Below are 57,004 nucleotides of genomic sequence, written 5' to 3'. Positions count from 1 at the left end.
CCACCAGTGTGGTGATGACGATGCCAAGCACCAATGCGCCGTTGACACGCAGCGTGACCAGAACCGCCGTCAGCAGCATCCCGGCGATGAAGGTGATCAGCGCCGGATCCAGCGCTCCTAGCGATATCAGCGTAGCGGGATCGTCGACGACGAAGCCGGCGTTCTTGAAGCCGATGAAGGTAATGAATAACCCGATGCCGCAGGTGATGCCGTAGCGCAGCGAATCGGGAATCGCCTCGACGATCGCCTTGCGCACGTTGAAAAATGCCAGCAGCGCAAATAGTACGCCCGACCAGAACACACAGCCCAGCGCGACTTGCCAAGGCAGGCCCGCCCCCTGCACCAGGGTATAGGCGAACAGCGCGTTCATGCCCATGCCGGGCGCGACGAGTATAGGGTTACGTGCGTACAACCCCATCGCCAGACTGCTGAGGAAGCTGATCAAGACGGTCGCCGAGAGTCCCGCCGAGAAGGGAATGCCTGCATCGCTCAGGATCGAGGGGTTAACCACGATGATGTACATCGCCGCGAGAAAAGTCGCCAGGCCCGCTAACAGCTCGGTACGCAGGGTCGAGCCGTAGCGGCGGATGCCGAAGTAACGCTCCAGGGCGCCGTCCTGTTGCGGGGTCGATGACGTGGCGGCACGTCGGTGGGGAGTCTGCGCCATGATGTCGTTCCTATGTGTGTCATTGTTGTCATGAAGGACGTTCTAACGTTACCCATATCTTGACCAATTGGACAAGGGCATAGAAACACTAACGGCCCACAGACCACCCCGATAAGGCGCCTGCAGGCCGCGATTCGCCCCTTCATGACGGGCGATAAAAAAGGGCGCCCGCAGGCGCCCAGGAGAGCAAAAAACGTTGGCTAGCGCGTGCGTTCGCTAGGCTGCGGTAACGCCGGCAACGAGCGATCGAGCAACTCCACGCTCTGGCGATAGAAGAGCTGGCTCTTCTGATGCTCGCCCAAGTTGGCGTAAAGCCGTGCCAGCTCGGCGCATACCACCCCGCTGGGACGCTGGCGCTGGCTGGCTTCGAAATATTCCTGCGCCTTGCCCCAATAAGCGTTGCGTAACGATAAACGTCCCAGACTCAGCAGTAAATCGGGATCGTTGGGACGTTCCTGCAACCATTTCTCGGCATACGCCAACTGACGCCCGGCATCCACGTTGAGCAGGCCATAACGCAGCACCAGGCGCGTATCCCAATGCTCCTTGAGGGAATGCCGCAGCAAGCGCTCAGCCATCGCTTCTTCACCGTCCTTGACCAGCGCCTCGGTATACAGGACCACCAACTCGACATCGCTACGCAGATAGTCGGGCATGTCGGCCCACAGGTTGCGCACGCGGTTGGCATCGGCATTGGGCTGGCGCTGGACCGCCTGCAGGATCAACTCGCGATAGGCACGCTGCTCCAGCTCGCGGCGCTCTTCATCGGTGATCAATTGCTGCTTGTCGAGCTTGGGCAGCAAATGACGCAGCCCCTCCCAGTCATTGACGCTGAGATAGGCCTGACGCAGCAGCTTGAGCACTTGCGGGTGATTGGGCAGCTGCTTTTCGAGACGCGTCAGCGTCGCCAGCGCCTCCTCGAATTGCTGGCGATCGAGCATCAGTTGCGCTTGCACCATGCCCACCGCGTTATCAGCCCCCTCGGTGCTGTGATGGGCGCGCTTGAGTAGCGTATCGGCATGCTCGAAACGCCCCTGATAATGCGCCGCCAGTGCCGCGGAAAGGTAATTGACCAGCGGCGTACTGGAATCGTCCGCCGCCTTGACCAGATCCCTCTCGGCACGCTTCCAGCGGCCTTCAGCGAGTGCCACCAGGCCTCTCACGGTGCGCTTCATGGCATTGCGGTTGCGCGTGCGGCTATTCCAGACCTTGAGCCGGCTTACCGGGCGACGCAGCCGATGTAGGACGCGCAGTAGGAAATGCAGGGCCAGAAACACCGCCAGCAATATCACCAAGCCCAGCCAGAACGAGGTCTGGATCGAGGTATCGCCTACGCGCACCAGCCAGTAACCGGGCATCGACTGCATCAACTGGCCGAATAGCGCGCCGACGGCCAGCCCCACGACGATGAGAAGAATCAGCTTTCTCATTCACTGTCTCCTTCGTCGCTCTGACGTTGCTCGCTACCACCGTCATCGTTGCCATTCTGGAAACGCTTCTCGATGAAGTCCTTGAGTGTCTGCTGTGACTCGCTGATATCAGGCAACTCGGGCCGAATGGTCTTGTCACGCAACGACTCGAGACGCTCGAGGGAATTTTTCACCGCATCGCGTTGCGTATCGTAGTAGCGGTCGATCAGGGTAATCGCCTTGTCGAGGCTGGCCTGGTAGAGCTTCGGCTCGGTCTTGAGCAAGGCCAATTGCGCCTGCTCGAGCAAGAGACGCACGTTCTGCCGCAGGTAAGATTCCTGCTCGGGCGTCACCAAGGCCTCCAGCGCCTCATCGTGACGGCGTATGACGACGAGATCCTTGAGCTCGCCGCCCAGACGGGAAAGCTGTTGTTGCCAGCCGCCCTCGAGCGAGGAGTCGTCGCCGTTCTGCGCGGCCATCTCTTCCACGTCCTGCTTGAGCGGCAGACCCGCCAACTGCTCTTGCTGCGCCATCAATGCCAGGTACAGCCCGGTACGATCCACTGTGGGCACCGAATCCAACGCCGCCAGCTCGGACTGAATCGCCCGGCGCACCGGAATCAAGGCCGGGTTGTCGGCATCGGTCAAACGCTCATCGGCGGCCTTGAGCAACGCCTTGGCACCCTTGACGTCGCGCTCGAGCTGCAAACGCTGATTGGCCAGGCGCAGCAGATACTCGGCCTCGGCATGCAGCCATTCACGCGGGTCGGCATCCTGCTCGTCAGCCAGCTCGGAGAGTACCTTGTCGAGATTTTTGTCGATGTCTTGACGATAGTCCTGAAAATCTCCCTGCAACGATTCGAACGCTTGTTCCCGCTGGTCGAGACGCTCACGCAGTGTGTCGAGGGTCTGGGCGTTCTCGTCGCCGGCGCTGGCCAGTTCGGCCTGCTGCGCCTGCAAGCGCTTCCAACCATATCCCAGCCCCAGCGCCACGACGATGGCCACGATCACGGCGATGATCAGCGCCACGATGGCCAGGCCACGCCCGTTGCCACCACCGCCTTGCGACGCTTGCGCGGTGGGGGACGAAGCGCCGTTACCGCTGCCGCCGGCCTGGGCCTTTCCCGCACTCTTGTCCGGGGTGTTCGTGGCTTTTTGCTGGGACTTGGTGCCCTGCTGGTTCTTGGCGCCACGTTTGGCGGTGGACGACGCTGCACCGGTTGCGGATGTCGTCTCGCTTGTCTTGCGCGACGCATGGTCGGTCTTTTGATCCGCCTTCGGCGTCGCGTCGGAGGAAGTCTGAGACGCTGCGGCGCCGGTCGTCGATGCCTTGGACGACGCGGCGTCCGCCGCCTTGTCCGAGGCACCGCGCGTCTCGTCGGCTACCTCGCCGTCGGTGTCGGCCTTGTGAGTCTCGGAGGAGGCCGGCGACTGAGGCGCCTCGTCGGCGGATGTCGACGCATCGGTGGGCGTGTTCTTGTCATCCTGATCCTGTCGTTTGCTCATGTGTCGCTAGCCCTTTTCTCAAACTCATCGTGATCAACGTCGGCGCGTCACGTGTCGCCTACTTCCTGTACGGCGGTCACCAAGGCCTCGGGCGTCGCGCCCTGCGCCACGTGTAACGAAGCGAAGCCCATCGTGTCTGCCAGTGTAGCCAAACGCTGACTGGAAACGATTAGCGGTTTGTTCAACGCCGCCTGTCCGCACCAGATAACCAGATGCTCGAGCAATTCGCCACTGGTCACGGTCATCGCCGTGAAATCGCCGGTGGCGAGCCAGTCGGCAGCGGTCGCCTCCGGCGCCGTATAAACGCGCCGATAGAGTGCCAGCTTAGTGGCGCGTGCGCCACGCGCCTCGAGCGTCTGTCCGAGCAGTTGACGCCCGCCCATTCCGCCGACAACCAGCACCCGCTGGCCGTCGAGCCGGGCCAGCGAGCGCATCGCCAACAGCGCCTCGCTGGTCGTACCCAGGCCGGGATCGGGCACACTCGCCTTGATGTCCAGGCCACGGTAAAGCGTCGTCGCCGTGGCCACACCCAGCGCATAAAAACGCGGCCCCTGCGGCAATTGCGGCCAATAACGATCGAGCCACTCGACCAGGCACTCGGCGGCAAAAGGGCTGGTCACGACCACCACGTCGTACTGATCGACATCCAGCAAAGGCCCGCGCTTGACCTCATCGACGCCGAGCGGCTGCAAGTCCATCAATGCCGGACGGGCGGGCACGAATCCCGCCTCCGACAAGGCCTTAGAAAGCCGTTCGCCGCCTTCCCCGGGGCGCGTCACCAGGATGCGTGACGCGGCGCTCATTCCTCCTGGCCGTACACATCCGCGAGAATCTCGCCGGCGCCTTGATCGAGCAGCGACTCGGCGATACGCACACCCAGCGCTTCAGGCTCGTCGGCCGAGCCACGCCCCTCGGCGCGCAACACATGCGAGCCGTCCGGATCCCCGACCAGTGCCCGCAGCCATAACGTGCGGTCGCCATTCTCGAGCACCGCGTAGCCGCCGATGGGTACCTGACAACCACCATCCAGGCGTGTGTTCATGGCGCGTTCGGCGCGCACTCGAGTCGCCGTCTGCGCATGATCGAGCGGCGCCAGAACCTCGAGCAGCGTTTCATCGTCATAGCGACATTCGATACCCAACGCGCCCTGCCCGCAGGCCGGCAGGCTGACTTCCGGCGGCAGTTCCTGGGTGATGCGGTGGCCGAGTTCGAGCCGTTCGAGCCCCGAGGTGGCGAGGATGATCGCCTCGAATTCGCCGGCATCGAGCTTGCCCAAACGTGTCTGTACGTTGCCACGCAGGTTGAGCACCTCCAGATCGGGGCGCGCTTCCTTGACCTGCAGGCCCCGGCGCAGGCTCGAGGTGCCTACGCGCACGCCCTCGGGCAAGGCATCCAGAGTGGTGTACTCGTTGGAGACGAAAGCATCCGTCGGTGCGCTACTCTCCAGAATCACCGACAGCCCCAGCCCTTCAGGGAAGTGCATCGGTACATCCTTCATCGAGTGCACGGCGATATCGGCGCGTCCATCCAGCAGCGCCTCCTCCAGTTCCTTGACGAAGAGCCCCTTGCCGCCGACCTTGGACAGCGGCGAATCGAGAATCTTGTCGCCGCGCGTGGTCATGGCGACCAGTTCCACCTCGAGCCCGGGATGTAGCGCCATCAGCCGAGCCTTGACATGCTCGGCCTGCCATAATGCGAGACGGCTCTGTCGGGTGGCGATGCGCAGTGTCTGCATGGCGGGCATTGGACTCTCCTCAATGGGCGCACACCTACTTCGGCGGCGGGGATGACTATCATCATAAAGCAGTCCCCGGTCGAGGAAAAATCCCGTCCTCAGCGTTCCCGCGCCTTGTCCCGCCTCGCCAGCGGCGCCGACTCTGGTACACTCAGGGCATCATCATCTCGACCCAGCAGGACGCCACGCCCGATGAGCAATACGACCAACCAATCCTGGGGCGGACGCTTCAGCGAACCTACCGATGCTTTCGTGGCACGTTTCACGGCTTCGGTGGCGTTCGACCGTCGCCTCTATCGTCACGACATTCGCGGCTCCATCGCCCATGCCACCATGCTCGAACGTGTCGGCGTGCTCACCGTCGATGAGCGCGAGACCATCGTGCAAGGCCTCGGCGAGATCGAGCGAGAAATCGACGCCGAGCAGTTTCCCTGGTCGGTGGAACTCGAAGACGTGCACATGAACATCGAGGCTCGGCTGACCGAAAAAATCGGCATCACCGGCAAGAAGCTGCATACCGGGCGCTCGCGCAACGACCAGATCGCCACCGACATCCGGCTTTATCTGCGCGACGAGATCGATGTCGTCGCGGCCGAACTCTCTCGTCTGCGCGAAGGGCTGATCGAGCTGGCCGCGCGCGAGGCCGATACCATCATGCCCGGCTTCACGCACCTGCAGACCGCCCAGCCGGTGACCTTCGGCCATCATCTGCTGGCCTGGCAGGAAATGCTCGCTCGCGATCACGAACGCCTGCTGGACTGCCGTAAGCGCGTCAACGTGATGCCGCTGGGCGCCGCCGCACTGGCCGGCACCACTTATCCCATCGACCGCCACGTTACCGCCGAGTTGCTGGGGTTCGAGCGCCCCGCCGAGAACAGCCTCGACGCGGTCAGCGACCGCGACTTCGCCATCGAATTCGGCGCCTTCGCCAGCGTGCTGTTGATGCACCTGTCGCGCATGAGCGAAGAACTGGTGCTGTGGACCAGCGCCCAGTTCGACTTCATCGACCTGCCCGACCGTTTCTGCACCGGCTCGTCGATCATGCCACAGAAGAAGAATCCCGACGTGCCCGAGCTGGTGCGCGGCAAGACCGGCCGCGTCTATGGCCACCTGATGGGCCTGTTGACGCTGATGAAGTCGCAGCCGCTGGCTTACAACAAGGATAATCAGGAAGACAAGGAACCGCTGTTCGACACCCTCGACACCGTGCAAGGCTGTCTCAAGGCGTTCGCCGACATGGCACCGGCCATCGAGGCCAAGGCGGACAACATGTTCGAGGCCGCGCGCAAGGGCTTCTCCACCGCCACCGACCTGGCGGACTACCTGGTGCGTGCCGGCGTGGCCTTCCGCGACGCCCATGAGATCGTCGGTCAGGCCGTGGCGCTGGGCCTGCGCGAGCAGAAGGATCTGTCGGAGATGTCCCTCGACGAATTGCGCCAATTCTCCGACGCCATCCAGGCCGACGTCTTCGAGGTGCTGACGCTGGAAGGCTCGGTGGCGGCACGCAATCACATCGGCGGCACCGCACCGGATCAGGTCCGCGCTGCCGCCCAGCGCGCCCGTGACGCGCTCGCTACGCTGCGACAGGAGGCATGATGCGTTTACTTCCGATACTGGCCGCCCTCGGCATCGCCCTGCTCACCCTCGCCGGTTGCGGCCAGAAGGGGCCGCTCTACATGCCCGATGACGAACAGGCCAGCGAGCAGTACGATCCGGCGGGCGCCTATGAAGACGACGCCGACCAGGGCGAAGATGACACTGACCAAGGCCAGGACGACGCCTCTTCCCAATCCGACAGCGACGCAGACTGACGATGGATCATTTCAATTACCGCGACGGCCAACTCTACGCTGAAGACGTCCCGCTGGCCGACATCGCCAAGCGTTTCGGCACGCCCTGTTACGTATATTCGCGGGCGACCTTCACGCGTCACTTCAAGGCCTACAGCGAGGCGCTGGGAGAGCATCCGCACCTGATCTGCTACGCAGTGAAGGCCAATGCCAACCTCGCCGTACTCGACCTGCTGGCACGCCTCGGTGCGGGGTTCGACATCGTCTCCCAGGGCGAGTTGGAGCGCGTGCTGGCCGCCGGCGGCGATCCCGCCAAGGTGGTGTTTTCCGGCGTCGCCAAGCAGGCCGACGAGATGGCACGCGCATTGGAAGTCGGCATCAAGTGCTTCAACGTGGAGTCGCTGCCCGAGCTCGAGCGTCTGAACCAGGTCGCCGGTGACTGCGGCCAGGTGGCGCGAGTCTCGTTGCGCGTCAATCCCGACGTCGACGCCAGGACCCACCCGTACATTTCCACCGGTCTCAAGGCCAACAAGTTCGGCATCGCCGTCGATGACGCCTTCGCGGTCTATCAGCGGGCCGCCGAGCTGGAGAATCTCGAGGTCGTCGGCCTGGACTGCCACATCGGCTCACAGCTGACCGAGCTAGCGCCCTTCCTCGACGCCCTGGACCGACTGCTGGTACTGCTCGACCGCCTGCACGAGGCGGGTATTACCATCGAGCATCTCGACCTGGGTGGCGGCCTCGGCGTGCCCTATCAAGACGAGCAACCGCCCGCGCCCTACGATTACGCCCGGGCCCTGCTCGAGCGCCTCGACGGCCGCGACCTGACGCTGCTCTTCGAGCCGGGCCGCTCGATCGCCGCCAACGCCGGCGTGCTGGTGACCCGCGTCGAATACCTGAAGCCCGGCGAGACCCAGCATTTCGCCATCGTCGACGCCGGCATGAACGATCTGATTCGTCCCGCGCTGTATCAAGCATGGCAACGCATCGTCCCGGTCGATACTCGAGCGCCCCGTGAGACGGCGCTCTACGACGTGGTCGGTCCGGTCTGTGAAACCGGCGACTTCCTCGGCAAGGCGCGTGAACTGGCCATCGCGCCGGGCGATCTGCTCGCAGTGCGCTCGGCCGGGGCCTACGGCTTCGTGATGGCTTCCAATTACAATAGCCGGCCACGTCCCGCCGAGATCATGGTCGACGGCGACAGCGCGCAGGTCGTGCGCGAACGCGAGACGCTCGCCGACTTGTGGGCCGGCGAGCACCGCCTGGCGGAGCCGTCCTGATGCTGCTGCATTTCACCAAGATGCACGGGCTGAGCAATGACTTCATGGTGGTCGACCTGGTCACCCAGCGGGCGCGACTCGACACCGAACGCATCCAGCAGTTGGCCAACCGTCATCTCGGCATCGGTTTCGATCAGTTGCTGCTGGTCGAGCCGCCACGCGACCCGGAGATGGATTTCCGTTACCGCATCTTCAACGCCGACGGCCACGAGGTGGAGAATTGCGGTAACGGCGCCCGCTGCTTCGCGCGTTTCGTACGCGGAGCGGGGCTAACCCACAAGCGCGAAATCCGCGTCGAAACCCAGGCCGGGCCCCTGACCCTGCGCGTCGAGGAAGACGAGCGGGTCCGCGTGAACATGGGCGTGCCGCGTTTCGCGCCCGAGGCGGTGCCCTTCGACGCCCCGACCGATGCGCCCACGCATACCCTGGAGGTCGACGACGCACGCTGGGAAATCGGCGTGGTCTCGATGGGCAACCCCCACGCCGTCCTCGTGGTCGACGATGTCGATAGCGCGCCGGTGGCACGCCTGGGCCCGCTCATCGAACGCCACGTGCGCTTCCCTCGACGCGTCAACGTGGGCTTCCTGCAGGTCGTCTCGCGTCACGAGGCGCGCCTGCGGGTCTTCGAACGTGGTAGCGGCGAAACGCTGGCCTGCGGCACCGGCGCCTGCGCAGCGGTGGCCACCGGCATCCGACGCGGGTTGTTCGAGAGTCCCGTCGATGTTCACCTACCCGGTGGCACACTAACCGTGGAATGGCCCACCGAAGATGCCCCCATGGTGATGATCGGCCCCGCTACCAGCGTCTTCGAGGGACGTATCGCGCTGCCTTAGCAGCATTGCCGAGTGCCCGGAGAACCTGCAAACAACGATACGGCACGCAAGACGGAAACACAGGAGAACATACGCATGTCCCAAGCCCAGGCGCCCGAGCCACGCACGACGCTCGACCCCGAGCGAGTCGCGCATTGGCTGGCCCGTCATCCCGACTTCTTCGTCGGCCGAGAGGGACTGCTCCAACAGCTAAAAGTGCCGCACCCCCAGACCCAAGGCGCGATTTCGCTGCTCGAACGTCTCGTGCACGACCTGCGCGAGCGCGCCGAGACCGCCGAATGGCGCCTCGAGCATCTGTTGGAGACGGCGCGTCACAACGAGGCGCAGTATCAGCGCACACGCTCGTTGATCCTGGCATTACTCGAGGCGGAAAACGTCGACGCGCTGGGCGAGGCCCTATCGACCCAGCTCAGCGAGCGCTTTCGCACCCAGGCGGTCGCCTTGTGGCTGGACTCACCCCACGATCGCAGCGCCATACAGCCACCCCGGTTGTGTCTCGACGACACTGCACGCGACGCCTTGGAACAACTTCTCGACGGCCACAACAGCCGCTGCACCCAGCTCTCGCGGGAGGCGTGGCAACATCTCCTCCCGCATTCCGAACCGCCCGAGAGCAGCGGCTCATGCGCCGTAACGCGCCTGACCATGGGCGAGCCGCTCGGCTACCTGCTGCTGGCCAGCCAGGAGAGCGAGCACTTCCGTGCCACGCTCGATACCCTGTTCACCGATTACCTCGGCGAAATCGTCGGGCGCTTGCTTATCCGACTGGATATCCCGCATGCACGCCGCGATTGAAGACTTCCTGCGCGCCCTGGCGGGGTATGCCAGCCCCGCGACGTTGGATGCCTACCGGCGCGACCTGACCGCGCTGGCGCATTTCCTCGAAGCGCATGACATCGACGCCTGGTCCACGCTGGATGTCGCCCTGGTGCGCCGCTTCCTGGGCGCCGAGCGCACCCGAGGCCTGGCCCCGCGTAGTCTCGCCCGGCGCCGCGCCGCGCTATCGCGCTTCGCCGATCACCTGGTGCACAGCAGCGTGCTCGCTCACAATCCCGTGGCCTTGACCCAGACACCCCGGCAACCTCAGCACCTGCCGCGTCCGGTGGATGTCGATCAGTTATCACGCTTCCTGGACACGCCGCACGACGACACCCCACTGGCCGTGCGCGACCAGGCCATGCTGGAGCTGTTCTACTCCTGCGGGCTGCGTCTGGCGGAGTTGACGGCGCTGAATATCACCGATCTGGAGGCGCGCCGCGTGCGGGTCATGGGCAAGGGCAGCAAGCCGCGTCAGATGCCCCTCGGCAGTCGTGCCCAGGCAGCGCTGGCGACATGGCTCGAGGTCCGTGGTCAGTTGGCCGACGAGCAGGAAAGTGCGCTGTTCGTCGGTCAGCGTGGTGCACGCCTCGGGCATCGTGCGGTGCAGAAGCGCCTCGTGCATCTTGCCCGCGAGCGCGGCCTGCCCGAACATCTGCACCCGCATCGCCTGCGCCACTCCTTCGCCAGCCATATGCTCGAATCGAGCCAGGACCTGCGTGCCGTCCAGGAACTGCTGGGGCATGCCAATCTGTCCACCACTCAGGTCTATACGCGTCTCGACTGGCAGCATCTCGCCGACGCCTACGATCAGGCACATCCCCGCGCCCGGCGTCACAAAACGCCCGGCGAAGGCTGAGACTCACATTTCTGACTCACGGCTCTAGAGGCGACCCCAATGGCGATAACCGCGCTGACCTTCGATCTCGATGACACGCTGTGGAACAACCGCCCGGTTCTCGAGCGTGCCGAAACCGGGCATTATCAATGGCTCAGCGATGCCCTCGCCGCCGCCTCACCAGACGCCACCAACGCATTCATGACAGATTACCCGTTGAGCACGTATCAGCAGCACCGTCTCGACGTGGCGCGACGCTTTCCGCTCAAGCGCGGCGACTTCACCTGGATTCGCGAACGCGCGTTGTTCGAGTTGGTGGAAACCTACGGGCTGCCTCGCCTGCGGGCGCGTCTGTGGGCAGCGCATGCCATCGCGCATTTTCTCGACCTGCGCCATGACCTCACGCCCTATCCCGAGGTAGTGGCCATGCTCGACACGCTGCGCCGGAGCTATCGGATCGCCGCGATCACCAACGGCAACGCCGACCTCAAGCGCCTGGATCTGGCCGAGCATTTCAGCGTGATGATCGCCGCAGGCGAGCTGCATGCCCCCAAGCCCGACCCGCGCGCTTTCCTCGCAGCGTTGGCAAGGCTTCGTGCTCGGCCGTCGCAGGCCCTGCATGTGGGTGATTCCTGGCGCGAGGACGTGCTACCCGCGCAGCGCCTGGGCATGCAGGTGGCCTGGATCGACGCTAAGGGCGAAGGACCCGGCGTACCTCTCCCGGGCGTGCATAGACTGACCCATGTTCGTGAGCTTCCCACGCTGCTCACCAGCCTGACGCCCTAAGCACTATCTGAAAGTCTCTGCATCACCCAGCATCCCGCTCACAGAGCCAGGTATCCATGCGCGCGCATGCCTCGTCGACGCCTTGCCGCTTGAGCGCCGAGAACAACTGCACGCTGACCAGGTCTTCCCACTCGGCGAGCTGACGCCGCACCGCCAGCAGCGATGACTTGGCCGCCCCGGGCTTAAGCTTGTCGGCCTTGGTCAGCAGAATATGCACGGGCATCGCCTTCTCGTCGGCCCAGCCCAGCATCATCTGGTCGAACTCGCTCAGCGGGTGCCGCACGTCCATGACCAACATCAGGCCCTTGAGCGCTTCACGCTCGTACAGGTACTCGCTCAAGTGACGCTGCCATTCCAGTTTGACCTGGTCCGGGACCTTGGCGAAGCCGTAACCAGGCAGATCCACCAGCCGGTACGCTTCATCGTTCGCGAGGGTGAAGAAGTTGATCAGTTGCGTGCGCCCCGGCGTCTTCGAGGTACGCGCCAGCGCCTTCTGCTGAGTCAGGGTGTTGATCGCGCTCGACTTGCCGGCATTGGAACGCCCCGCGAACGCCACTTCCGCGCCCGTATCAGGAGGGCACAAGGCCAAGCGCGGCGCACTGATCAAAAAACGCGCGGTCTGGTAGTTGATCTTGCCATCTTGCATGATGAGTCTCGACTGAGCCTGCCGCCCGAGAGCGGCGAATGTCCATGGAGTGGGCCGTTTGCCACACAGTGTATCATTACGTGCCGAGGCCACGTCTCATGGCGCTCTCGATGCGCAGCGCAAGATAGAGCATGGCGACAGTCTCCGTTTCCATGAGATCCCTCTTTCCTCGGTACCCGCTGGGGTGGTATCACTGGGAGACTGAGTGCCAAGCCCGTGTATCGCATGAGTCGCTAGGGAACCCGAGACACTGAAGCGGCTCAAAGGTGTCACCATGGGAGGCGACGAAGGCTCGCCACCCGTTTTCTGTTTTTTATGCAAGGCAAGGAGAGTTGCATGTTGAAGTCACTGCTGGTGCTGGTCACCGGACTGAGTTTATCGACGCTGGTCATGGCCGCCGACCCGGTTGCCGGAGAAGATTACAAGGTACTCGACGAGCCCGTGAAGACCGAAGTACCGGACGGCAAGATCGAGGTCAACGAGGTGTTCTGGTACGGCTGCCCACATTGCTACGCTCTCGAAGAGCCGCTCAATGCCTGGGTCGACGAGCTGCCCGACGATGTCGCCTTTCAGCGCATCCCGGCCACCATGGGCGATACCTGGACCAAGCATGCGCGCGCCTTCTACGCCGCCAAGGCGTTGGGCATCCAGAAAGAAATGCACAGCGATTTCTTCAATGCCATCCACGAGAAAGGTCAGCGCCTCACCGAACCGGACGACATCGCCGAGTTCTTCACTCATTACGACGTCAGCAAGGACGACGCGCTCGATGCCCTCGAGTCCTTCGGCGTGAAAAGCCAGATCAATCGCGCCAACGCCAAGATGCGCAGCTACAAGCTCATGGGGGTCCCCGCCCTGATCGTCGACGGTCATTACGTGATCACGCCCAGCAGCGCCGGCTCGCTGGAGAACATGCCCAAGATCGCCGATGCCCTGATCGACAAGGTACGCAGCGAACGCAATGAGTAACGCCACCGCCGCGGCGCCTGCTTCCCAGGCGCCCCGCTCGCTACGCCTGCTGACCTGCAACTTGCAGGTCGGCATTCATACCTCGGCCTATCATCACTATCTGACACGCAGTTGGCAGCACCTGTTGCCGCATCCCAAGCGCCAGGGACGCCTCGATCTGATCGGCGACATGCTGCGCGACTACGATATCGTCGGCCTTCAGGAAGTCGATGGGGGGAGCTTCCGCTCGGGACACGTCAATCAGGTCGAGTATCTCGCCACGCGGGCCGAGTTTCCTCACTACTACCAACAGCTCAACCGCAACCTGGGGCGTGTCGCCCAGCACAGCAATGGCCTGCTGTCGCGTCTGACACCGCGCCAGATAGACGAGTATCGCTTGCCCGGCACGTTACCGGGACGCGGCGCCATTCACGCGCGCTTCGGCGATGGTCCGGATGCCTTGCACCTGGTCGTGGCGCACCTGGCACTAGGGCATCGCGCGCGTACCCGGCAACTCGACTACTTGAGCGAGCTCATTCAGCCGCTACGCCACGTGGTCGTGATGGGCGATCTCAACTGCACACCGGATCAGATCAACGCCCACCAGCGCTTCTGCCATGCGCTACCGTTGCACCCTGTGGCGATGCCGTTGTCGTATCCCGCCTGGCAGCCACGCCGCGCGCTCGATCACATTCTGATTTCCGACGCCTTGCACGCCGAACGCTTCGAGGTGCTCGACCGATTGTTTTCTGACCACCTGCCGGTGGCGGTGGATATTCAACTGCCCACCGCCTGCCTGCGCAGCATGCCCGACGACAATGCCGCCTCGTGAGCAAGCGACATCGCATCAGCACAGCCGCGACGCTTACGTCGCGGCCATGAGCCGCACCCACTCGATCATCGGTGCAGGATAGACCCCCAGCAGCACGACCAGGGCCGCCAGGGCCAGCACCACCACACCGCCGGCGCGTTGCGCCCAGTCGGTGGTCGCGTCACGGCGCTGCATGCCCGGCTCGGGCAGAAAGAGCGTCACCATCACGCGTAGATAGTAGTAAAGTCCGATGGCGCTCCCCGCCACCACAGCGCCGACCAGCCACCAGCGGCTGGCTTCGACCCCTACCGCGACAATATAAAACTTGCCGATAAAGCCTGCGGTCAAGGGGATCCCTGCCAGCGACAACATCATCACCGTCAGCACTGCGGTCAGATAAGGCCGCCGCCAGAACAAGCCACGGTAATGGTGCAAGCGGCTGGCATCGGCGCCGCCGTAGGGGCTCGACAGCAACGTCACCACGCCGAACGCGCCCAGCGTCGTCAGCACATAGGTCACCAGATAGAGTCCTGCGGTTTCCACCGCCAGCCCCTCGTTGATGACCAGCGCCACCAGCAGATAGCCGAAATGCGCGATCGAGGAGTAGCCCAGCAGGCGCTTGAGATCCTGCTGCATCAACGCCAGCAGGTTGCCGGCCAGCATGGTCACGAAGGCGAGCACGGCGAGCAAGCTGTGCAACCAGGCATCCTGGGCCGCCGGGGCGGATTGCAGCAGGCGTAGCAAGACGACCAATACCGCCACCTTGCTGGCCGATGCCAGGAAGGTGGCGGCCGGAGCGGGACTGCCTTCGTAGACGTCCGGCGTCCACAGATGGAACGGCACGATGGAAAGCTTGAAGCCCAGCCCGACAACCATCAGGCCCATGCCGGCCAGCAGCCATCCATCGCCGCCTGCTGACGCCAACGCCCCACCCAGCCCGGCGAAATCGAGATGGCCGGTACGCGCATACAAAAGCGCCATGCCGAACAACAAGAAGGCCGAGGCCGCTGCGGAAAGCACCATGTACTTGACGCCCGCTTCCAAGGCGCCCCGCTCGCGATAGGTGTAAGCCAGCATGCCGTAAAGCGGCATCGACAGCAGTTCCAGGCTGAAGAACAACGAGGCCAGATGGCGACTGCTCACCAGCGCAATCCCGCCGGCGGCGGCACACAACAGCAGCAGATAATATTCCTCGCGAGGACCTCGCGCGCCTTCCAGATAGGCATGGCCTAGCGTGGCGCAGGCCAGCGTGGCGACGAGGATCAGCACCCCGCCGAAGATCGACAGGCCGTCCACCCTCATCAGTGGCGTCACGTCGAGCGGCGCCAGCCACCAGACCAAAATCTGTGCCACCAGTGCCAGGTTGAGGCCGATCACGGTCAACGTCGCCGTCAGGTCGTGATGCCGACGCCACGCAATGGTCAGCATCACCACGATGGCCGTGGCGCAGACGAGGATCAGCGGTGAAAGTGCAAGCAACGGCGTCATGGCGTCTCCTCAGGCATGGCAGGCGTTTCTTCCAGCGTCATGATGTGCTCCACGTTTTGCATCGCCGCCTGCGAGGTGTCCAGCAATGGGCCGGGATAAAGCCCGACCCACAATACCAAGACCAGCAGGCCGAGCATCATCACGGTTTCGCGGCCATCGAGCCCGCCCAGCGGCGTTTCTTCCTTGGCCGGACCGAAGTAGACGCGTTGCATGATAAACAGCGAATAGATCGCCGCCAGTACGAAGCCACCACTGGCGACCACAACCACCCAGGGCCAGGCATCGAAGGAGCCGAACAGCACCAGGAACTCGCCCACGAAATTGGCGGTACCCGGGAGGCCCATCGAGGCCGCCACGAAACATAGTGCGATACCCGGCAGGCCCTTGATGCGGCCCCAAAGGCCACCCATCAGGCGCATGTCGCGGGTATGCAGGCGCTCGTAGAGCTGGCCACTGATGATGAACAACCCCGAGGCCGAGAAGGCGTGGGCGACCATCAGTATCACGACGCCCTGTAGCGCCAGCTCGGTGCTGCTGTAGATGCCGATCAGCACGAAGCCCATGTGGGAAATGCTGGAATAGGCGACTAGACGTTTCAGGTCATGCTGGCCACACGCCAGGATCGCGCCGTAGAAAATGCCCAGAACCCCCAGGCCCATCGCGATCGGCGCGAAGGCCTGGGAGGCCTCGGGAAACAGCGGCAAGGCGAAGCGCAACATGCCGTAGGCGGCGGTCTTGAGCAGGATACCCGCCAGGTCGACACTCCCCGCAGTGGGCGCCTGGGCATGCGCGTCGGGTAGCCACCCATGCAGCGGCACCACCGGCATCTTGACGGCAAAGGCGACGAAGAAACCGAGCATCAGCCACCATGCCATCTGGGGCGAGAGCTCGTTCTGCGCGGTATGCCGCAGCGCCTCGTAGCTGAAGCTGTATTCTCCGGTAGCGGCGTGATGCGCAAACACCAGGCCGAGAATGGCCACCAGCATCAACAGCCCGCTAGCCTGGGTATAGATGAAGAATTTCGTCGCCGCCTGGATGCGCGTGTTACCCGTGGAACCGCTGTGCCCCCATAGCGCGATGAGGAAGTACATGGGGACCAGCATCATCTCCCAGAAGAAGAAGAACAGGAACAGGTCGATGGCCAGGAAGACGCCCACCACGCCACCGAGAATCCACAACAGGTTGAGGTGGAAGAAGCCGATGCGCCGCGAGATCTCGTGCCACGAGCACACCACCGCCAACACCCCGAGTAGCCCGGTGAGCGCGATCATGATCAGCGACAGGCCATCCAGTGCCAGGTGCACCTCGATCCCGAAGCGGGGAATCCAGTCGGCGCGCCACTCGAGAGCCCAGTCCGAGGCACCCTGCGCGGCGTTCAGGCCATAATCGCCATGCCACCACACGCCCAGAACCAGTGCCAGTTCGAGCAGCATGGTGCCCAGGGCAATCCAGCGCGGCGATTGCTCACCGAAGCGTTCGGCTTGCCAGCACAGCAACCCGCCGATGAAGGGAATCAGAATCAACCAGACAAGAATCATCAGCGCTGCGCCCCCTCAGCTTGCCACGTTAGCCTGCTATTCCCGCCACCGGTGTCTTTCTTCAAGTCGTACATCGCTTACCCCAAAGCCAGGAAGATCAGCACCACGGTCGCGCCCAGCGTCATCGAAACGGCATAGTGGCGCAGCCGCCCCGTCTGGGAACGCGTCAACAGCCAGCGCAGGCCGCGCGCCAGCAACGGCACCAGATTGCACAATCCGTTGATCCAGTCGCTACGCCACAGCCACACCAAGCCACGGAACGGCTTGACCAGCACCACATCGTAGAGGGCATCGAAGCCCCAGGCGTGATGCCACAAGCGCCACAGGCGCGCGCCTTCCGGCAGGGCCACCAGGCGCGCCACCATCTCCCGCCGCCACACGAACAGCCACAACGCCACGGCCGCGCCGCCCACCGCCACCAGCATGGCAATGATCTCCAGCACATGGCGTCCGGCTTCTTGCGTCGCGCCGGGACTGGCCGGCAGCACCTCGTCGAGCGGCGGATGAATCCAGGCACCCACCAGCGTCGAGAGCACGATCAACACGACCAGCGGCACGCCATGTACCAGACCGCGACCACCCTCGGCGTGCCGGCTGTGATCGCTGCCCGGCGTGCCGTGGAAGGTACCGACGATCAAGCGCACGGTATAAAGCGAGGTCAGCAGTGCGCCGACCAGACCCGCCATCAGCAAGCCGATATGGCCAGACGCCAGCGCTTCCCAGAGGATTTCGTCCTTGCTGTAGAAGCCCGCCGTCACGAACGGCAACGCCATCAGGGCCGAACCGCCTACCACGAACCCGGCATAGGCGAGCGGCAACTTGCGCCACAATCCGCCGAGACGGCGCATGTCCTGCTCGTGATGGCAGGAGACGATCACCGAGCCGGCCGAGAGGAACAGCAACGCCTTGAAGAAGGCGTGCATCATCAGATGGAAGATCGCCGCATCGAAGGCTCCCACACCTAGGGCCAGGAACATGTAGCCGATCTGGCTCATAGTCGAATAGGCCAGCACGCGCTTGATGTCGGTCTGCGCCAGGGCGGCGAACCCAGCCATCAGCAGCGTCACCGCGCCGATCCAGCCCACCAGTGTCAGCACATCCGGTGCCAGCAGGAACAGGCCATGCATACGCGCGATCAGATACACCCCGGCGGTGACCATGGTCGCCGCGTGGATCAGTGCCGACACCGGCGTGGGGCCGGCCATGGCGTCAGCCAGCCAGGTATGCAGCGGCAACTGCGCGGACTTGCCCAGCGCCCCGCCGAGCAGCATCAACGTCGCCAGTTCGACCATCAGGTCGCCGCGCGCCCAGACCTCCGGCGCCCGCGCCAGCAGCGTCTGGATATCCAGCGTGCCCAACTCGACGAACAGGATGAACAGCCCGATCGCCATCAGCACATCGCCGATACGCGTCACCAGGAAGGCCTTGAACGCCGCCCAGCCATTGGCTGAGTTATGGTAGTAGTAGCCGATCAGCAGATAACTGCACAGGCCGACGCCTTCCCAACCGAGATACAGCAGCAGCAGGTTGTCGCCCAGCACCAGCAGCACCATGCTGAACACGAACAGGTTCATGTAGGCATAGAACCGGCGAACGCCGGTGTCGCCGTGCATGTACCAGGCCGCAAACAGATGGATCAAAAAGCCCACGCCGGTAATCACGCCAAGCATCGTCAGCGACAGCCCATCGACCAGCAGGCCCATCGACGACTGGAAATCGCCCACGTCGATCCAGGTCCATAGCGTCATGACCTGCGCTGCCGAGCCGTGTCCGAGGAAGTCGAGGCCCACCCACACGGTCGTGGCCGCCGCCAGTCCCAGCGCGGTGACCCCCACCGTCGCCGCGCCACGCAGCGACAGGCGATCACCGCCCAGCGCCAGGACTAGACACCCCAACAGGGGAAACAAAAACGTCAGAGTGAGTAGATTCATCCGCGCAACCTGCTTGCCGCATCGATATCAAGGGTCTTGAAGCGCCGATAGAGCTGCAACAACAGCGCCAGCCCCACGCTTGCCTCGGCCGCCGCCAGAGTGATCACCAGCAGGAACATCACCTGGCCGTCTGGCTGACCCCAACGTGTTCCCGCAACGATGAAGGCGAGCCCCGCCGCGTTCATCATGACTTCCAGGCTCATCAGCACGAACAGCATGTTCCGGCGCATCATCAGCCCCACCAGGCCCAGCGCGAAGAGGATCGACGCCAGGATCAGGCCGTGTTCCATGGGAACGCCATTCATCGTGAACTCTCCTCGCTTGAGGTGTCGTCACCGAGCGAGCGCTCGCTGGCGGCGCGCCCCCGGCCATCTGCAGTACGCTTACCCGGGACTTGGCGTACCGCGTGTGCCTCGTCATGCGCTTCGCTGCGCCCCAGGTGAGACGCCGCCACCAACGCCGCCAGCAGCAGCATCGCGGCAAGTTCGACGACGATCAGATAAGGCCCGAACAGCAGCGTGCCCACCGCCTTGGCGGTCAGGGTATCACCCTGGATACGACCGCCCACGTCGGCGCCGATCAATGTCACCAGCAGCACCAACAACAAGATACCGCTGAGCACCGCCGGCCCCAGCCAGGTGCGCGGGCGCAGCCAGGCACTCTCTTGCTGCGCGGCGGCCTCACCGAGATTGAGCATCATCACCACGAACACGAACAGCACCATGATCGCGCCGGCGTAGACGATGATTTCCAGCGCCCCGGCGAAGGGCGCTCCGAGTGCAAAGAACACCATCGCCACCGCTATCAGCGAGACGATCAGGTAAAGCAAGGCATGTACCGGGTGCCGCCCGGTCACCACCCCAAGCGTCGCGAGCACGGCGACCACGGCGCTGAGATAGAAGGCGATTTCCATGGTGTCTCCCTATCCTGGTAAGGGCATCCCTGATCAGGGCATCAACGACTTGACGTTAATCGGTTCGGCTTCGTTCTGCGCCTCACCCTTGTCTTTTCCGGCGATCGACAGCCCCGCCACGCGATAGAAGTTGTAGTTATGATCCTTGCCCGGCCCGGAAATCAGCAGGTCTTCCTTCTCGTAGACCAATTCCTGACGCCGAAACTCGCTCATCTCGAAATCCGGCGTAAGCTGGATGGCCGAGGTCGGACAGGCTTCCTCGCACAGCCCACAAAAGATGCAGCGCGAAAAATTGATGCGGAAAAACTCCGGATACCAGCGGCCATCATCGCGCTCGTCTTTCTGCAGCGAAATGCACGCTACCGGGCATGCCACCGCGCACAGATTGCATGCCACACAGCGCTCCTCGCCATCGGGGTCGCGGGTCAGCACGATGCGTCCGCGATAGCGCGGCGACAAATAGACCGGTTCTTCCGGGTACTGCAGGGTCTCGCGCTTGCGGAAGGAGTGCATGAATACCATGCCCATCGTCCGTAGCTGCGATCCGGTCCCCGCGAGCAGTGATTTAATCTTCACGGTCTTCTCCAGTCTCGACGCTTAGCCACCGGCGGGGCTGAATACAAGAATCAGTGCACCGGTCACCAGCAAATTGATCAGGGTCAGTGGCAGGCAGACCTTCCACCCGAAGCTCATCACCGCGTCATAGCGAGGACGCGGCAGTGCCGCGCGCAGCAGCACGAAAAAGCCCACGAACACGGCAGTCTTGAGCAGGAACCACACGATAGGCGGCAACCACGGACCGTGCCAGCCACCCAGGAACAGCGTCACGATCAGCGCCGATACCAGCACGATGCCCACGTACTCGCCGATGAAGAACATGCCCCATTTCATCCCCGAGTACTCGACGTGATAGCCATCGGCCAGCTCCTGCTCGGCCTCGGGCTGGTCGAACGGGTGACGGTGCGTCACGGCAATGCCGGCGACCAGGAAGGTACAGAAGCCGAAGAACTGCGGCACGATGAACCATACCGTTTCCTGGGCGGCGACGATCTCGCGCATGTTGAACGAACCGGCCATGGCCACCACCCCCATCAGCGACAAGCCTATGAAGACTTCATAGGACAGTGTCTGTGCCGAGGCCCGCATCGCCCCAAGCAAGGCGTACTTGTTGCCGCTCGACCATCCGCCGAAGAGCACCGCATAGACGTTGATGCCCGCCATGGCGAAGAAGAACAGCAAACCGATATGCAGATCGGCCACCCCCCAACTGGGCGTAATGGGAATGACCATGAAGCTCAGCAAAAGCGATGCCATGGCGATCGCCGGCGCCAGCACGAAGAAGGTACGATCGGCGAACGGCGGGATCCAGTCTTCCTTGAAGAGGATCTTGAGCATATCAGCGAGGATCTGCAGCACCCCGAACGGCCCGACGCGGTTGGGACCGTGACGATCCTGCCATAAGCCCAGGAGACGCCGTTCCACCATGGTCAGCAGCGCTCCTGCGAGTACCGCACCGATCAGGATCACCAGTGCTTGAAAGAGCGCGAACGCGATTGCCTCGACCTGTGGTGTCCACCAGCTCATGCGCGCACCTCCTGAGCATCGAGATGGGCCCACTCAGGCGCGGTCAGTGGCAGTCCCGACTGATCCGGCACGCCGACCATGCCATCGGGCCACACGTCGCTGATCGCTATCGGTAGCGTAAGTTGCCGCTCCCCCAGGTTGAGCGTCAACGTGGCGCCCGGCGACATCCGCAACCGCTCGGCGGCACCGCGCGACACGGTGAAGCATGTCTCGGTCATGCGCGCCTGGATCGGCTCGGCCCGCGATGAGGTTTCGTCACCCCCGAATAAGCGCGCCTGCGGTACCGCCAGCCATTGATCGTCACGTGCGGCGAAGCGTGCCGGCGGCGTTCGCGCATAGTCGTAATCGCCGGGCAGCGGCCCCAATAGCCGCACGCCGGGATCGCCGGCGCGCAGATGCCCACCGACCTCGTCCTGGAACTTGTTCCAGGCTTGCGGCGAGTTCCATCCCGGCGCCCAGGCGAACGCCACTTCGCGGCGCGGTTCGGCGTGGCCGGCATAGCCCTCCATGGAGAACGCAAACGGCGTATCCGAATCCTGCGGCGCACGGGGTTCGCTGACATCGAGATTGGCGCGCATCGCGGTGCGACCGCTATAGCGATGAGGTTCACGCGCCAGACGCAGCCCATGCACGCGATAGGCGGCGCTCAAACCGGCATCGCCAGCCGGCGCCAGGGCGGGGTATGTCATGGCCATGTCACGCGTCACCTCATCGAGGGTGAGCGGCGTCACCGACTGACGCTCGACGCTTGTCTTGAGCGCGTTGAGCCACCGCCAGCTTTCGCGAATGCGTGTCTCGGGGCGGATATAACTAGGCTCGAAGACCTGATAGAACCGCTGGGCGCGTCCTTCCAGGCTGACCAGGGTGCCATCACTTTCGGCGAAGCTCGCCGCCGGGAGCCCGATGTCCGTCTTGTCCCAGGTCGCGGTGCGCTGATGATCGAGCGTGACGACGCAGTCGGCACGCTTCAAGGCGGCGTCAACCCGCCCGGCATCGGTGCGCGTGTAAAGATCGTTCTCGAGAATTACCACGCCATCGGCTTCGCCGCTGACCAGGGCTTCCAGGGCCCAGTCCAGTGATTCCCCGCCGAGTAGCGACAGACCGGTACTGTTGGCTTCACGGCGCACCAACGACAGCGCCCCGGGGCGTGTTCGACGTGCCAAGGCGCGTGCCACGTTGCCGGCTGCCTCGAGCACCGCTGGCGTTCCCAGCGAGCCACCCGAAACCACCAACGGGCGCTGCGCCGCCAGCAAGGCCTCGGCGATGCGCTTTGCAAGTGCCGCGGTCGCGTCGTCGAGGGCCTCCGGGCAAGGCGCCTCGGTATCGATGTAGTGCGCCACGGCGAAGCCCAGCCGCGCAATGTCGTCCGGCGCAGCGTTGAAGGTCTGCTCTGCCAACGCGTCCAGTTCGGTCATGTCCGGCGTGGCCAGGAACAACGGATGACGTTCATCCTGGGCCATCGTCTTCACCGCCTCGGCATTCCAGGACGGGATACCGCGCGTGGCGGCCAGCGTCTCGCCTTTGGCGTTGATCCCCTGGCGAATGGCCAGCGCCATGCGCGCGGCGCTATTGATGAGGTCCTCGCCGAGCACGAACACCGCATCGCAGCCTTCGATCTCGCGCAGGCTCGGCGACGGCAGGCCACAGCGGGTATTGAGCTCGTTCATGCGCACCAGCAACTCAAGCTCGCGGGCAGCGATGCCGGTGGAGAAATTGGCATCTCCCACCAGCGTACGCAGCATGTGGTTGCTCTCCAGGCTCGCCCGTGGCGAGCCGATACCGATCACGCGGCGCGCGTTGCGCATTCCATCGGCGGCACGGTCCAGCGCATCGTCGATTTCCAGACTGATGGTCCCGGCAACCACGCCCGTCTCGCCGGACCCGACGCCGACACGCTGGCGTTCGCGCCATTCGGGTACGCGCGGGCGGTCCTCGCGATTCACGTAGCCATAGCCGAAACGCCCGCGGTCACACAGAAAATAGTGATTCACTTCGCCGTTATAGCGGTTTTCGATGCGCCGAATATCGCCGTAGCGCTCGCCGGGGCTGATATTGCAGCCCACTGCGCATTGATGACAGACGCTGGGCGCGAACTGCAGGTCCCACTTGCGGGTGTAATGCTCGGAGTGGGTCTGGTCGGTGAACACCCCGGTCGGACAGACTTCGGTGAGGTTGCCGGAGAAAGGGCTCTCCAGCGTGCCTTCCTGAAAACGCCCGAAATAAACGTTGTCGTGCGCCCCGAAGGCGCCCAGGTCACCGCCGCCGGCGTAATCCTGATAGAAGCGCACGCAGCGGTAGCAGGTAATGCAGCGGTTCATCTCATGGCCGATGAACGGCCCCAGATCCTGGTTCTGGTGGGTACGCTTGCGGAACCGATAACGGCGGCTGTCATGGCCGGTCATCACGGTCATGTCCTGCAGGTGGCAGTGACCGCCTTCCTCGCAGACCGGGCAATCGTGCGGGTGGTTGATCATCAGCCATTCGATGACATTCTCACGAAAGGCTTTAGCTTCGTCGTCCTCGATGGAGATGTAGGCATCGTCTTGTACCGGTGCCATGCACGACATCACCAGCATGCCCTGGGTATCATCGGCGTTCTTGTACTGCTTGACCGCGCACTGGCGGCAGGCACCCACGCTGCCCATGGCCGGGTGCCAGCAGAAATACGGGATATCCAACCCCAACGACAGGCAAGCGTGCAGCAGGTTGTCGGCGCCGTCGACCTCGTAGTCCCGGCCATCCACGTGAATCGTTGCCATTATCGCTCCTCGCCCGTCATCTTCGTCACGTCGTTCATACGCTACCCACCGGGATCGGGTCGGCATGCGCCGCACCCTGGCCACGCGTGACGCCTCGCTCGAATTCATCACGGAAATGGTGAATCGCCGTCGCCAACGGCATTGCCGCCCCCGGCGCGTGGGCGCAGAAGGTGCGTCCCGGCCCCAGATCTACCGCCAGCGATTCCAGCAATTCGATATCGCCTCGTACGCCCTCTCCGGCCTCCAGGGCCTGCAGGAGTTTGACGCTCCACGGCAGGCCATCGCGGCACGGTGTACACCAGCCACAGGACTCGCGGGAGAAGAATTCCTCCAGGTTGCGCGCTAACGAGACCACGCTCTGATTGTCGGCGATCACCGCCATGAGCCCGGTGCCCAGGCGGCTGCCGGCCTTGCCGATGGTGTCGAAATCGAGCGCCACATCGAGGTGCTCGGGGAGCAGAAAGCCGGTACTCCCACCCCCGGGTAGCCACGTCTTGAGCGTCAAACCATCGCGCATGCCGCCGGCGCGCTCCATCAACTCGCTGGCCGTGGTGCCCATCGGCAGTTCCCACAGGCCGGGCCGCTTGACCTTGCCAGAGACACCGTACAGCTTGGTGCCACCATCGCCGCTCTTGCCTTGAGACAACCCCTGGTACCAATCCGCGCCGTGCAGCACGATGGCCGGCACATTGCATAGCGTCTCGACGTTGTTGACCACGGTGGGCTTGCCCCAGGCCCCGCTTTGCCCCGGGAAGGGCGGTTTGGCGCGCGGGTTGGCACGCTTGCCTTCCAACGAGTTGATCAGCGCGGTTTCTTCGCCGCAGATATAACGCCCCGCGCCGGTATGCAAGACGATATCGAAATCCCAGCCGCTGCCGGCCACGTCACGCCCCAGCCAGCCGGCGGCACGCGCTTCGTCCAGCGCGCGCTGGACCGTGCGCGCAGCGTCGACGTATTCGCCGCGCATGAAGATGTAGCCCTGGTAGGCATTGTTGGCGAAGCCGGCCAGGATCATACCCTCGATGAGCAGATGCGGCTGCTGCTCAAGCAATAAGCGGTCCTTGAAGGTACCGGGCTCCATTTCGTCGGCATTGCAGACGATATAACCGCGCGGTATCCCCTCACCCTGCATGGTCAGGCTCCACTTGAGCCCGGCGGAAAACCCGCCACCACCGCGCCCGCGCAGGTTAGCTGCCTTGAGCTCGTCGATCAGCGTCTTCGAGGTCAGATCGCGAAAGGCGCGCTCGACGCTGGCATACCCCTGCTGCTCGCGGTAGTCGTCAAGCAGTACCGGCGTACCGTCGTCGTTGAGCCGAAAGGTCAGCGGGTGCGTTTCAGGGCGGCGTTCGTCGCGGTCTTGTAGAATCCGGCTCATACCTCGCTCTCCCAGTTCATGCGTACGCCTCCAACAGCGTGGGGATCTCCTCGGGCGTCACCGGCCCGTAGGTATCCTCACCGATCATCAGCGCCGGGCCACGGTCGCAGGCGCCGAGACAGCACACCGGAAGCAGCGTGAAGCGATCATCCGGCGTGGTCTGCCCGAAGCCGATGCCCAGATGCGCGAAGAAGGCGTCACGCAGGGCTTCGTAATCGGTGAGGAAGCACGAACTGCTGTCACACAGCAGGATCACGTGGCGTCCCACCGGCTGGCGGAAGATCAAGCTATAAAACGTCGCCACTTCCTCGACGCTTGCCGGCGCCACGCCGAGTTCACGCGCGATGGCGTCGATGGCGGCGTCCGGCACCCAGCCATGGCGCTTCTGGACGATCTTGAGCGCCTCGATGCTGGCCGCCTGCGGACGCGGATAATGCTCGCGCTCGTGGGCGATGGCCGCCCGATCTTCGTCGTGCAACACGAAGCCGTCAGTGGCAATGGGCGCAGCGGTGGAAGTCGAAGCATTGGTCATATCAGCGGTCCACGTCGGCCATCACGAAGTCGATACTCCCCAGATGGGCAATCAAATCCGGCACCAGGGCGCCGCGCACCACGGCGGGAATCTGCTGAAGATGCGGGAAACTGGGCGTGCGGATGCGCGTGCGATAACTCATGGTGTTGCCATCCGAGGTCAGGTAATAGCTGTTGATGCCCTTGGTCGCCTCGATCATCGAAAGCGACTCGTTAGGCTTGAGCACGGGGCCCCAAGAGACCTGCAGGAAGTGCGTGATCAGCGTCTCGATGTGCTGGAGCATCTTCTCGCGCGGCGGCGGCGTGGTCAGCGGATGATCGGCCTTATAGTCGCCGGCCGGCATATGATCGACGCATTGCTGAATGATACGCAGGCTCTGGCGCATCTCGTCGATGCGTAGCTGGCCACGATCGAAGGCATCGCCGTTGGCGCCCAGTGGCACTTCGAAATCGAAGTTCTCGTAGCCTGAATAGGGGCGTTTCTTACGTAGATCGAAATCGCAGCCGGTGGCGCGCAGGTTAGGCCCGGTGACGCCCCACTCTAGCGCCTCGCGCGTGGTGAAAGCGGCCACCTGCTTGGTGCGCTCGCGGACGATGGCGTTTTGCATCATCGCGCGCTCGTATTCGACGAGGCGCTTGGGCATCCAGTCGAGGAAACCCTGAACCAGTTTGTCCCAGCCATTGGGCAGGTCGTGCGCGGTGCCGCCGATGCGATACCACGCCGGGTGCATACGAAAACCGGTGATGCCCTCGATGACCTCATAGGCCTTCTGGCGATCGGTGAAAGTGAAGAACACCGGCGTCATCGCGCCCAGGTCCTGCAGGTAGGTACCCAGAAACAGCAAGTGGCTGTTGATGCGGAACATTTCCGCCATCATCACGCGAATGGTCTTGGCGCGATCGGTGACCTGGATGCCCGCCAGCTTCTCCACCGCCATCACGTACGGCAGGTTGTTCATCACCCCGCCGGTATAGTCGATGCGGTCGGTATAGGGAATGTAGCTGTGCCAGGATTGGCGCTCGGCCATTTTCTCGGCGCCGCGATGGTGATAGCCGATATCGGGAACACAATCGACCACGACCTCGCCATCGAGCTGCAGCACAATGCGGAAGGCACCATGTGCGGAGGGGTGGTTGGGCCCCAAGTTGAGAAACATGTAGTCCGTGTTCTCGTCCTGACGCTTCATACCCCAGGATTCGGGATCGAAACGCAGCGCTTCCTGCTCGGTGTCCTGGCCGTCCACGGTCAGCGTATAGGGGTCGAACTCGGTGGCGCGCGCCGGATAATCCTTGCGCAGCGGATGCCCGTTCCAGGTCGGCGGCATCAGCAAGCGTGTCAGATGCGGATGTCCACGGAAGTCGATACCGAACATGTCCCAGACTTCGCGCTCGTACCAATTGGCATTGGGGTAAAGACCCGCGACGCTGGGCACTTCGAGATCGCGCTCGGAAAGCGCCACCTTGAGCATCAAGTCCCGGTTCCGCGACACCGACATCAACTGATAGAAGACCGTGAAGTCCGCAGGTGGCAAATCCGCGCGATGGCTACGCAGACGCTCGTCGATGGCATGCAGGTCGAAGAGCATCTCGAAGGGCTCGGGCATGTCCCGCAAAAAACCCAGGACCTCGAGCAGATGCTCGCGGTCGATCCACAGGACCGGCATACCGGTGTACGTCGCTTGATCGACGAACACGTGGTGGCCGAAGCGCGCGAATAACGCCTGGACTACCGGGTCATCGGCGTTCGAGTGATTGGCGTATGGCGAGTAAACTGCGCTCATGATCGGTTTTCATTCCCCGGCAGATGGATCGACTTCAAACGACAGGTGACGGCACCAGACACTCGGCCTATACCTCATCCGGGGAACGCAGTTCCGTCACGGCGATACGCCGGTCGCGATTCGCCTCGCGCTGCGAGGGCATCTCGGCGCGATATGTGCCTTGGTCGCCAACCACCCAGGAAAGCGGACGACGCTCTTCCTGGATAGAATCCTGAAGCAGCTGCAACCCCTGTAGAAACGCTTCGGGGCGTGGCGGGCAGCCAGGCACGTAGACATCCACGGGGATAAACTTGTCGACGCCCTGAACCACCGAGTAGATATCGTACATGCCCCCGGAATTGGCACAGGAACCCATCGAGATCACCCACTTGGGTTCGAGCATCTGATCGTAGAGCTGCTGGATGACCGGCGCCATCTTGATGAAGCAAGTGCCGGCGATAACCATGAAATCGGCCTGACGCGGGGAGGCGCGGATGACCTCGGCGCCGAAGCGCGCGACATCATGCGGCGCGGTAAAGGCTGTGGTCATTTCCACATAGCAGCAGGAGAGACCGAAGTTGTACGGCCACAGGGAGTGTTTGCGCCCCCAGTTGACACTGTCGTTGAGTACATCTTCCAACTTGCCGGTGAAGACGTTGCGGTGAACCTGCTCCTTCATCGGGTCATCGGTGGTTTCGCGCTTGTCCAGCGGATAGCTTGCGCTACCCGGCGCCGGCTCGCTATCCGCTCGCGTCAGGGTATATTGCATGATGCGCCTCGAAGCTCTGAAAAAGAAAATTCGGGTATCTGGCGCTATGCCGGTCGTCGCCGGCTCAAGACCGCCTCCAGGGCGGTACGCTCATCGATCCGTCACGATATCGGGCGATTGACCGCGCTTGCGTGGCGCCCACTCCAGGGCACCGACACGACTATCGTAGATCAACCCCGCCAAAAGGATGAAAATGAAGACGGCGGCGCCCGCAAAGCCTTCCCAGCCCACCTCGCGGACCGATACGGCCCAGGCGAACAGGAACACGGCTTCGATATCGAAGATCACGAACAGCATCGCGACCAGATAGAACTTGACGGAAAAGCGTTGACGGGCATTGCCAGTACCGACAATACCAGACTCGAAGGGGAGAGACTTGCTACGACCATAGCTACGACCACCGAGCAGACTCGCGGCACCGATCATCAGGGCACATAACGTGAACACGGCTACTATGAATAGCCCCACGGCCCAATATTCGGCGATTAGCGCGGTTGCCTCATCGGTCATTGCCATGCCTCACAAGCAGCGGATAGCGCAGTAGGGCGCCATCCCAATATTCGTTATCATCGAGGTGCGCGCACCTCGTGTCGCCATTCACGTTGCCTGCGTGTGGCGAGTCCCTACGATTCTAGGGGATTTAGCAGCGCCTGTCAGGATGGCGAACGATAAAGTTAGTAAGTTAACACCATCTCGAATACCACGATCACGACTCACCAGGCTTAGTATGTAAGTCATCACTTACGTCGAGAGCATTATGCGGAAAAGCTTATTTCAATAAAGACTGATCCTACGGGAGAACTTCTCCCCTTCTTGAGGATCGACGAAAGTCTAAGTTACTCAGGAACATACCGAGCCGAGCCGACGCATGCCCTGTTCGCCGGACGTTTTGACGGTATCCTATGCGCCACGCAAGCCCCCGAGCCACCGCAATGGGTGCGCACCACGCCAGAATACGGAAGGTCAGGCCATGTCCATCGCTCAGACACCTCCCAATGTCCTCACCATCGCCGGCTCCGACCCTTCGGGTGGCGCCGGGTTACAGGGGGATATCAAGACATTTTCAGCGTTGGGCACCTACGCCACCAACGTCATCACGGCGGTGATCGCCCAGAACACGCAAGGCGTACGTGCCGTACACCCGATCCCCGCCGAGATGATCGCCGAGCAACTCGACAATCTCCTCAGCGATGTACGCATCGACGCGGTCAAGATCGGCATGGTAGCAAGCATGGACGTCGCCACGACGATTCGCGACGCCCTGGCCCGCTACCGGCCACGCTGGATCGTGCTCGACCCGGTAATGGTCGCCAAGAGCGGCGACATCCTGGTCGACCGTGCCGGCATTCGCGCCGTGCGTGACGTTCTGGTCCCCCTGGCAGACGTGATCACGCCCAACCTGCCGGAAGCAGCGGTGCTGCTGGACACCGAGACACCCCGCACCACTGAGGCAATGGCTTCCCTGCTGCCCGAACTGGCGCACCTCGGCGCCCCGTATGTGGTGCTCAAAGGTGGGCATCTCAGCGGTGACGCCTGCCCAGATCTGCTTGCCACTCCACAGGGGGTGGAATGGCTCGAGGCACCGCGCATCGCCACCCAGAACCTGCATGGCACCGGTTGTGCGCTGTCTTCGGCGGTGACTGCCTATCTGGCCCGCCTGCCGGCCGAGGCCAGTGCCCACACCGATATTCACGCGGCGATCGGCGACGCCAAACGCTGGCTGCATACGGCGCTAGACGCCAGCGTACATCTCGATGTCGGCCAGGGGCGCGGGCCGGTGCATCATTTTCACGCCTGGTGGTGAAAGGGGCATAGACTCGTACTTGCAGAGAGCGCCGGAGGCTACCATGCTTTGCTTCACTGCAATGCCCCCCATGGCGTTGCGGTGATCACCACCCGGCTCGACGTCAGTGCGGTGTCGCCTGCATTCGCACGCCGCCTTCTCGCAGGAGGGACGTATCATGCCTCAGACCTTGCTACTGGCTTGTGACCTGTCCGCCGAAAACCGCGCCGCTTTCGCACGTGCGGTGAAACTCGCCCATGCCCAGGGCTGCCGCTTGGATATCCTCCACGTCCTCGATCCCTATCTGCCACATCAGGCGCTACGCGATCTAGAGACCGGGGTCGTCCACGAGCTCGAACGCCAGTTGACCGACATTCGCGAAGATTACGCGCTTACCGCACCCGAGACCCTAATACAGACGGTCACCGGGGCGCCTTATGCCGAGATCATCCGCGAAGCGCATGACCGCGATGCCACCATGATCGTACTCGGCACCCACCGTAAACGCGGTCAACACGCGCTGGTCGGTGGCACCACCCTGGCCCGGGTGCTGAGCCGCGCGCCGTGCCCGGTGCTCACCGTGAGCCACAGCCCCGAGCAGGCGTGGCAAGACGTGCTGGTGCCGGTAGATTTCTCGCTGGCTAGTCGTCATACCCTGCGTGACGTCCTGACCCACTTTCCACAAGCACGCCTGACGCTACTGCATGCCTGGCACTTACCCGGCGACGATGAAATGGGCTCCGACAGCGGCTATGCCCGCTGGCGCGAGCGCGAACTCGCCGCGCGGCGTATCCGCCTGGAAGCGGAAATCGACAAGCTCATGGAAGAAGTGGGCGACGTGCCTGAACTCGAGCTGGTCCTCGAGCAAGGCGAACCCGGCGAAGTGCTGATGGATTACCTGCGCCGCCAGCCGCCCGATCTGCTGGCACTCGGGCATCAGGATCTGGCGCTTTTCGGCCGTCATCAACCGGCGCCGTTGATCGAACGACTGCTTGCCGAAGTGCACGTGGACATGATGGTATGCCGGGCTTGGTAGCCACTCGCGTCCACAAGGATTCTGATAATGCGAGCCGTCATTCAACGTGTCCGTCATGCCAGTGTCGATGTCGACGACCGCACCACGGGCGCCATCGAGCAAGGCATGATGGCCTTGATCGGCGTGGCGCCCGAGGATACCCAAGCCCACGCCGACAAGATGCTGCATAAACTGCTCAAACTGCGCATATTCGGCGACGAGGCAGGCAAGATGAACCTCAACCTTCAGCAGGTGGAAGGCGGCTTGTTGCTGGTGCCGCAGTTCACCCTCATGGCCAATACCACCAAGGGCCTGCGCCCGGGCTTCGATGGCGCCGCGACACCCGCCCACGGCGAGGCAATGTTCGATTACCTGGTGGCCCAAGCGCAGCAGGCTTGGTCGCGCGTCGCCAGCGGCGAATTCAGCGCCGACATGCAGGTTTCGCTACTCAACGACGGCCCCGTGACGTTTATCGTCGAGACATGAAGCCTAGCGACACGCTCATGCATCCGCAGCAAACGCCTGTTTTCAGTATCAGGCGTCGTCCGCCAATGCCGCTTCGCGCTCCTCGATCGCTTCCTCGGCCTCCAGCCAGCGCTGTTCGAGCTTTTCGAGACGGCTCTGCGTATCGCCCTGGCGCCCCAGCAAGTCGGTCAGCTCGTCCTTGCGCGCGCTATCCTGATACAGGCCTTCATCGGCCAGCGCGGCCTCCAGGCTCTCCAGTTCCGCCTGGGCCTTGCTCATGTCACGCTCGATCTTGTCGCGCTCGCGCTTGAGCGGCCGCAACTTCTCACGCAGCTCGGCGGCGGCACGGCGCGAAGCCTTGCGGTCACCCTTGGGGGCTTCCGCAGTGACCTGGCGCTCGGCCTTTTCCTGACGCGCATCGCGCCGCTCGCCTTCGAGGCGCGCCTTGAGCCAGGCACGATAGTCGTCCAGATCGCCGTCAAAGGTAGTGACGCTGCCATCCACTACATGCCAGAACTCATCGACGCTGGCGCGCAGCAGGTGGCGATCGTGGGAGACGATGATCACCGCCCCCTCGAACCCGGCCAAGGCCTGCGTCAGGGATTCGCGCATTTCCAGGTCGAGGTGGTTGGTGGGCTCGTCGAGCAACAACAGATTGGGCTTTTGCCAAGCGATCAACGACAGCGCCAGACGCGCCTTCTCGCCCCCGGAGAAGTTCCCCACGCTAGCGAAGACGTCATTGCCGTGAAACCCGAAGCCCCCCAGGAAGTTGCGAATATCCTGTTCGCTGGCCGTGGGCGACAACCGCTGGATGTGCACGAACGGCGTGGAGCTCATGTCGAGATGCTCGAGTTGATGCTGGGCGAAGTAGCCGATCGCCAGGTTATCGCCAGGCACGCGCTTGCCGGCCAGCAACGTTTGCTGCGCCGTCAGCGCCTTGATCAGCGTCGACTTGCCCGCCCCGTTGGCGCCCAGCAGCCCGATCCGCTGTCCCGGCAGGATGCTCACGCTGACGTGCTCGAGTAATGGCGTTTGCCCATATCCCAATGTGGCGTCATCGAGCACCAGCAGCGGCGAGGAGGTCTTGTCGGCACTCGGCAGGGTGAAGTGAAACGGCGAATCGGCATGCGCGACGGCAATGGTTTCCATGCGCTCGAGCATCTTCAGGCGACTCTGCGCCTGACGCGCTTTATTGGCCTGGGCGCGAAAGCGCGCCACGAAACGCTCGATTTCCTCGCGCCGGGCCTGCTGCTTGGCCGCCTCGGCCTGGGCGCGCGCCTGACGCTCGGCCCGCGTCCGCTCGAACGTCGAATAGTTGCCGCGATAAAGCATCAACTGGCGTTGCTCGAAGTGCACGATGTGATCGCACACCGCATCCAGGAAGTCGCGGTCGTGGGAAATCAGCAACAGCGTGCCGGGATAGCGCGTCAGCCACTGTTCGAGCCATAGCAAAGCGTCGAGATCGAGGTGGTTGGTCGGCTCGTCGAGCAGCATCAGATCGGAGGGCATGAACAACGTTTGCGCCAGGCTGACGCGCATCCGCCAACCCCCCGAGAAGTCCGACAGCGGGCGATACAGGTCATCCTGCGTGAAGCCCAGCCCGACCAGCATTTGCTCGGCCCGCGGGCGGGCGGTATAGCCTTCGAGCGCTTCGATTTCGCCATGCAACTCGGCCTCGCGGTGGGCCGCACCACTCGCCTGGGCCTCAGCCAGGGCATGCTCCGTGGCGCGCAGCTCGGTGTGGCCATCGAGGACATGCTCGACCAGCGCCCGGTCGAGCGCCTCCACCTCCTGCGCCATATGCGCAATGCGCTGCCCGCCAGACAGCTCCACCGTGCCATGCTCCGGGGTCAGTTCTCCCAGCAACAGCTTGAACAGGCTCGACTTGCCCGAGCCGTTGGCGCCCACGATACCCGCCTTGGTGGCATCGTGTAGCGTGAGGTCGGCGTTCTCGATCAGCGGCTGGATCCCGCGTTGCAGCGCGAGTTGGCGAAATGCGATCATGCCCGCTCCGGTGGTGATTCGGTGAGTTCCGCCGCCATGCCTGCCAGGACGGCTGGAGTTTACCCATGCATTCTACCCAATTGTGCGATGTCCTGCGGAGCCCACCGCTTTGGGATTATGCCTTGGCGTTGTACCAGCGCCCCGGGGTCGCCGACGCCTGCTTGCAGCTACAGGATACGGCAGGGGCGGATGTCTGCGAATTGTTGTGGCGCTGCTGGCTCGACCATCACGCCCTCGTGCCCACCGAGAAGGCACACGACGCGCTGGCTGAAATCCGTGTCTGGCAAGCCGAGGTCACGCAGCCGATCCGTCATCTACGTCGCATGCTCAAACCGCGTGCGCAACATGAACACGACGTGGCGACGCTGCGCGATCATCTCAAGGAAGCCGAGCTACTCGCCGAACGCGAAACACTGCGCCAGCTTCAGGCCATCAGCGAGACATCGCATGCCATACGCAAGCCTCGGACGGACGACGCCAACCTGACAATGCAACTGACACGCTGCCTGAACATGCACGGGCCAGCGCAGGAAGCCGCATTGACAACGCTGACCACCCAGCACGCGACGCACCATCCGTAATACGTGATCTCTTCGCAGCCATCCCAGCGCCCGGAGAAATGTATATCACGCATATGCGGATACGCCATTGACGAGTGGCACTCATCCCGCAAACTCTGTAGGTTTTATAGAAGCCAGTCCGATTGATCGCGACACCTTCACGACGCGGTACGGACGTCGAGATCCATGCCATTCGTGCGACGAATCGGCCATCACAAAAAGGACTCTACGACATGACACCTTCAAAGCCTGGCAATAGCGATGAAAACGCTGAATCACGCAGTGCTTTGCTTCGTGTACTGGGAACTATCGATCATGGCCTGGGCATCATCGAGCGCGTGATCATCGCGGGGGGCATACTCGCCATGGCCTTGTTGATGAGCGGTCATGTCGTCGGCAATCTGCTCTTCAACCAAGGCATCCCCGGGACCTACGAAGTGACCGAGATGCTCATCGTGGTCATCACCTTCGTCGGTGTCGGCTATGCAGCCCGCAACGCCCGCCATATCAGCATGTCGGCGATCTATGACCAGCTCAGCGGCCGCTGGCGCAAGGCGCTCCTCATCCTGATTTGTCTAGGCACCGCCGTATTGATGTTCTATTTCGCCGACAAGTCCATCGACTATGTCCTGGCCATTTACGATCGCGGTCGCAGCAGTGCTTCGCTGAACATTCCTCTCTGGATCGTCTATCTCGCCCTCCCCGTCGGCTTCATCCTCGCCGGCGTGCAATACCTGCTCACCGCCGTGCGCAACCTGGTCAGTGACGATATCTACCGTGCCTTCAACGAAAAGGAGGAATACGACGAAGTGCCCCCGGAAGCGGCAGAAGGCAATGGCCATGATACACGTCGCGATGCCTAAACTGCCTCTCCGCAACACGACCGCCATCAACGCGAGGACGTAAAATAATGCTAACTTGGCTAGCCGTGATCATGCTGGTGCTGCTGCTACTCGGATTCCCGATGATGGTTCCCCTGGCGGCGGGCACGCTTTTCATGATGTTCACGGACATGACGTTTTTCGGGCCCGACCAGGCCGTAAGCTGGATGATCAATGGCATCGGCAGTTGGGTACTGGCCGCCGTGCCCATGTTCATCTTCGCCGCCGACATCCTGACCAAAGGCCATACCGCCAACCGCCTGCTCGATGTCGTCGATGTCTTCACCCGCCATGTCCGTGGGGGGTTGCCGATCACCACCGCCGCCTCGTGCGCCTTGTTCGGGGCCGTCTCGGGCTCGACGCAGGCCACCGTGGTCGCCATGGGCGGGCCGATGCGTCCGCGTCTCTTGGCGCGGGGCTACCCTGACAGTTTCGCTCTGGCCCTGATCATCAACGCCAGCGATATCGCGCTGCTGATTCCGCCCAGCATCGGTTTCATCGTCTATGGCGTGGTCATGAAAACCTCGATCGGCGACTTGTTCCTCGCCGGCATTCTCCCCGGCATTCTGATCCTGGCCATGTTTGCCGTGTACTGCTATATCGGCGCGCGCCTGAAAGGCATCGAGCCCGAGCCACGCGCCACCTGGGCGGAACGCTTCAAGGCGGTTCGCCGAGTCATTCTGCCGATGGGGTTCCCGGTGCTGGTGGTCGGCGGTATCTACGGCGGCTTCTTCAGCGCCGTCGAGGCCTCGGCGGTCGCGGTGGCCTATGCCTTTATTCTCGAAGTGGTGATCTACCGTCAGGTATCGATCCGCGATCTCGGCAGTCTGGCGCTTTCCACCGGCATGATCACCGCCGTGGTCTTCATTCTAGTCGCCATCGGCGCGGCATTTTCGCAGACTCTGGGCACCGCAGGCGTGCCGGAGCAGATCCTCGGCCCCGTCATCGAAGGTATCGGTGACAACCAGTTCCTGGCATTGCTGTTGATCGCTGCGGCCTTCTTCGTAGGCTGCATGTTCGTCGACCCCATCGTGGTCATTCTGATTCTGGTGCCGATCTTCAAGCCACTGGTCGAATCCACCGGATTGGACCCGGTGCATGTCGGCGTGATCGTCACCCTGCAGGCGGCCATCGGCTCGGCCACGCCACCGTTCGGCTGCGATATCTTCACCGCCATCGCGGTATTCCGCCGGCCTTATATGGAAGTGATTCGCGGCACGCCCCCGTTCATCGCCATACTGGTATTGGCCACGATCATCTTGATCACGTTCCCGCAGATATCGCTGCTGCTACCTTCGCTCGGCGGCGACTGAGCGCAGCCGTGCCGACCCTCGTCGGGTCGGCACGGCGTGGAGGAGCATCCTACCTCACCACCCTCCGCCAGACATATAAAAACCCCGGAAGCTCAACGCTTCCGGGGTTTTGCATGGCGGTATCGCAGTACTTTAGATACTGACCGTCAGGCTTACTCCGCCTTGTCATCCGACTGATCGACATGATCCAGCACGATGTCCAGCGCTTTCTGACCACGTTCGCCGACCATATCGACGTAGGTCTGACGCACCGGCTCGGCCAGCTTACGGAAGGCATCACGCTCGGCCTCATCCAAGTGGACGATGTTGATATCGCTTTTTTCCTTGATGGTATCGAGACGTTCGGAGTTGAACTGGGTCTGGATGTCGTGACCCTTCTGAACCATCTCGTCGAGCGTGGACTCGAGCATCTCGCGCTGATCGTCGGACAGGTCGTCGTACCACTCCTCGTTACCGATGAAGTTGGCGATGAACTGCGACTGATCGGCAAAGATCATGTAGTCCTGCACTTCATAGAAGCCCATGTTCTCATGGGCGAAGACCGGCTGGATATTACCCTCTGCCTGGCCTTGCTGCAGGGCACTGTAGAGCTCGCCGTAAGCAATGGTGATGGGCGAGGCGCCATAGGCCTCATAGGTCGAACGTAGCAGGCTGTTATCCATGACCCGGATCTGGAGGTTGTCCATATCCTCCGGCGTGCGGACCTCCTTGTTGGTCGTCCAGACCTGATACCCTTCAGGCAAGGCCGCCAGCGGCACCAGCCCACGTTCGCGGAACGAGTCCTGCCACGCATCACTCTTGAGGAAGTCGTCAGAGTTGAGAATCTCGGCCGTCTCGAGTTGATCATTGGGCATGACGAAGTTGAGACTCATCAACTGACTTTCCGGGACGGTACCGCCCAAGAAGCCTGAGCCGAAGCCGAGCGGGATAGCGCCACTCTGGATGGCGTCATACAACGCCGAATAGCTCGACCCCCAGGAACCATACGGCAGCAACTCGACCGTGATGTCGCCGTCGCTTTTTTCCTCGATCAACTTCTTGAACTCTTCCGCATAGCCGTACTGCACGCTACCTTCGGTCTCCTCGAGACCGAAACGCCAGGTATCGGCGGACGCCGTGGAAGCGACACCGACCAAGCCCAACGCCGTGATACTCAGAACGATATTGCGCAGTTGCATAGAGTTCCCTCTTTTTTATCAATGTAGATTCAGAGAAGAGCAAAGTCGCAGCAATGTCAAGCAGCACCCCCGTGCAGGTGCGCAATGGCGCGCGTGCTGGTACAGTCACGACGCGGTGTTTGTTTATCTTGTTAAGGAGTTTTCATGAAACGTTTGATGACGGCTGTGGCGTTCGGCGGCCTCGTAGCGACGCCGCTGCTGGCCATGGCCGCCCCGCAAAGCGACGAAGCCAAGCTCAGCTACAGCATTGGTGCGACCCTCGGCCAGAGCATTAAGCAGGACATCTCGGATCTCGATACCGACGCCTTCACCCAAGCGGTCAAGGACGTTTACGCCGGCGATGACTTGCAGATGAGCGATGACGAGATCGCCACCACGCTCTCTGACTTCCAGAAGCAGAAAGCGGCTCAGCAGCAGAAGGAAAAGGCGCAATCAGCCGAAAAGAACCGTAAGGCCAGCGAGGCGTTCCTTGAAGAGAATGCCAAGAAAGACGGTGTGAAAGTCACCGACTCAGGGCTGCAATACAAGGTGCTCGAATCCGGCGACGGTGAAACACCCAGCGCCGACGATACCGTGAAGGTCAACTACGAGGGCAAGCTGCCTGACGGTACCGTGTTCGATAGCTCCTACGAGCGCGGCGAACCCATCACCTTCCAGGTCGGCCAGGTCATCGAGGGTTGGCAGGAAGCACTGCAGAAGATGCAGGTCGGCGATACCTGGATGCTTTACGTACCCGCCGATCTCGCCTACGGCCAGGGCGGCACCGGTGGTCCGATCGGCCCCAACCAGGCACTCACCTTCAAGATCGAGTTATTGGGTATCGAAGCCGACGACCAAGAGGCGTCAGCCGACGAGTAAGCGCGTGTCACGCTAGGCGCCCAATAAGGCGTCTAGCCTCTCCCTCCGTATGACCTTCGCCTGTCCCGTAGAGCCTTCTTTCCAGACGCCCATATTGGCGTTTTCCACACCCCCAGATTAACCACTGCCTGTGGATAGTTTTGTGGAGCGTCTGTGGCTTGACGGTGAAAACTGGCTTTCCTGAGCCCGTAGCGACCTTGCATGACGCTCGCGCGCAGTCAAGCAAGACACGCCGACATATCAAAATAAAATGACAAGCTATTGTTTTAATTAAGTTTATAAAAAAATTCGCCACCTAGAAGCGCGCACAGAGTAAGCGTTGGCTTACCCACAAGTCGCATGGTAAGGGCGATTGTCATAATGTGGACAAATGTCGCCTCGTGTGCCGTACCTAGCGGTGAATATCGAAATCGTACCAGCTCCCCTCGTGCCCCTCGGGGGTTTCGAGAATCACCTGCGCCCGCCACGGCATGATCGTTTCCGTGCATGGACGAAGTTCGCCCACACCTTGGAAATGGCCATCACCGACCGCCTCCAACTCGACCCGAGTAAGGCCCATATTCATGTCGCGTCCGACGAACTCAACCACCGCCGACTCCACGTCGAGACCGGATGTCTGCACATCCAGCGTCAACGGCTCGTACGAGGCAAAGTCACCGTGCATCTCGAAACGCAGCGTCCCGCTCAAACCGATATCGGTACGGCACGCCCCCGCGCGCAGATCGCAATGCATCCGTGGGGGGTACCAGGTGACATCCTCCCGCGAATCGCGCAGGTAGTAATCGGCGAGGTAACCCGCCGCCACCAGCACCGTCACCAGCGTTACTAGCGTCAGTAGATTGAGCAGCGGCGATCTTACCGGGTCTTCATCATGGTGTTGCATATCGTTAGGTCGAATCCCATCACCCAGGGGCATCGCGCTAAGCTTACCAGTTCGTGTGCCGGCGAGCTTGGCTGCAGTCAGTATCCGGTGCCCATGAAGTTGCGCAAGCGGAGGCACAATGAGCAGTGTCACTGGGGCCCTGGGCCCTCTGTTTTTGCTGATTCTACTCGGCGCCCTGCTGGGTTGGCAGCGTTTTCCCGGAGGGGATTTCTGGCCCGCGATGGAACGGCTGATCTACTTTTTGCTGTTCCCTGCGATGCTGATCTCGACCCTGGCCACGGCGGATGTCGCGCAGGTGCCGGTCATTCGCCTGGCCGTGGTACTGATGGGCACCATGACGCTATTCGCGCTGGGCCTCTGGTGTGCGCGTCATCGCCTGGCGCTGGCGCCGCCGGCGTTCACCTCGGTGCTGCAAGGCACGCTGCGCTTCAATACCTACGTGGGGGTCGCCGGTGCCGCCGCGCTGCATAGCCAAGCCGGAGCGACGGTGGCGGCGGTCGCCGTGGCACTGATGGTGCCGCTGGCCAACGTGCTCTGCGTGAGCAGTTTCATCGCCGCCGGCACCTTGGGCCCTTCCAGCCTGGGCCGCAGCCTCGCCGCCCTGTTGCGTAATCCATTGATCCTGGCCTGCGCCATCGGCATCGCCCTCAATGTCACCGACATCGGTCTACCGGGCTGGCTGGGCAGTGGCGTCGAGCTCGTCGGCCGTGCCGCCCTGCCGCTAGGGCTGATCGCCGTGGGCGTGGCGCTACGCCCACACGCCCTTATCGGCAGCGGGCGCGCATTCTGGTACTCGGCCACGCTCAAGCTCGTCGCCACGCCCGTTGTAGTGCTGGCGCTGGCCGGGCTCACCGGGCTCGACCCAGTCAGTCGCGACATCGCGCTGCTGTTCGCCGCCCTGCCCACCGCCACCTCGGCCTATATTCTCGCTCGCCAGCTAGGCGGCGACGCCGAGCTGATGGCGGCACTGATCACCGGCCAGACGCTGCTGGCCATGGTGACGCTACCGGCATGGATGGCGCTGGCGAGCTAAGCCTTCCGATGCACACTAATTGAAAAATATTCTCGTTACGCTTGACGACTCAAATGAGAATGGTTTACCTTAACAACCGTGGCGCCGCCAAGCGCCACTGACCTAAGCAGCGAATGTCAGGTTCCTGCCCATGGTTATCTCCTCATCAAGCTAGTCACGGTCTTTAAGCCGCCCACCCGGGCGGCTTTTTTTATGCCGCGCATCCGGCCAAGCCGCCAAGAAATCCCGAGAGGCGGCACTCTGCCAGCGCCTTACTCACCGTGTCGTGATTCAGATCAGCCACAATTGAAAAAACCGCTGCAAGCAGCGGTTTTCGAAGGAATCAGCGTTCTATGGAAGCGCTGCGTGCAGCTTGCACTCAGCCATCCTCACGGGCATAGATCAGGTCCCAGACCCCATGGCCGAGCTTTTCGCCGCGGCTTTCGAACTTGGTCAGCGGGCGGAATTCCGGGCGCGACACGTAGGGCGCGCTTTCGGCCGATGCCGTATTGCGATAACCCGGCGCCGCCTCCATGACCTCGACCATGTGCTCGGCGTAGGCTTCCCAGTCGGTCGCCATGTGCAGATACCCGCCAGGCGCCAGACGCGTACGCACCTGTTCGACGAAGGCCGGCTGCACGATGCGCCGCTTGTGGTGCTTTTTCTTCGGCCAGGGGTCGGGGAAGAATAGCTGCAGCCCCGTCAAACCGGCTTCGGGGAGGCACTTATCGAGTACTTCCAGGGCATCCTCGCGGTATACGCGCAGGTTGGTCAGGCCGCGTTTATCGGCCTCGTCGAGCAACTTGCCGACACCCGGCGCGTGCACCTCGATGCCGATGAAGTCGGTCTCGGGGTGCGTGCTCGCCTGCTCGATCAGCGATTGGCCCATGCCAAAGCCGATTTCCACGACGCAAGGAGCGCGGCGACCAAACAGCACCTCCAGCGACTGACGGCCATCGGCCACGCTCAGCCCCAGACGCGGCCAGACCTCCTCGAGCCCCCGCGACTGGGCAACGGTCATGCGCCCGGCGCGCAGCACGTAGCTCTTGATGCCGCGCGGTGGGCGTGTGGATGACGCCGAGCCCGCCTCAGGGGCGTTCTCGGGGGAAGACGATGGTGAATCACTCATGGGCAAGTCTGCGTTGTCTATCGGGTAGCGAAGCAGGCCGCGCGGGCCGCTAAAGGGTTCAGGCATTGATGCGTCCGGCGAACGGCGACGACGGGCTCGCCGATGCCCGGCGTGGCATGCGTTCGGCAAGATACGCCTCGCGCCCTGCCTCCACCGCCAGCTTCATGGCATGCGCCATGCGTACCGGTTGCCGGGCATTGGCAATGGCCGAGTTGATCAGCACGCCAGCGCAGCCCATCTCCATGGCCAGCGCGGCATCCGAGGGCGTGCCGATGCCAGCATCGACGAGAATCGGCACCTCGGCATGCTCGAGGATGATCTCAAGCGTTGCCGGGTTGAGCAGGCCATGGCCCGAGCCGATCAATGAGCCCAGCGGCATCACCGCGCAACAGCCGATGCGCTCAAGTTCCTTGGCGACGATGGGGTCGTCGCTGGTGTAGACCATGACATCGAAGCCGTCGTTGACCAGCGTCTCGGCGGCCTTGAGGGTCTCGACCACATTGGGGTAGAGCGTGCCGTCGTCACCCAGCACCTCGAGCTTGACCAGGTTATGGCCATCGAGCAGCTCGCGGGCCAGCTTGCAGGTCCGTACCGCGTCCTTGGCGGTATAACAGCCCGCCGTGTTGGGCAGAATCGTATAACGGCTCGTCGGCAAGGCGTCGAGCAGATTGGGCTCATCGGGATTCTGGCCTAGATTGGTGCGACGCACCGCTACGGTGACGAGCTCGGTACCGCTCGCCTCGACGGCGGCGGCGGTCTCGTCGAAGTCACGGTACTTGCCGGTGCCCACCAGCAGGCGTGACGAGAAGACGCGACCGGCGACGGTCAATGGAATGTCCTGGCGCTGATCAGCGGACATGACGAACCTCCTGGCGTAAAGGGAGCCACCGACACGCCCGAGCCACTAAGCGGCTCCACGCGTCGGTAGGCGAGTAACATCAGCCGCCGCCGATGGCATGCACGATTTCCACACGATCGCCCGGGGACAGACGCGTCTCGGCATGCTGGCTGCGCGGCACGATTTCCTCGTTGACTTCGACGGCGATGCGGCGCCCGGTCAATGCGAGCTGATCGATCAACTCGCTGATCGTCAGCGGGGACGCGAGCTCGCGCTGATCGCCGTTAAGCTGAATGTGCATGGCGGCCTCTCACGTTAGGTGGGGAGAGGCCGCCATTATAACGCCAAATGCCGTGATCAAGAATCCTTGGCCGGCCATACGTCGTCATCCACCTGCTCGGGGCGCTTGAGGATCTTGGGATCGAAGCGCGGCTCCTTGATGCCTTCGCGCCGCTGGCGCTCGTAGTCCTTGAGAACGCGCATGGCGATCGGCGCCAGGATCAGGATCGCGATCAGGTTGGTGGTCGCCATCAGTCCCATGGAAAGATCGGCGAAGTCCCACACGAAGGTCAACTGCGATACCGAGCCGATCATCACCATGGCCAGCACGGCAAGACGCAGTACCTGTACCGCCGCCTTGGCATGGCGCTTGAACATGTACTCGATATTGACCGTGGCGAACGAGAAGTTGGCGATGATCGAAGTGAAGGCGAACAGCAGAATCGCCACGGCGATGAAGATCTCGCCGAAGCCACCGAAGTGATCCGCCATGGCATCCTGAGTGAGCTGGATGCCGACGATATCCTGACCCGGCGAATTGGCCATCAGCGTCTCGTAGACGCCAGAAAGCAGGATCACCACCGCGGTGCAGCTGCAGATGACCAGGGTATCGACGAATACGCCGAACGACTGCACCAGGCCCTGCGCAGCAGGATGCTTGACGTTGGCCTGGGCCGCCGCGTTGGGCGCCGAGCCCATACCCGCCTCGTTGGAAAACAGACCACGCTTGATACCGTTCTCCATCGCCGTCTTGATGGCATAGCCGGCCGCACCGCCCACCGCCGGGCCATAGCCGAAGGCGCTCTTGACGATCAGCGCCAGCATCTCAGGCACTGCGGTGATATTGAGCGCCAGCACCACCAGCGCCACCAGCAGGTAGGCGATGGCCATGACCGGCACGATCTTCTCCGCCGTGCGCGCGATGGACTTGAGCCCGCCATAGATAACCACGGCCACGACACCGACCAGAATCAACCCGGTAACCCAGTTGGGCATACCGAAGGCCTGGTTCATGCCCTGGGCGATGGTATTCGCTTGGGCACCGTTGAAGGCCAGGCCATAGGCCATCAGCAGGAAGAAGGCGAACAACAGGCTCATCCAGCGCCAGCCCAGCGTGCGCTCGATATAGTAGGCGGGACCGCCACGGTACACGCCGTCCTCATGGCGCTTCTTGTAAACCTGCGCCAGGGTCGACTCGACGAACGCGGTGGCGAACCCGACCAGCGCAGTGATCCACATCCAGAAGATCGCCCCGGGGCCGCCGATCCACAAGGCGATAGCCACGCCGGCCAGATTCCCGGTACCCACGCGCGCCGCCAGCGAGGTGGCGAACGCCTGGAACCCGCTGACGCCCTCGCCCGCGCCACGGCTGTTGAATGTCACACGCGCCATGTGGCCGAACAAACGAAACTGCATGCCACGCGTCAGCACGGTGAATAACACCCCCGCGCCCAACAAGAGATAAACGAGAATATACGACCAGATAAAATCGCTGACGGGGGTCATCACCGCGTAGATAGCATCGTGCAGCGGCGCGACGAGACTGGCGAGAGATTCCATGAATTGACGCTCCATTATGATTCTTGAGATCGGCAAGGCCGCGACGATACGCCATCCCGAGAGGCTTGTCATGGCGTAAGCGACGCCATAGGGTAAGCCTCAGCACGGCGACACCGGGCCCCGGGATGACATTCCGGCACTCGTTCACCGTTTCAGCATAGTCAGTGACACAGGATGAGACATGACCCACCGTGGTGGATGGATACTCGTCGCCTTGAGCGGCTTCGTGGTCGTGGTGGCAGGTGCGTTCGGCACCCACGGCCTGCAGGGCCACATTGCACCGCGCCTGATCGAGGCCTTCGATACCGGCGTGCGTTACCAGGCCTGGCACACCTTGGCCGCCATGGCGGTCCTCATCTGGCGGGGGCAGCAAGCGCTGAAAGGGCAACGGGCGGTGCTCTGGCTATGGGGCCTGGGGATGATCGCGTTTTCCGGCTCGCTGTACCTGCTGGCGCTGACCGGCGCCCATTGGCTGGGGCCCATCACACCCTTCGGCGGGCTATTGCTGATGGCCGGCTGGCTGACACTCGCCTGGTGCGGCTGGCGCCAGCGGCCCACTGATTGAGCCACCGTCAATCATCGTCATGCTCGGGTAGCGCGTAGGTCGCGGTGACGATGGCCACCGGTTCCTCGTCGCCGGCGGGAAATAGCTGCACCTCACCAACCGCCAGGCGCTGCCCCAGCTTGACGATGTGCGCATTGGCGATGAGATCGCGGTCGCCGCGCGCGCGACGCAGGAAATGACAGTTAAGGTCGGTGGTCACCGCCATCGGCTCAGGCCCGACCTGGGCCAGAACCGCCACGTACAGGCAGACATCCGCCAGCCCCATCAGCGTGGGTCCCGAGACACAGCCACCGGGACGTAAGTGCTCATCCTCGATGGCCAGGCTCATGGTCGCGCGCATTTCTCCCACGCCTTCGATGGTGCCCTGTCGGTGCGGAAAGACCTCGTCGAGGAACTCCTCGATGGCGGCGGCGGTCATCACGGTCATGTCGGGTTCTCCTGGCACTGAGGCGCGGCTATCTCTGCGCCCAAGATAGCGCAAGCTACCGCCCTGTCACAGGGAACGGAACAACAAGCGTCATGCTCAGCCCTCCTTGGCCAGACGGAAACCGGAAAACGCCCAACGCGCATGGGGCGGGAAAAAATTGCGATAGGTCGCGCGAATGTGATCGCCCGGCGTGGCACAACAGCCGCCACGCAGGACCATCTGCCCGGACATGAACTTGCCGTTGTACTCGCCCAGGCTACCTGGCAACGTCCTGAATCCGGGATAAGGCCGGTAGGCGCTGCCGGTCCACTCCCAGACATCGCCAAACATCTGTCCCGGTAGGTCCTTGGGCACTGCGGCGGCGACCGGCTGCAGGTGGTCCTGCTCGACGAAATTACCCTGCATGGGTACGTCCCTGGCCACCGTCTCCCACTCGGCTTCGGTGGGCAGACGTGCCCCCACCCATTGGGCATAAGCCTCGGCTTCAAAGAAGCTGACATGACACACCGGCGCACTCAGATCGACCGGCACGAGCCCACTCAGAGTGAAATGGTGCCAGACGCCGTCTCGCTCGACCCAATAAAGCGGCGCGCGCCAGCCCTCGGCCTGGACCGTCGCCCAGCCATCCGAGAGCCAGTAGTCAGGCTTGTCATAGCCCCCTGCCCGTATGAATTCGAGAAACTCACCGTTGGTGACCGGGCGGTCAGCGATCTGGAAGGCCTCAACGAACTGACGATGGCGTCCCATCTCGTTGTCGTACGCAAAGCCCTTCTCGGCTTCGTCATGGCCAATGGAGCGCACACCGGCGGAATAGGCATGCCAGCCAAGCGCTCCCACTTCATGCACGGGGGGCGGCGCCACATCGTCTCGATAGACGGGGCACAGCGGATTCTGGGCCAGGATGTGCTTGATATCCATGAACAGCAGTTCCTGATGCTGTTGCTCGTGCGGCAGCCCCAATTCCAAGCGCCGGAGAATTTCCTCAAGATGTGCCTGCGGCGGGTCGTTGAGCAACGCTTCCATGGCTTGATCGATGTGCGCGCGATAGCGATAGACATCGTCCACGGTGGGGCGCGAAATCATGCCGCGGTCGGGACGCGGAAACGGCGTGCCATGGGTCACGTAGTAGGAATTGAAGAGATGATCGTACGCGGGATCAAGGGTCTGGTAGGCAGGATAAAACGGTTTCAGGACAAAGGCTTCGAAGAACCAGCTGACATGCGCAATATGCCATTTTGGGGGACTGACATCCGGCATGCTCTGTACCATGTAGTCTTCCTTGTACAGCGGTGCACAGATCGTTTCGGTGGCAGCCCGAACACGCTGGTAGCGACGCAACCACTCCTTGGCGTGACATGTATCGGCTGTTTCCTTTATCGCTTCTTTAGCAGCCAGTGACATACAGATTCCCTCCTGAGTACAACTCCATGAATGGCTAACAGGCATATTCGGCCTGCTAGCCGCTACATCGCGAACCCGATGGCGTTTGTATATTCGACCAAGACTTCCGCCCCCAAGCCAATAGCCAGGATCAATAGGCCGGCAATGGCCATCGTGATCCTCGTCCATTGGCCCGGCAGCACATGAACGACGGGCCTGGAATTGGCGAACATCATTGAGGCAACGATGCGTAGATAATAAAACAGCGAGACGACGGTATTGGCGGCGGCCACGAATGCCAGCCAGGCGTATCCTCCTTCGAGCGTGACCTTGAATAGCATCAGCTTGCCGAAAAATCCGACAAGAGGTGGGATACCGACCAAAGATAGCAGCGACAGGATCAGGACCACGGTGGCGATCGGCGCGTTTTTCACGAGCCCTTGGTAATCCTCCAGTGCAGTGCGCCCTCTCAGGAATGTGATCACAGCGAAGGCCGCCAGATTGGCAATGGCGTAGCTCGCGAGAAACAACACCAATGCGGGCAAAGCCTGATCGCTAACACTCATCACCACGATCGCCATCAGGGCATATCCGGACTGGGAGACTGATGACCAGCCCAGCAGGCGCCGCACGTCTGTCTGCCGCAGTGCGGCTACATTGCCCAGCGTCATGGTCGTGACAGAGATCACAGCAACAATCGCTCGCCAGGCGACGTCTGGCGGTAGCAGGGACACAAAGCGCGCCAACGCGACGGCGGCACCAATTTTGGGGATCACGGTCAGAAAGGCAGCTGCCGGGGCCGGTGAGCCCTGGGCGACATCGGGCATCCAGGCATGGGCCGGGAAAGCTGCCAGCTTGAAAGTCAGGCCCAGCACGATACAAGCGGTGGCGATGGTCAGTGCCAGGCTGTCACTTCCTCCAGCTAGCCCTTGGGCGACTTCCGTATAGCCGGTATTGCCGGTCAGGCCGAACACCACCACCACACCGATCGTCAGCAAGGCATTGGTGAGAGCGCCGATCAGAAAATACTTCATGCCGGCTTCCAGAGCGGGCGCCCAGCCACGGTGATAGGCAGCCAATGGGTAACTGGCCACCGAGGACAACAGCACGCCCAGCACCAACTCCATGGTATCGCTGGCTGACGCCATCATGACGACGCCCAGCAGGGCGAACAGGACCAATGCGTAGTACTCACCATGTCGGCGATCGGTCTGCATCCATTCAGGCGACATCGCGACGACCAGCGCCCCGGCGATCAGCACCACCAGCTTGCTGGAGATTGCCATACCATCCAGTGCCCAGACCCCGGAGAACGTCAGTTGCGGCTGTCCATCCCACTGCGCAAGAGTCAGCCCCGCACTAAGGGCAATCGTCAGCAGGGCCAGAACGGCTGCCCAGTGATGCTGTTGCTGCCGAGTAAAGGTAGCGAACAGAACAATGATCACGGCGCCAAGCGTTAGACTGATTTCCGGCAATACGTCACCGATCGGCATCAGCGGCCTCCCACCAGCAGCGTCGCCGATGCCTCGACCAGGGTCAGCAGAAACGCCGGCGCCACGCCGATGATCACGAAGCCTGCCGACAGCACCGCGAGCACGCCCCACTCGATGGGACGCAGATCCTCGAACTGCGCCCAGCGCTCCGGCATCGCCCCGAAGAACACCTTCTGCAGCATCTGCAGAAACAGCGCTGCCGTCACCAGGATGCCCAGCACACCGATGACGGCGAGCCATGGATAGACGCCGAAGGTGCCGGCAAAGATATGGAACTCCGCCACGAAACCGGCCAGGCCGGGCAGGCCCAGGCTGGCAAAGGAGGCAAGCACGGCGAAGGCGGTCAGCCACGGGGCCTGACGAAGCAGCCCCCCATAGCTGTCCAGGTCATATTCCTCGGTACGCTGCCAGAACGAGCCACAGATCAGGAACAGCGCCCCGGTAACCAGGCCGTGCGCCACCATTTCCACCGTGGCCCCTACCAGGGCCAACTCACGAGCGTATCCCGCCTCCTGAACCAATGCGCCAGCCACCGCAATCCCGAGCACCGTATAGCCCATGTGATTGATCGAGGTGTAGGCAATACGTCGCTTCAAATTCTTCTGGCCGAGTGCCACGAAGGCGCCATAGAGAATCGATACGACAGCCAAAAGCGCGATGATCAGGGCATAACGGGAGAACGTCTCCGTCATCATCGAAAACGGAATACGGATGATCCCGTAAGCACCCATCTTGAGCAGTACCCCGGCAAGGATCGCCGAGGCCGGGCCCGGGGCATCGACATGCGCTTGCGGCAGCCAGGTATGCACGGGCACGACCGGCGTCTTGATGGCGAAGCCGAGCATCAGGGCGAGGAACACCAGGCCGCCAGTGACTCCCGCCCCCGCTAGCGGCTGCTGTTCGATCAGTACACGCATGTCAAAGGTATGCGGTTCGACTGATAGATAAAGCCCGATGATCGCCAACAGCAGCAACAGCGAGCCGCAGAAGGTGTAAAGAAAGAACTTGAATGCCGCTAGCTGAGCCTGGCCGTGCCCCCAGCGACCGATCAGGAAAAACATCCCCACCAGGCTCAGATCAAAAAAGACATAGAAGAGCAGCAAGTCCAACGCCAAAAAGACCCCGAGGGACACGGACTGCAGAAAAAGCATCCAGGCATAGTACTGCCGAGGCTGATTCCGCGTGTTGGCGGGATAAGCGATACTGGCAGCGAAGACAACTGCGCTCATCGTCGCCACAGCCAGCGCAATGCCATCCACCCCCAGTCTGTACCCCATGCCCAGACCGGGCACCCAGGGTACCTCTTCGACAAACTGGAACAGGGCGCCCTGCGGATCGAACTGTAGCCACACCCAGGCCAGTAACAATACGGGTAACACCGAGACCACGATGGCAAACAGGCGAGCCGTAACCTCAATCCAACGACGTGAAATAGCGAGTACGAGAGCCCCCAGCATGGGGAGACCCAAGGCTGCAGTAAGAATCAAAGGAGCTCTCCTATACCCAGGATTATCAGGATCGCGGCGAGTCCTGCCGCGATGCCGGTGTAGTAATGATGCGTTTGTCCGGTGTGGGCCTGGCGCGCCGATTGACCCACCCAATCAATACCTTTCGCCAGCTGGCTCGTCGCGCCATCGAACACACCTTCGCCACGACGATCGCCCATTTTGGCCAGCCATGCTCCGAAACGGGCGCTGGCTTGGATGCCCGCATCCACTACGCGATCATCGAAACGCGCGAGGCCATGGCTGAACGCCATCACTGCGCCCACGCCACGTTCGGCCAGCGTCGGCAGGCCAAACCAGTCCGCCAACTCGGTACGCCTGGCACCTTGTCGGCCTGAATCTGATACCTCACGACGCACCGCCCAGACACCCAGGACAATGCCCGACGCCACCAACAGTAGCGATACGATGAGTTCCCATGGCTTGGATTGGGGAAGATCGGCTGATAAGAGATCAGCAAGACGGGGTCCGACACCAGGCCACCAGAGTAACGACAGCAGCAGCGTGGCTGCCGATAACAGATAAAGCGCGATGGCTTCCATCCGGGTATGACCTGGCTGGGATGGCGCAGTGCTCGTACCGCCATGCGGACCACGCCCGAACGCCAACAGTTGAAAGCGTGTCGCATACAGGGCGCTGAGTCCGCCCGCGATGGCGGCGACCACGGCCAACCAGGACGCCTGATGGCCAGCGGCAGTGATGATCTCCTCCTTACTCCAGGCCGCACTCAGCGGGACGACCCCTGCCAGTGCCAGACTGGCCACAAGGGTGGCTACCGCGATACCCGGAAGCAGACGCCCGAGGCGCATCGCATTTAACGAGTAGCTGCCGACATGGCGTTCGGCGATGCTGGCTGCCAGGAACAGGGCAGCTTTCATGAACGCGTGCGTGACGAAGTGCACCAGGGCAACACCGGGAAAGCCTGCCCCCACCGCCAACCACATCAAGCCATATTGGGCCGATGTCGAAGCCGCCAGAAGCTTCTTGGCATGCCCTTGAAGATAGGCCACGACACCCCCTGCCAGGGCAGTGGCCAGGCCTAACGCGATCGCGACCGGCCCAAACCAGGCGACGGCGGACATCTCTGCATGGAGTCTGATCACCAGATAGATGCCCGCCGCCACCATGGTCGCGGCATGCAGCAATGCCGATACCGGCGTTGGCCCGGACATGGCGGCAAACAGCCAGGGAGAGAACGGAACCTGGGCGGACTTTGCGGCCGCCGCCAACACCGCGCCGGCAACGAAGACATCCAGTAGCCACCCATCGAGTTGGGTCAGGTCAGCAAAGGCAAACGAGCCGGTGCCGGCATAGGCTGCCGCTGCCGCAATATAGAGCCCCAGGTCCCCGAAACGCGTCACCAGAAAGGCACAGGCGGCATCCCGAAGATTGCCGGTCTTCCGCCACTCATGGGAAATCAGGGCCCATGAACATGCCCCTACCAATTCCCACGCGATCAGCAGGGTCACCAGATCATCGGCCAGTACCAGAAGTTCCATCGCCCCGACAAATGCCGTCAGCAGGGCGATCAACCTGGCAGGAGCCTGCCCTGTCGTTGTGCCGTCACCGCCAGGTTCCGATTCGTGGTAGGTGCTATAGAGAACGATCAGCGCGGCGATCAGCGGGACGACGATGGCAAACACCGCACTGACGGGTGTCACCCCGATCAGCAGGACGATCTGTGAGCTCCAGCGGTAAGCCCCACTCCAGTCACCCAACGTCGCCAGGACGGCGAGCAATAGTGTGGCGATCGCAACGCCTACCCCCGCCAGGCTCAGCAAGGGGCGGCCGCCATGTTTGCCAAACCAGTGCTTACCGAACCCGTGCTTACCGAACCCGTGCTTGCCAAGCCAATACATGACGGGAGCAGCCAGTAGCGGCAGGAGAACTATTGACCACAACATCAGTGCTTCAACCCGGTCAGTGATTCGGTCGTGTCGGCCTGCTTACCACGGAAGACCGCTACCACCAGGGCGAAGCCCATGGCCATCTCGATGGCCATCACAGCCATGACGATGATCGTCAGCAGTTGCCCTTCCGGCGCCCCGGCCCCGCTAAAGGCCCAGAACGCCACGGCAGCCAGCATGACGCCATTGAGGATCAGCTCCAGCCCCATCATCAGCATCACGAATGACTGCTGAGAAAGCGCACCATAGATCCCGATGCCGATCAGTGCCGCTGCCAATAGCAAAAGTGTCGCCAGTGTCATTCAAGCCTCCTTGCCTGTCTGCATGGGTCAATGGTGATGGTGGTGATGACCGCCATCCTCGTCATCTTCAGGCTTGCCCGCCGGATCGCCGCCCGGCTCCAGCCCCGGTGGTAGCGAGCCCTCCGTGGCCGCGCCGTAGCGTCCACGGTGACTCGACAACACCACCACGCCGATCATGGTGGTAAGCAGCACGAGGCCCGCCGACTCGAAGATCAGCATCGAATCACCGAGCATTTCATTGCCGAGTGACCTTACCGGGTCGAGGCCGGCCGACACCGGCCGGTCGGGAAAGACAGCCAACAGTGCCATGGCACTCAGCACCAGGAAGCTGACCACCCCTGCCCCGATCGAGATTCGCTCCTGATGGACCATGTTCATCGGATTCAGCCCGGCCGGGTTCATCATGAACATGACCATGAACAGCGCCATGACCGTCATCTCGACGGCCATCATGAAGAACATCGCCACGCCCAGATATTCCGCCGCCAGCAGAATCATGATCACACCCACGGCGATGAACGACACCAGCAGGAAAAAGGAGGCTCGCACCATCGAATCGGTACGAAACACTCGCCAAGCGGTTACCACTGCGAGCGTGGCCAACAGCAGAAATGCGATATCAACGCCGATACCGTGATTCATGCTCTCCATCACAACAACGCTCCTACACCGGCCCATACCAGATCGATAAACGACAGCGGCAGCAACACGACCCACATCAAGGTGACGCAGCGCTCCGGCGCCAGGCGCGGCAGCAATCGGCCAAGCAATAACAGCACGAGCAACACTGCCAGCATTTTTATGACCACCCATAGTGGCCCAGGCAACCAGGGCCCCAGCCAGCCGCCCAGAAAGGCGCTCGTTGCCACGCCGCTGAAAGCCACCAGCATTGCGGCACGCGCCACATCCCAGACTAGCCGCGGTGGCCCGGATATCTCAGCGGCCGTGCCGCCGGCCAGATCCGCCGAATCGGCCAGGTTGAGCGGTCCCCAGAAGGTCATGCCCAGGCCGACGATGAGAAACAGCGGTAACCCCAGCGGCTGGCGTATGAGATTCCATAGCTCTCCTTGCGAGGCGACTACCTGGGTGAACTGCAGCGACTCGGCCGGCAATGCCACACCGATCAGCACGAACATGCTGATCAGAATGTAGGAAAGCCCCAGTGCCACATAACGGTAGCCGCCGATCAAAGCGAATAGCGTATTTGCCGACCAGCCATGCAAGAAAATGACGACGGTCGCCAGTGCTTCCACGCTCCCCCACAGCACCACGCTGGTGGCGAGGTCGGTGGCGACCAGCGACCCCGACCATGGCACGACGGCCAGTCCGATCGCGGCCAAGGATAGATAAAGCGCCGGAGCCAGTCGCCAAGCCCGCCAGTCCGGGGCTTCGGTGGCATTGGCGTGCTGGGTCATCAACCAGGCCCCTCGCGCCAAGGGGGCAATCCAGACACTGCCAGCCTGAGGCGTGCCAAGTGCACCGGCAATGACACGGTCGAGCACCGCAACCGTGTAAGCGCCTGCAGCCAGCATGAAAAACACCATAAGCACCGGCAGGACCAACTCCTCGAGATTCATGCCTGGCTCCCTTAGTTATTATCCGAGCATCCTGAATAAATGGTTAATGAGGCTAACAAGGATCGCCATCTCTAAGCCTGAAACAGGCGTATAAGAACTGCTGGGGCTTGCCTCCCGGCGTTAGATGAAACTCAAGGCTCTCGCTAACAAGCATGAAGCGGGGGCCAAGATGTTCGCAAAGCAAGTCACTATCGTGGCGGACCACCTCTAGTCCACTACATCGCTGGGGGCCATCAGGTCCGAAAACAGCCATTACTAGATACCCATCAGAAGCCACGCTCCGCAGCACCTGTCGAACATAGCCGGCCCGCTGCTCCGGTTCGACTAGAAAATGGAAAACTGCACGATCATGCCAGACTGCATATCGCTGCTCAGGCAGGGCGGCGTAAGCAATGTCGTCCACGAGCCATTCCACACAGGCGGAGGAATCTCCCAAGCGCTGCTGTGCCACCTGGATCCCCTCTCGTGAAATATCCAGAACGCTGACATTCTGGTATCCGAGCGTCAGAAGGTCATCGACTAGCGTGGACTCCCCACCTCCCACATCAATGATGGGAGCGGCGCGGTCCGGCGTAGCCTTCTTGATGAGTTGTATCGACTTTTCAAGATGCGGGCGATACCAACTCACTTCATTCGGTGCCTTCTCTCGATATACCGTGTCCCAATGGGCCTTGCTCATAGCTGTCTCTCAGAGCCCTATGTTGGTGATATCAGCTTATTGGAGCGCAAGAATTAGCACGCGCTCGACTATCAACCACTTAATCCGGCTACCCCCTTATCCAAGGGATTCGTTATCGGAGACTCGCCGGCCGTTTGCGTGCCGAGCGGTGATTCGACGACGGCTGCCACGTCCAAACTGGCGATGGTAGCCAGTGCATCGCCCCACTCCTGGCCCGGCAATATCTCATCAAGGAGTGCACTCGCATCCTCTGGTCGTTGCTCGGCCCAAGGACCGCGAGGAGTCTCGATGCGATCCACTTCGCTCGTAGACACATCATCCCGCTCGGCCTGGCGAGCAAGCTGGAGTGACTGATCGATTTCGGCCAGCACCTGCCGCCAGCGAGCACACGTATCGCCGCCGGTCTGGCACACGGGTGAGAACCCCAGCCGTCGATAGCCGGCATCGCCTGAGCGCAGATCCTCATCCAGTCCGGCGGCTCGGGCAGCCGGCCCCCCGAGCTTGCGAGCCTGATCAGGACCAAGCACACCGCCTTTTATCGCAGCCAGGCGAAAGAAGCCGCTACGCGATAAATAACGACGCAGTCCCTCCAATGTACTTGTCGTGGACAGGTTCTGGGCCAAGCGCAAGGCGCTCAGACTGGCGCTTTCCAGCCCGGCAAGATGCAGGCCACGGTACAGACGGTGCAGATGATGACGGGCCCGGGCAAGCTCGAGCTCGGCGATGGGGACCGGCCGTTCCCGGGCGATGAAAAACACGGAATCAAGGCTCTGCGGATACGCCACAAGCTGAGTCTTCCATGTCTGGACGAGGTCGCCCTGCAAAGTAATCTCTGCCGCCATGCCCGGCGGAAATGCGAAGAAGAACGGTCCAAGCCGGAATGTCAGCGAATCCAGCGTCAGCCCGTCGCGGATATCATCCTCCATGTTCATCGCCATGGGCCGCCCGTAGGGCACGCCACCCATCATGCCTTCGCCCCCCTGACCGAAATCGCCCTCGCCCTCCCAGGGGTTGGGCGGCTTATCCGGCAGGATCCTGGGCGAGCTTTCGCGGCGGCCTTCCATCAGTTCGCGATACGCCGTGACCAGAGCCGCCGGCAAAGCATCGAGATCATCGATATGAGTCACGCTTTCCAGATGAGGCGACGGTTCGCAACGAAACCATAACGTCGTGAAGGAAGATGGCAATTGATCATGCACACGGCGCAAGGACTCGAACCGATCAGCCGGGATCTCTCCTGCCACCAGCAGCACACTGGCGTGTCGTGGCGAATCAACCAGTTCGATGTCTGGCGACAATGCGAGATGCCGCAGTGCCTCATCACCCTGCATGCCTAGCACAGGGAATACGGGAACGCGCCTGTGCGAAGCGAGCTTGCGTAGCCAATTCACTGCCACTTGAACACCCCTTCACGCCAGGCATAGACGATACCCACCGACAGGATGGCCAGAAACATGCCCATTTCCATCATGGCTTTCATGCCCTTCTCGACGAAGACCACCGCCCACGGGTACATGAACATCATCTCCATCTCGAAGGCGATCAGCAGTAGTGTCATGGGGTAGTAGCGAATGTGGTAGCGGCTCCAGGCATGACTATCAGGCGTACCCCCGCCCAGAAATGGCGCCCGCTGAGACCACGGGGGTCTAGACTGTTGGCGCATAGGCAGCCATTGCGCTAGCAGGCCGATACCTAGGCTAAGCAGCAAAACAAAAAATAGAGTTAGCAGCTCCATGCCAATCCTTCACGTTGCTGGCCAGTAGTCCTTCCCACAAATACAACGTAGCAGGCTAGCGTGCTCTACTGTGCAAGCTAGGCAACAACTCTGAATATAAGCTGAACATCCAGGCAAATGGTGCGCTCTTCTTGTATGCCAACATAGCAATGTGTCATGACAACAAGGTATCTGAGGGATAGATGGCCATGTGTAGCATTTTGTCAACGAAATAGATCATACATTAGAATATGAGCCGAGCACCTGCGACAACTCCCGTGCCCTCCGTTCTATCACCGTTCGCACGAGTTAGATCCGCAGTCTCACCGTATTCTTTTTCCCAATAAGCCCCCACATAAGGAGCGAAGCGACGGGTCACTTCGTAGCCTATCCGTAAGCCTGCACGAACGGAATTCAAGCCTTCGCCAACACCGAATTCCTTGGCTTCATTGGCAGCCACAGCAATTTCCGTCCGGGGCTGTACATAGAGACGCTGAGTAAGTCGAAAGTCATATTCTCCCTCGAAACTGGCAGATACATCTCCTTCGTCACTCACTTGCAAGGCCACATCGGTCTCAATTTCGTATGGCATAACCCCTTGCAACCCGACGACACCGTAGGTTCGCTCTTCATGATCATCAGAGAACACGCCCCCTTGGTATCCCACGCCGCCCTGTAGCTCCCAAAAATCGGCAATTAGCCGACTGTAGAGTAGCTCCAGGGATTCAAACTCGGCGTCTTCGCCGTCCCCTTGAATATTTTCACCTTCCGATTTTACGTACATACGGTTAACGTCGCTGCCGTACCACCCCTGGAAGTCCCATACCATGGCATCCTTACCATTCTCCGGAATACTATATTCAAGCCGATCAAATTGTGCCGTGCCTTGATTATGCTCCACGATAGGGGATGGCCAGCCATCAGGAGCATCGTAACCATCATCAGCTTTAGCCAAGGAAGCAAAGATGAATGCCGCACTCACACC

General features: G+C 62.1%; 56 protein-coding genes and 1 pseudogene (2 of these 57 running past the window's edge). 19 read left to right on the top strand and 38 right to left on the bottom strand.

The annotated features are described in order from the left end of the window. The 5 genes from L1071_RS08830 to hemC form a co-directional block, all read right to left on the bottom strand. Positions 1-667, bottom strand: partial view of an NCS2 family permease gene (locus L1071_RS08830; RefSeq protein WP_246972794.1) — the beginning only. 695 nt of this gene lie to the left of the window's left edge; the window shows 667 of its 1,362 coding nt (coding positions 1-667); its start codon is at positions 665-667; its stop codon lies off the left edge, out of view. A gap of 200 nt (positions 668-867) precedes the next feature. Next, on the bottom strand, positions 868-2,097 hold the full coding sequence (locus tag L1071_RS08825; protein ID WP_246972791.1) for a heme biosynthesis HemY N-terminal domain-containing protein: 1,230 nt from the start codon (positions 2,095-2,097) through the stop codon (positions 868-870). Beyond that, the gene (locus tag L1071_RS08820; RefSeq protein WP_246972775.1) at positions 2,094-3,581 is read right to left on the bottom strand and encodes a uroporphyrinogen-III C-methyltransferase; all 1,488 of its coding nucleotides are present in this window, start codon (positions 3,579-3,581) and stop codon (positions 2,094-2,096) included. The genes L1071_RS08825 and L1071_RS08820 overlap by 4 nt, the downstream gene beginning before the upstream one ends. A gap of 47 nt (positions 3,582-3,628) precedes the next feature. Next, positions 3,629-4,384 carry a uroporphyrinogen-III synthase gene (locus L1071_RS08815; protein WP_246972773.1) on the bottom strand — a complete coding sequence of 252 codons (756 nt, stop codon included), beginning with the start codon at positions 4,382-4,384 and terminating at the stop codon, positions 3,629-3,631. Continuing rightward, on the bottom strand, positions 4,381-5,325 hold the full coding sequence (gene hemC / locus L1071_RS08810; protein ID WP_246972771.1) for a hydroxymethylbilane synthase: 945 nt from the start codon (positions 5,323-5,325) through the stop codon (positions 4,381-4,383). The genes L1071_RS08815 and hemC overlap by 4 nt, the downstream gene beginning before the upstream one ends. Before the next feature lie 183 nt (positions 5,326-5,508). Here hemC and argH point away from each other — a divergent pair, with 183 nt between their 5' ends. The 7 genes and pseudogenes from argH to L1071_RS08775 all read left to right on the top strand — a co-directional run bounded on the left by argH (position 5,509) and on the right by L1071_RS08775 (position 11,659). Continuing rightward, complete coding sequence (gene argH, locus L1071_RS08805; RefSeq protein WP_246972765.1) at positions 5,509-6,912, top strand: argininosuccinate lyase; 1,404 nt, start codon at positions 5,509-5,511, stop codon at positions 6,910-6,912. Then, positions 6,912-7,022: pseudogene (gene lptM / locus L1071_RS16260) on the top strand (LPS translocon maturation chaperone LptM); the annotation flags it as partial. The gene argH and the pseudogene lptM, both read left to right, overlap by 1 nt. Before the next feature lie 107 nt (positions 7,023-7,129). Further along, positions 7,130-8,386 (top strand): diaminopimelate decarboxylase, encoded by a 1,257-nt coding sequence (gene lysA, locus L1071_RS08795; protein ID WP_246972761.1) that lies wholly within the window; start codon positions 7,130-7,132, stop codon positions 8,384-8,386. Next, complete coding sequence (gene dapF, locus L1071_RS08790) at positions 8,386-9,219, top strand: diaminopimelate epimerase (RefSeq protein WP_246972754.1); 834 nt, start codon at positions 8,386-8,388, stop codon at positions 9,217-9,219. The genes lysA and dapF overlap by 1 nt, the downstream gene beginning before the upstream one ends. Positions 9,220-9,294: 75 nt before the next feature. Then, positions 9,295-10,014, top strand: a complete 720-nt coding sequence (locus L1071_RS08785; protein ID WP_246972742.1) for a DUF484 family protein — start codon at positions 9,295-9,297, stop codon at positions 10,012-10,014. Further along, positions 9,998-10,894: a tyrosine recombinase XerC gene (locus tag L1071_RS08780; RefSeq protein WP_246972737.1), complete on the top strand. Its 897-nt coding sequence runs from the start codon at positions 9,998-10,000 to the stop codon at positions 10,892-10,894. Before L1071_RS08785 ends, L1071_RS08780 begins: the two co-directional genes overlap by 17 nt. Positions 10,895-10,933: 39 nt before the next feature. Beyond that, positions 10,934-11,659, top strand: coding sequence for an HAD family hydrolase (locus L1071_RS08775; protein ID WP_246972734.1), 726 nt, complete (start codon positions 10,934-10,936; stop codon positions 11,657-11,659). Positions 11,660-11,681: 22 nt separating this feature from the next. Here L1071_RS08775 and yihA read toward each other — a convergent pair whose 3' ends face one another. Continuing rightward, the gene (yihA, locus tag L1071_RS08770) at positions 11,682-12,305 is read right to left on the bottom strand and encodes a ribosome biogenesis GTP-binding protein YihA/YsxC (RefSeq protein ID WP_246972732.1); all 624 of its coding nucleotides are present in this window, start codon (positions 12,303-12,305) and stop codon (positions 11,682-11,684) included. A 336-nt stretch (positions 12,306-12,641) separates the two neighbouring features. Between yihA and L1071_RS08765 the strand changes: the two genes are divergently transcribed. Together L1071_RS08765 and L1071_RS08760 are read left to right on the top strand one after the other, a co-directional pair. Next, positions 12,642-13,274, top strand: coding sequence for a thiol:disulfide interchange protein DsbA/DsbL (locus L1071_RS08765; protein ID WP_246972719.1), 633 nt, complete (start codon positions 12,642-12,644; stop codon positions 13,272-13,274). Further along, on the top strand, positions 13,267-14,085 hold the full coding sequence (locus L1071_RS08760; RefSeq protein ID WP_246972716.1) for an endonuclease/exonuclease/phosphatase family protein: 819 nt from the start codon (positions 13,267-13,269) through the stop codon (positions 14,083-14,085). The genes L1071_RS08765 and L1071_RS08760 overlap by 8 nt, the downstream gene beginning before the upstream one ends. A 33-nt stretch (positions 14,086-14,118) precedes the next feature. Here L1071_RS08760 and nuoN read toward each other — a convergent pair whose 3' ends face one another. The 13 genes from nuoN to ndhC all read right to left on the bottom strand — a co-directional run bounded on the left by nuoN (position 14,119) and on the right by ndhC (position 29,222). Next, a complete protein-coding gene (gene nuoN, locus L1071_RS08755; RefSeq protein ID WP_246972696.1) occupies positions 14,119-15,552 on the bottom strand; it encodes an NADH-quinone oxidoreductase subunit NuoN in 1,434 nt (477 codons plus the stop codon). Beyond that, positions 15,549-17,090: an NADH-quinone oxidoreductase subunit M gene (nuoM, locus tag L1071_RS08750; RefSeq protein ID WP_246972684.1), complete on the bottom strand. Its 1,542-nt coding sequence runs from the start codon at positions 17,088-17,090 to the stop codon at positions 15,549-15,551. Before nuoM ends, nuoN begins: the two co-directional genes overlap by 4 nt. A gap of 77 nt (positions 17,091-17,167) precedes the next feature. Beyond that, the gene (gene nuoL, locus L1071_RS08745; RefSeq protein WP_246972675.1) at positions 17,168-19,021 is read right to left on the bottom strand and encodes an NADH-quinone oxidoreductase subunit L; all 1,854 of its coding nucleotides are present in this window, start codon (positions 19,019-19,021) and stop codon (positions 17,168-17,170) included. Beyond that, positions 19,018-19,326 carry an NADH-quinone oxidoreductase subunit NuoK gene (gene nuoK / locus L1071_RS08740; protein WP_075369724.1) on the bottom strand — a complete coding sequence of 103 codons (309 nt, stop codon included), beginning with the start codon at positions 19,324-19,326 and terminating at the stop codon, positions 19,018-19,020. The genes nuoL and nuoK (L1071_RS08740) overlap by 4 nt, the downstream gene beginning before the upstream one ends. Further along, the gene (gene nuoJ / locus L1071_RS08735) at positions 19,323-19,934 is read right to left on the bottom strand and encodes an NADH-quinone oxidoreductase subunit J (RefSeq protein WP_246972655.1); all 612 of its coding nucleotides are present in this window, start codon (positions 19,932-19,934) and stop codon (positions 19,323-19,325) included. Before nuoJ ends, nuoK (L1071_RS08740) begins: the two co-directional genes overlap by 4 nt. Before the next feature lie 33 nt (positions 19,935-19,967). Then, on the bottom strand, positions 19,968-20,510 hold the full coding sequence (gene nuoI / locus L1071_RS08730) for an NADH-quinone oxidoreductase subunit NuoI (RefSeq protein WP_246897496.1): 543 nt from the start codon (positions 20,508-20,510) through the stop codon (positions 19,968-19,970). A 21-nt stretch (positions 20,511-20,531) separates the two neighbouring features. Beyond that, positions 20,532-21,518, bottom strand: coding sequence for an NADH-quinone oxidoreductase subunit NuoH (gene nuoH, locus L1071_RS08725; RefSeq protein ID WP_246972653.1), 987 nt, complete (start codon positions 21,516-21,518; stop codon positions 20,532-20,534). Then, positions 21,515-24,277, bottom strand: coding sequence for an NADH-quinone oxidoreductase subunit NuoG (gene nuoG / locus L1071_RS08720; protein ID WP_246972650.1), 2,763 nt, complete (start codon positions 24,275-24,277; stop codon positions 21,515-21,517). Before nuoG ends, nuoH begins: the two co-directional genes overlap by 4 nt. A gap of 34 nt (positions 24,278-24,311) precedes the next feature. Further along, positions 24,312-25,652, bottom strand: a complete 1,341-nt coding sequence (gene nuoF, locus L1071_RS08715; protein WP_246972645.1) for an NADH-quinone oxidoreductase subunit NuoF — start codon at positions 25,650-25,652, stop codon at positions 24,312-24,314. A gap of 16 nt (positions 25,653-25,668) precedes the next feature. After that, a complete protein-coding gene (gene nuoE, locus L1071_RS08710) occupies positions 25,669-26,184 on the bottom strand; it encodes an NADH-quinone oxidoreductase subunit NuoE (protein ID WP_246897504.1) in 516 nt (171 codons plus the stop codon). Position 26,185: 1 nt separating this feature from the next. Further along, a complete protein-coding gene (gene nuoC / locus L1071_RS08705) occupies positions 26,186-27,964 on the bottom strand; it encodes an NADH-quinone oxidoreductase subunit C/D (protein WP_246972642.1) in 1,779 nt (592 codons plus the stop codon). A gap of 67 nt (positions 27,965-28,031) precedes the next feature. Beyond that, complete coding sequence (locus L1071_RS08700) at positions 28,032-28,712, bottom strand: NuoB/complex I 20 kDa subunit family protein (protein WP_246972639.1); 681 nt, start codon at positions 28,710-28,712, stop codon at positions 28,032-28,034. A 90-nt stretch (positions 28,713-28,802) separates the two neighbouring features. Further along, positions 28,803-29,222, bottom strand: coding sequence for an NADH-quinone oxidoreductase subunit A (ndhC, locus tag L1071_RS08695; RefSeq protein ID WP_246972636.1), 420 nt, complete (start codon positions 29,220-29,222; stop codon positions 28,803-28,805). A gap of 460 nt (positions 29,223-29,682) precedes the next feature. On the opposite strand from ndhC, the gene thiD reads away from it, so the two are divergent. The 3 genes from thiD to dtd all read left to right on the top strand — a co-directional run bounded on the left by thiD (position 29,683) and on the right by dtd (position 31,996). After that, positions 29,683-30,516 carry a bifunctional hydroxymethylpyrimidine kinase/phosphomethylpyrimidine kinase gene (gene thiD, locus L1071_RS08690; RefSeq protein ID WP_246972632.1) on the top strand — a complete coding sequence of 278 codons (834 nt, stop codon included), beginning with the start codon at positions 29,683-29,685 and terminating at the stop codon, positions 30,514-30,516. A gap of 157 nt (positions 30,517-30,673) precedes the next feature. Then, positions 30,674-31,531, top strand: coding sequence for a universal stress protein (locus L1071_RS08685; RefSeq protein WP_246972627.1), 858 nt, complete (start codon positions 30,674-30,676; stop codon positions 31,529-31,531). 27 nt (positions 31,532-31,558) lie between these two features. Beyond that, positions 31,559-31,996: a D-aminoacyl-tRNA deacylase gene (gene dtd, locus L1071_RS08680; RefSeq protein ID WP_246972624.1), complete on the top strand. Its 438-nt coding sequence runs from the start codon at positions 31,559-31,561 to the stop codon at positions 31,994-31,996. 48 nt (positions 31,997-32,044) lie between these two features. Here dtd and L1071_RS08675 read toward each other — a convergent pair whose 3' ends face one another. Beyond that, on the bottom strand, positions 32,045-33,979 hold the full coding sequence (locus L1071_RS08675; RefSeq protein WP_246972617.1) for an ABC-F family ATP-binding cassette domain-containing protein: 1,935 nt from the start codon (positions 33,977-33,979) through the stop codon (positions 32,045-32,047). Between the two features lie 65 nt (positions 33,980-34,044). Between L1071_RS08675 and L1071_RS08670 the strand changes: the two genes are divergently transcribed. The 3 genes from L1071_RS08670 (at position 34,045) to L1071_RS08660 (ending at position 36,733) form a co-directional block, all read left to right on the top strand. After that, positions 34,045-34,560, top strand: coding sequence for a TIGR02444 family protein (locus L1071_RS08670; protein ID WP_246972607.1), 516 nt, complete (start codon positions 34,045-34,047; stop codon positions 34,558-34,560). A 212-nt stretch (positions 34,561-34,772) separates the two neighbouring features. Beyond that, positions 34,773-35,402, top strand: a complete 630-nt coding sequence (locus L1071_RS08665; protein ID WP_246972604.1) for a TRAP transporter small permease — start codon at positions 34,773-34,775, stop codon at positions 35,400-35,402. A 47-nt stretch (positions 35,403-35,449) separates the two neighbouring features. Next, on the top strand, positions 35,450-36,733 hold the full coding sequence (locus L1071_RS08660) for a TRAP transporter large permease (RefSeq protein WP_246972602.1): 1,284 nt from the start codon (positions 35,450-35,452) through the stop codon (positions 36,731-36,733). 152 nt (positions 36,734-36,885) lie between these two features. On the opposite strand, the gene dctP is transcribed toward L1071_RS08660, so the two are convergent. Continuing rightward, positions 36,886-37,911 (bottom strand): TRAP transporter substrate-binding protein DctP, encoded by a 1,026-nt coding sequence (gene dctP, locus L1071_RS08655; RefSeq protein WP_246972599.1) that lies wholly within the window; start codon positions 37,909-37,911, stop codon positions 36,886-36,888. A gap of 144 nt (positions 37,912-38,055) precedes the next feature. Here dctP and bamJ point away from each other — a divergent pair, with 144 nt between their 5' ends. Then, positions 38,056-38,769 carry a BamJ family beta-barrel-assembly machinery protein gene (gene bamJ, locus L1071_RS08650; RefSeq protein WP_246972588.1) on the top strand — a complete coding sequence of 238 codons (714 nt, stop codon included), beginning with the start codon at positions 38,056-38,058 and terminating at the stop codon, positions 38,767-38,769. A gap of 391 nt (positions 38,770-39,160) precedes the next feature. Here bamJ and L1071_RS08645 read toward each other — a convergent pair whose 3' ends face one another. Next, positions 39,161-39,652, bottom strand: coding sequence for a hypothetical protein (locus L1071_RS08645; protein ID WP_246972585.1), 492 nt, complete (start codon positions 39,650-39,652; stop codon positions 39,161-39,163). A 118-nt stretch (positions 39,653-39,770) separates the two neighbouring features. Here L1071_RS08645 and L1071_RS08640 point away from each other — a divergent pair, with 118 nt between their 5' ends. Continuing rightward, positions 39,771-40,685 carry an AEC family transporter gene (locus L1071_RS08640; protein WP_246972582.1) on the top strand — a complete coding sequence of 305 codons (915 nt, stop codon included), beginning with the start codon at positions 39,771-39,773 and terminating at the stop codon, positions 40,683-40,685. 358 nt (positions 40,686-41,043) lie between these two features. Here the strand turns inward: L1071_RS08640 and trmB are convergent, their stop codons facing one another. The 4 genes from trmB to L1071_RS08620 form a co-directional block, all read right to left on the bottom strand. Continuing rightward, positions 41,044-41,793, bottom strand: a complete 750-nt coding sequence (gene trmB / locus L1071_RS08635) for a tRNA (guanosine(46)-N7)-methyltransferase TrmB (RefSeq protein WP_246972579.1) — start codon at positions 41,791-41,793, stop codon at positions 41,044-41,046. 58 nt (positions 41,794-41,851) lie between these two features. Then, positions 41,852-42,652, bottom strand: coding sequence for a thiazole synthase (locus tag L1071_RS08630; protein WP_246972569.1), 801 nt, complete (start codon positions 42,650-42,652; stop codon positions 41,852-41,854). A 79-nt stretch (positions 42,653-42,731) separates the two neighbouring features. Beyond that, positions 42,732-42,932: a sulfur carrier protein ThiS gene (gene thiS, locus L1071_RS08625; RefSeq protein ID WP_246972566.1), complete on the bottom strand. Its 201-nt coding sequence runs from the start codon at positions 42,930-42,932 to the stop codon at positions 42,732-42,734. 56 nt (positions 42,933-42,988) lie between these two features. Then, positions 42,989-44,470, bottom strand: coding sequence for an alanine/glycine:cation symporter family protein (locus L1071_RS08620; RefSeq protein ID WP_246972553.1), 1,482 nt, complete (start codon positions 44,468-44,470; stop codon positions 42,989-42,991). A gap of 181 nt (positions 44,471-44,651) precedes the next feature. Here L1071_RS08620 and L1071_RS08615 point away from each other — a divergent pair, with 181 nt between their 5' ends. After that, complete coding sequence (locus tag L1071_RS08615; protein WP_246972550.1) at positions 44,652-45,035, top strand: DUF423 domain-containing protein; 384 nt, start codon at positions 44,652-44,654, stop codon at positions 45,033-45,035. A 7-nt stretch (positions 45,036-45,042) separates the two neighbouring features. Here L1071_RS08615 and L1071_RS08610 read toward each other — a convergent pair whose 3' ends face one another. The 10 genes from L1071_RS08610 to L1071_RS08565 all read right to left on the bottom strand — a co-directional run bounded on the left by L1071_RS08610 (position 45,043) and on the right by L1071_RS08565 (position 55,432). Continuing rightward, entirely contained in the window at positions 45,043-45,462 is a 420-nt protein-coding gene (locus L1071_RS08610; protein WP_246972547.1) for a PaaI family thioesterase, read from the bottom strand. Positions 45,463-45,558: 96 nt separating this feature from the next. Beyond that, positions 45,559-46,863, bottom strand: coding sequence for an ergothioneine biosynthesis protein EgtB (gene egtB / locus L1071_RS08605; RefSeq protein ID WP_246972544.1), 1,305 nt, complete (start codon positions 46,861-46,863; stop codon positions 45,559-45,561). A gap of 62 nt (positions 46,864-46,925) precedes the next feature. Beyond that, entirely contained in the window at positions 46,926-48,335 is a 1,410-nt protein-coding gene (locus L1071_RS08600) for an NADH-quinone oxidoreductase subunit N (RefSeq protein WP_246972536.1), read from the bottom strand. Further along, positions 48,335-49,822 carry a complex I subunit 4 family protein gene (locus L1071_RS08595; RefSeq protein WP_246972534.1) on the bottom strand — a complete coding sequence of 496 codons (1,488 nt, stop codon included), beginning with the start codon at positions 49,820-49,822 and terminating at the stop codon, positions 48,335-48,337. Before L1071_RS08595 ends, L1071_RS08600 begins: the two co-directional genes overlap by 1 nt. Beyond that, positions 49,819-51,744 carry an NADH-quinone oxidoreductase subunit 5 family protein gene (locus L1071_RS08590; RefSeq protein ID WP_246972531.1) on the bottom strand — a complete coding sequence of 642 codons (1,926 nt, stop codon included), beginning with the start codon at positions 51,742-51,744 and terminating at the stop codon, positions 49,819-49,821. Before L1071_RS08590 ends, L1071_RS08595 begins: the two co-directional genes overlap by 4 nt. Continuing rightward, entirely contained in the window at positions 51,744-52,049 is a 306-nt protein-coding gene (nuoK, locus tag L1071_RS08585; protein ID WP_246972515.1) for an NADH-quinone oxidoreductase subunit NuoK, read from the bottom strand. The genes L1071_RS08590 and nuoK (L1071_RS08585) overlap by 1 nt, the downstream gene beginning before the upstream one ends. Positions 52,050-52,076: 27 nt before the next feature. Beyond that, positions 52,077-52,700, bottom strand: coding sequence for an NADH-quinone oxidoreductase subunit J (locus tag L1071_RS08580; RefSeq protein WP_246972498.1), 624 nt, complete (start codon positions 52,698-52,700; stop codon positions 52,077-52,079). Then, positions 52,700-53,626 carry a complex I subunit 1 family protein gene (locus L1071_RS08575; RefSeq protein ID WP_246972496.1) on the bottom strand — a complete coding sequence of 309 codons (927 nt, stop codon included), beginning with the start codon at positions 53,624-53,626 and terminating at the stop codon, positions 52,700-52,702. Before L1071_RS08575 ends, L1071_RS08580 begins: the two co-directional genes overlap by 1 nt. A gap of 52 nt (positions 53,627-53,678) precedes the next feature. Continuing rightward, on the bottom strand, positions 53,679-54,305 hold the full coding sequence (locus L1071_RS08570; RefSeq protein WP_246972493.1) for a class I SAM-dependent methyltransferase: 627 nt from the start codon (positions 54,303-54,305) through the stop codon (positions 53,679-53,681). A 71-nt stretch (positions 54,306-54,376) separates the two neighbouring features. After that, positions 54,377-55,432, bottom strand: a complete 1,056-nt coding sequence (locus L1071_RS08565; RefSeq protein ID WP_246972478.1) for an NADH-quinone oxidoreductase subunit D-related protein — start codon at positions 55,430-55,432, stop codon at positions 54,377-54,379. 60 nt (positions 55,433-55,492) lie between these two features. On the opposite strand from L1071_RS08565, the gene L1071_RS08560 reads away from it, so the two are divergent. Further along, entirely contained in the window at positions 55,493-55,642 is a 150-nt protein-coding gene (locus L1071_RS08560; protein ID WP_246972466.1) for a hypothetical protein, read from the top strand. A gap of 50 nt (positions 55,643-55,692) precedes the next feature. On the opposite strand, the gene L1071_RS08555 is transcribed toward L1071_RS08560, so the two are convergent. Beyond that, complete coding sequence (locus L1071_RS08555) at positions 55,693-56,040, bottom strand: NADH-quinone oxidoreductase subunit A (protein WP_246972463.1); 348 nt, start codon at positions 56,038-56,040, stop codon at positions 55,693-55,695. 223 nt (positions 56,041-56,263) lie between these two features. Beyond that, positions 56,264-57,004, bottom strand: the 3' portion of a protein-coding gene (locus tag L1071_RS08550; RefSeq protein ID WP_246972460.1) for a copper resistance protein B. 24 nt of this gene lie beyond the right edge of the window; only the last 741 of its 765 coding nucleotides appear in the window; its start codon lies off the right edge, out of view — the gene reads right to left on this strand; its stop codon occupies positions 56,264-56,266.

The sequence above is a fragment of the Chromohalobacter sarecensis genome, assembly GCF_023061135.1.
Taxonomy (GTDB): Bacteria; Pseudomonadota; Gammaproteobacteria; order Pseudomonadales; family Halomonadaceae; genus Chromohalobacter; species Chromohalobacter sarecensis.
This window is presented reverse-complemented; position numbering and strand designations above follow the sequence as displayed.

Coding starts and splice junctions, on each gene's coding strand:
- L1071_RS08825 (WP_246972791.1), bottom strand. CDS start 2,097: ATGAGAAAGCTGATTCTTCTCATCGTCGTGGGGCTGGCCGTCGGCGCG.
- L1071_RS08820 (WP_246972775.1), bottom strand. CDS start 3,581: ATGAGCAAACGACAGGATCAGGATGACAAGAACACGCCCACCGATGCG.
- L1071_RS08815 (WP_246972773.1), bottom strand. CDS start 4,384: ATGAGCGCCGCGTCACGCATCCTGGTGACGCGCCCCGGGGAAGGCGGC.
- hemC (WP_246972771.1), bottom strand. CDS start 5,325: ATGCCCGCCATGCAGACACTGCGCATCGCCACCCGACAGAGCCGTCTC.
- argH (WP_246972765.1), top strand. CDS start 5,509: ATGAGCAATACGACCAACCAATCCTGGGGCGGACGCTTCAGCGAACCT.
- lysA (WP_246972761.1), top strand. CDS start 7,130: ATGGATCATTTCAATTACCGCGACGGCCAACTCTACGCTGAAGACGTC.
- dapF (WP_246972754.1), top strand. CDS start 8,386: ATGCTGCTGCATTTCACCAAGATGCACGGGCTGAGCAATGACTTCATG.
- L1071_RS08785 (WP_246972742.1), top strand. CDS start 9,295: ATGTCCCAAGCCCAGGCGCCCGAGCCACGCACGACGCTCGACCCCGAG.
- L1071_RS08780 (WP_246972737.1), top strand. CDS start 9,998: ATGCACGCCGCGATTGAAGACTTCCTGCGCGCCCTGGCGGGGTATGCC.
- L1071_RS08775 (WP_246972734.1), top strand. CDS start 10,934: ATGGCGATAACCGCGCTGACCTTCGATCTCGATGACACGCTGTGGAAC.
- yihA (WP_246972732.1), bottom strand. CDS start 12,305: ATGCAAGATGGCAAGATCAACTACCAGACCGCGCGTTTTTTGATCAGT.
- L1071_RS08765 (WP_246972719.1), top strand. CDS start 12,642: ATGTTGAAGTCACTGCTGGTGCTGGTCACCGGACTGAGTTTATCGACG.
- L1071_RS08760 (WP_246972716.1), top strand. CDS start 13,267: ATGAGTAACGCCACCGCCGCGGCGCCTGCTTCCCAGGCGCCCCGCTCG.
- nuoN (WP_246972696.1), bottom strand. CDS start 15,552: ATGACGCCGTTGCTTGCACTTTCACCGCTGATCCTCGTCTGCGCCACG.
- nuoM (WP_246972684.1), bottom strand. CDS start 17,090: ATGATTCTTGTCTGGTTGATTCTGATTCCCTTCATCGGCGGGTTGCTG.
- nuoL (WP_246972675.1), bottom strand. CDS start 19,021: ATGAATCTACTCACTCTGACGTTTTTGTTTCCCCTGTTGGGGTGTCTA.
- nuoK (WP_075369724.1), bottom strand. CDS start 19,326: ATGAATGGCGTTCCCATGGAACACGGCCTGATCCTGGCGTCGATCCTC.
- nuoJ (WP_246972655.1), bottom strand. CDS start 19,934: ATGGAAATCGCCTTCTATCTCAGCGCCGTGGTCGCCGTGCTCGCGACG.
- nuoH (WP_246972653.1), bottom strand. CDS start 21,518: ATGAGCTGGTGGACACCACAGGTCGAGGCAATCGCGTTCGCGCTCTTT.
- nuoG (WP_246972650.1), bottom strand. CDS start 24,277: ATGGCAACGATTCACGTGGATGGCCGGGACTACGAGGTCGACGGCGCC.
- nuoF (WP_246972645.1), bottom strand. CDS start 25,652: ATGAGCCGGATTCTACAAGACCGCGACGAACGCCGCCCTGAAACGCAC.
- nuoE (WP_246897504.1), bottom strand. CDS start 26,184: ATGACCAATGCTTCGACTTCCACCGCTGCGCCCATTGCCACTGACGGC.
- nuoC (WP_246972642.1), bottom strand. CDS start 27,964: ATGAGCGCAGTTTACTCGCCATACGCCAATCACTCGAACGCCGATGAC.
- L1071_RS08700 (WP_246972639.1), bottom strand. CDS start 28,712: ATGCAATATACCCTGACGCGAGCGGATAGCGAGCCGGCGCCGGGTAGC.
- ndhC (WP_246972636.1), bottom strand. CDS start 29,222: ATGACCGATGAGGCAACCGCGCTAATCGCCGAATATTGGGCCGTGGGG.
- thiD (WP_246972632.1), top strand. CDS start 29,683: ATGTCCATCGCTCAGACACCTCCCAATGTCCTCACCATCGCCGGCTCC.
- L1071_RS08685 (WP_246972627.1), top strand. CDS start 30,674: ATGCCTCAGACCTTGCTACTGGCTTGTGACCTGTCCGCCGAAAACCGC.
- dtd (WP_246972624.1), top strand. CDS start 31,559: ATGCGAGCCGTCATTCAACGTGTCCGTCATGCCAGTGTCGATGTCGAC.
- L1071_RS08675 (WP_246972617.1), bottom strand. CDS start 33,979: ATGATCGCATTTCGCCAACTCGCGCTGCAACGCGGGATCCAGCCGCTG.
- L1071_RS08670 (WP_246972607.1), top strand. CDS start 34,045: ATGCATTCTACCCAATTGTGCGATGTCCTGCGGAGCCCACCGCTTTGG.
- L1071_RS08665 (WP_246972604.1), top strand. CDS start 34,773: ATGACACCTTCAAAGCCTGGCAATAGCGATGAAAACGCTGAATCACGC.
- L1071_RS08660 (WP_246972602.1), top strand. CDS start 35,450: ATGCTAACTTGGCTAGCCGTGATCATGCTGGTGCTGCTGCTACTCGGA.
- dctP (WP_246972599.1), bottom strand. CDS start 37,911: ATGCAACTGCGCAATATCGTTCTGAGTATCACGGCGTTGGGCTTGGTC.
- bamJ (WP_246972588.1), top strand. CDS start 38,056: ATGAAACGTTTGATGACGGCTGTGGCGTTCGGCGGCCTCGTAGCGACG.
- L1071_RS08645 (WP_246972585.1), bottom strand. CDS start 39,652: ATGCAACACCATGATGAAGACCCGGTAAGATCGCCGCTGCTCAATCTA.
- L1071_RS08640 (WP_246972582.1), top strand. CDS start 39,771: ATGAGCAGTGTCACTGGGGCCCTGGGCCCTCTGTTTTTGCTGATTCTA.
- trmB (WP_246972579.1), bottom strand. CDS start 41,793: ATGAGTGATTCACCATCGTCTTCCCCCGAGAACGCCCCTGAGGCGGGC.
- L1071_RS08630 (WP_246972569.1), bottom strand. CDS start 42,652: ATGTCCGCTGATCAGCGCCAGGACATTCCATTGACCGTCGCCGGTCGC.
- thiS (WP_246972566.1), bottom strand. CDS start 42,932: ATGCACATTCAGCTTAACGGCGATCAGCGCGAGCTCGCGTCCCCGCTG.
- L1071_RS08620 (WP_246972553.1), bottom strand. CDS start 44,470: ATGGAATCTCTCGCCAGTCTCGTCGCGCCGCTGCACGATGCTATCTAC.
- L1071_RS08615 (WP_246972550.1), top strand. CDS start 44,652: ATGACCCACCGTGGTGGATGGATACTCGTCGCCTTGAGCGGCTTCGTG.
- L1071_RS08610 (WP_246972547.1), bottom strand. CDS start 45,462: ATGACCGTGATGACCGCCGCCGCCATCGAGGAGTTCCTCGACGAGGTC.
- egtB (WP_246972544.1), bottom strand. CDS start 46,863: ATGTCACTGGCTGCTAAAGAAGCGATAAAGGAAACAGCCGATACATGT.
- L1071_RS08600 (WP_246972536.1), bottom strand. CDS start 48,335: ATGCCGATCGGTGACGTATTGCCGGAAATCAGTCTAACGCTTGGCGCC.
- L1071_RS08590 (WP_246972531.1), bottom strand. CDS start 51,744: ATGTTGTGGTCAATAGTTCTCCTGCCGCTACTGGCTGCTCCCGTCATG.
- nuoK (WP_246972515.1), bottom strand. CDS start 52,049: ATGACACTGGCGACACTTTTGCTATTGGCAGCGGCACTGATCGGCATC.
- L1071_RS08580 (WP_246972498.1), bottom strand. CDS start 52,700: ATGGAGAGCATGAATCACGGTATCGGCGTTGATATCGCATTTCTGCTG.
- L1071_RS08575 (WP_246972496.1), bottom strand. CDS start 53,626: ATGAATCTCGAGGAGTTGGTCCTGCCGGTGCTTATGGTGTTTTTCATG.
- L1071_RS08570 (WP_246972493.1), bottom strand. CDS start 54,305: ATGAGCAAGGCCCATTGGGACACGGTATATCGAGAGAAGGCACCGAAT.
- L1071_RS08555 (WP_246972463.1), bottom strand. CDS start 56,040: ATGGAGCTGCTAACTCTATTTTTTGTTTTGCTGCTTAGCCTAGGTATC.